Raw genomic sequence first — 57671 nt, forward strand, 5'->3', positions numbered from 1 at the left:
CCTGGCTGAGCGTGTAGGATATACTGGTCGTGACCTGTGTCGCTTCGCTGATGTCGAGCCGCAGGTTTGCCGCCGCAAAGACATTCGCCTCGTTGTCGTCGGTATCACCGGGATATCCGGTGAAGGAACCTCGCAGCGACGTGTCCAGCTGATGGCGTGACCAGTTCGAGGTCAGCGAAACATCGGGAGAAATCCGGTAGAACTTGCCAGAGGTTCCATCTGCCGCCTGTGACCGGTTATCGGTCCAACCTGTCGAGACGGTCAGTTGGGGCGTCAGCGTGAAGGACCCGAGCCGGATCCCCTGTGCCGCATCGAAGGTCGTATCTCCGCCAAAAACGCTGTCGTCGATACCGCTGTCCGATAGAGGAACCGCCCTGTCGACAGCTGCAATCCTGTCGGCAAATGGCCTGACAGGAGTGGCTCTGCCATTGGTTCCAAGGCCGCTCGATCCGGTTTCCGCCGTTGCCGAATTCAGTGTCGAACGAAGGGAAAAGACATTTGCCTGCGTAGGATTGCGGTCTGCCGCCTGGGCTGCCTGATCGGAAGGGTCTGCTGATTCTTGCGCGCCGCCTGGGTCGTCCGATCCACGCAAATCGTCAAGCGTCGTTTGTGCAGCCGCGGAAACGGCCTGCAAAACGGCAAGAAAAGTGATCAGAGGCAGAAAGCTGCGCATGAATTCCGGGACCAGTCGACGTGGAATGTCCGGTCCAACCTGACGAATGATGGTTAATCCTTCGTTTCTTTTTCGCAATTTGGAAGGTTACACAAAGTTACATAAAGTCACCTGATCTAATGCATTTAATAGATCACGGGTTCTTGATCCCCGTCGGCGACTGGCATAGAGCTAGGCGATCCTAAATAAAAAAAGAATTATGTTCATGACCACCGTTCTGCGTGATCCGGTTTCCGAAGAAAATACAGACATGACGTCCCTGTGCCTCGTCTCCGCAGAGCGGACCCTGGAAACCGAAATTGCCGGCCTGAGTGCCGTTCGCGCAGCGCTGAAGAACGGACTTGCCATCCCGTTCCAGAAGACCTTCGATCTCATTCAAAAGAGCAAGGGACGCGTTGTCATCACCGGCATCGGCAAGAGTGGTCATATCGGCACCAAGATCGCAGCAAGCCTTGCGTCAACGGGAACGCCGTCTTTCTTCGTTCATGCCAGTGAAGCCAGTCACGGCGACCTGGGCATGATCACCGAAGACGACGTCGTGATCGCCCTGTCCTGGTCGGGTGAAACCCAGGAACTTGCAGGCATCGTCAGCTACACCCGTCGCTTCAAGGTGCCCTTGATCGCGATCACCTCGCGCAAGGACAGCACCCTCGGCCGTGCAGCTGATATCGTCATGAACCTGCCTGCTGTCACCGAGGCTTGCCCGCATGGCCTCGCCCCGACAACCTCCGCCCTCATTCAGCTGGCCGTCGGCGACGCACTCGCTGTGGCTCTTCTGGAAGGACGTGGGTTTACCGCGCAGGACTTCCGCGTGTTCCACCCGGGTGGCCGCCTGGGCGCCAGCCTGAAAACGGCCAAGGACATCATGCACACCGGCGAACGCATGCCGCTGGTGTCCGCAAACACTTCGATGAGCGAAGGCATCGTCCTGATGACCCAGCGCGGCTTCGGTGTATTGGGTGTCGTCGACGAATTGAAACAGCTGATCGGCATCATCACCGACGGTGACTTGCGCCGCCATGTTTCGTCAAATCTCCTGGCAAAATCCGCCGGTGAAATCATGACGCGTGCTCCAAAGACCGTTTCTCCGGACACATTGTCGGCTTCAATTCTTGAATTGGCCAACAGCCTGTCGATCACCTCCGTGTTCGTGATCGAGGACGGTCGCCCCGTCGGTATTGTCCATCTGCACGATCTTCTTCGCATCGGCGCAGCCTGATCTTTCACCGAAGCAGGCAATATTGCCTCACGGGGTCGAAAAAGTTTCTTTTCCGGCCCGCAAGTGGCGCGTCATTAGGATTTGATTAGCCATAAGCCTCTTACACTGCCCCAAAGTTTCATCGGCTTGACGCCGCAGACCTTGGTGTGTGTACAGAATGGATCTGGCGACATTAATCGGCATTGTGGGTGCCTTTGGCATCGTGACGACCGCTATTTTTCTTGGTGGCAGTTTCGGTCAGTTTATTGACGTGCCGTCGGTCCTCATCGTGGTCGGCGGCGGTCTCGCCGCCACGCTGATCCGCTTCCAGCTTACCGACATCGCCACTGCTTTCGTCACAGGCTTCAAGGTTGCGCTTGCGGGCAAGAACGCAAGCCCTCGCGACCTGATTACAGAAATCAGCAACCTGGGTGAAATCGTCCGCAAGTCCGGCCCGCTTGGCCTGGAGAACGTGGACGTCTCCGATCCGGTCCTTGCCAAGGGTGTGCAATATATTGCGGACGGCTATGAGCTGGAATTCATCAAGGAATCGATGGAACGCGAGCGCGACCTGCAGCTTTCCCGGCTCGCGGAAGGCAAGCGCGTTTTCAAGGCACTTGGTGATTCCGCTCCCGCCTTCGGCATGATCGGGACACTGGTCGGCCTGGTGCAGATGCTTGCCAACATGGACGACCCTGCGGCAATCGGGCCTTCCATGGCCGTCGCCCTTCTGACGACCCTTTACGGCGCGTTGATCTCCAACATCCTTTGTCTGCCTCTGGTGGACAAGCTGGATGCGAAATTCGACGTCGACGATCTCAACCAGACGCTGATCATCGACGGCGTTTGCCAGATCCGTGAATCCAAGAGCCCGGCCTTGATCAAGGAAATGCTGATCGCATACCTGCCGGACAAATTGCGCGCCGAACTGGCGGACGCGGCCTAGAGCAGGAAGCGTTCAGATGAACCCGGGCAGATTGTTCGCCAACCCTGGAAGCGATTGGTAAGGGCTCAATCGCAATCGATCGTACCAAGTCTGATCCGGAACTGACAAAAGAGCGACCACAGCGCGATGGCAAAGAAACAGAAACCTCAAGGCGGCGGCGGCGCACCGGACTGGCTGGTGACCTTTGCCGATCTGATGTCCCTGCTCGTCTGCTTCTTCGTTCTGATCATTTCCTTTTCCATTCAGGACAAGGAAAAGCTTCAGGTGGTCGCCGGGTCCATGCGCGAAGCCTTCGGTGTGAAGGACACGTCCCGCAAGACCGGTATCATCGAGGTCGAGGGCATTCCGATCCGCGACTACATGAAGGATATCAGCCAGGTCGAACAGGAGATGGATTCCGACTTCTCCCAGGTGCGCCATGAACAGCGGCGCAAACAGGGCCCGGAAGCCAACACGCACGACACGCTGGAAGCCGACATCGAAAAACCACGGCAATTTGCGACGGCTGCCGCCTCGCTGCGCCAGGCCTGGCAGGAGATGCCGGAAATCACCGAGATTTCCAGCAACATCATTCTGGAAGAATCCGAGGACGGACTGAACATCATGCTCGTCGATCAGGACGGGCGCTCAATGTTCCGGGAGGGCTCGAAGTATCCTTACGAGACCACCCGCCGCCTGATCGCCAAGATGGCACCGGTGCTGTCGCAGATGCCAAATCGCATCGAGATTACAGGCCACACGACTGCCGGCCGTCAGTCCATCGATCCAAGCTATACCGGCTGGGAGCTGTCCAGCGAACGCGCCAATGTCGCCCGGCAGATCCTGTCCGAATACGGCGTGCCGGACAATCAGTTCTACTCAGTGGTTGGCAAGGCCGACACCGAACCATTGTTCCCCAACGACCCCTACCTGGCGGCAAACCGCAGGATCGGCATTCTGCTCAAGGCTGAAGAACCGCCGCTGCCGGCCGGCCACAAACTTTAGTCCCGTACGGCAACAGCTCCCTGCAAAGGAAACGCGTACGATGCCGGTGAGATCTAGCTGACCCGCGAGACCACCAGCCGCGCCCCGTCAATTGCCTCGACACGAACTTTCGTGCCAGCTGGCATGTCCGGTCCGGTAATGCGCCAGATCGTGTCATCGATGGACAGGTTTCCGGCACCCTCGTTCAAGGGCGCAGCAAGGGTGAATTCCCGGCCGACGTAACGGCTGCCGCGCTGGTTTAATCCCGGATCGCCCTTTTCCGACGCAAGCTTCTGCATCAGCCGGCGTCCTATCAGCAGGCTGACGAGTGACAGCACGAGGAACAGCCCAACATCCACCTGCCAGGCAAAATCGAACAACAGAGCCACGACACCGACGACAAGCGCCGACAGGCCAAACCAGAGAAAAATCGTGCCAGGCGCCAGGATCTCGAGCCCCAGCAGCAGAAGCCCCAGAACGAACCAGCTCCAGGGCCCGAGGGCCGCGATTGTGCTTTCAATCAGGCTCACCGGTTCTGATCTCCCTCATCACTGCTTGTATTGGGAATGCGCGCGGACGACCGCTTGGAAGAGCCGTCGTCACCGAACGCTTCCTTGGCAATGGCGCCGATACCGCTCAAGGCCCCCAGCAGCGAGGTCGCTTCCATCGGGAGGATGAGCGTCTTCTGATTGCGCGAGGTTGCCAGTTCCTTGAACGCTTCGACATATTTGTTGGCAACGAAATAGTTGATGGCCTGGACGTCACCGGAGGCGATGGCCGCACTGACGAGCTGCGTTGCCTTGGCTTCCGCTTCCGCCTCGCGTTCGCGGGCTTCCGCATCACGGAACGCGGATTCGCGACGGCCTTCCGCTTCCAGGATAAGCGACTGCTTCTGGCCTTCGGCTTTCAGGATTTCCGATTGGCGCTTGCCCTCGGCCTCAAGGATGTAGGCACGCTTCTCGCGTTCCGCCTTCATCTGGCGCGCCATGGCATCCACCAGATCGCGCGGCGGATTGATGTCCTTTATCTCTATACGGGTGATCTTGATGCCCCAGGGCTCTGCCGCCGCATCGACGACGCGCAGGATCTGGGCATTGATTTCATCACGGTTGGACAGAAGGTTGTCGAGATCCATCGACCCCATCACCGAGCGGATGTTGGTCATGGTCAGGTTCAAAATAGCGTTTTGAAGACCAAGCACTTCGTAGGCAGCACGGGCAGCATCGAGCACCTGGTAGAAGGTCACGCCGTCCGCGCTCACCGTCGCATTGTCGCGGGTGATCACTTCCTGCGTCGGAACGTCCAGCACCTGCTCCATCATGTTGAGCTTGTGGCCGATCCTGTCGATGAACGGGATGATGAAGTTCAGACCCGGCGTCAGCGTCTTCCGGTACTTGCCAAAACGTTCGACCGTATAATTGTAGCCTTGCGGCACCGTCTTTACGCCGGCGAAAAAGACCAGAATGACCAGCACGACAAGGCCGATCAGGAAAATGTCAAATCCCGCGATTGGCATATACGTCTCCCGTAATTTTCTAAAATAGCACCGTCACTATGCGCCGAATACCAGAGCGTTTCCAGCGTATTTGCGGCGTTGAGCCTATACGGACACGCGTCCGCTAGCCCTGTTCGCACAAACACTTAAGGCGCTCGTGAAACAGTGCCGTGACTTATGGGCAGTATCGCGAAATTTTACGAGTATTTTCCACCGGCAAGGTTAAACGCCTGTGGATTTGCGGCTGGTCAGATCCAGCCGCCAAGTTCCCGCCGCACGATATGGGACAGCACATCCATGCCAAGATCGCTGTCGTTCAGACAGGGAATATGGCTGAAATTCTCGCCGCCGCTCTCTTCGAAGATCTCCCCGGCCTCGCCGGCAATTTCCTCAAGCGTCTCGAGACAGTCTGCAACGAAACCCGGGTTCATCACCGCAACGTTTTTCACGCCGTCCTTGGCCAGCTGTTCGACGGTCTTGTCCGTGTAGGGCTGCAACCATTCTTCCGGACCGAACCGGGACTGGAAGGTCACGCGCAGTTTCTCGGCGTCCCAGCCCAGGACCTCGCGCATGAGACGGGTCGTCTTCATGCAGTGGCAATGATAGGGGTCGCCGCGTTTGAAATAGGATTGCGGAATGCCGTGGTAGGAGGTCAGCACCACGTCCGGCTTGAAATCGAGACTGTCCAGATGCCGCTCAACTGATTTTGCGAGGGCAGTCACATAGACCGGGTCGTCGTGATAGGGTGGCACGGTCCGGATCGCCGGTTGCCAGCGCATCTTCAACAGCGTCTTGCAGACAACGTCATTGACGGTCGCCGTGGTGGTTGCCGAATACTGCGGATAAAGCGGGAAGATCAGGATCCGGTCGCAGCCCTCGTCCTTGAGCGCCTTCAACCTGTCCGGGATCGACGGCTGACCATAGCGCATTGCCCAATCGATCTTCAGCTTGCCGCCTGCATCGCCCAGCATCTCGGACAGTTTGTCCGACTGGCTGCGCGTGATCGTGCGCAGAGGCGACTCGTCCTTTTCCTTGTTCCAGATCTCCTCGTAAGCCTTGCCGGACTTTCCCGGCCGGGTCATCAAAACAATGCCATAGAGGATCGGATACCAGATTGCCCGGGGCCACTCGATAACGCGCTTGTCGGACAGGAATTCGCGCAGATACCGACGCATCGGCCAATAGTCCGTGCCGTCCGGTGTGCCCAGATTGACCAGAAGCACGCCCACCTTGCCGCTTTTGACCGAAGGATGGTCCTTCGGCAGGTCGAGTTTTCTGAATGCGGCTTCCTGGTCGGCTGCGATCGGCGCGGTCGGTTGAACGGTCATCTGCGGGATTGGTCCTAAAACGATCTGTCTGTCTGACGCCATACATAGGCCAAGCACATGCCGAGGCCAATGCGGCATTTGTCATACGCAGATTTGAGCAGGCAGATCACCGAATTTCAGGCGGAAGTGCAACAACAAAAGACCTCAACCTGAGGAGAGCCGCCAGCTTCGTCCCGTCGGATGGGAAACTTGCTCCGGAGTATGCAGCCATCTTTCGAAACAGCGCTTGCGCGCTTCTTCAGGATGAGACTGAAACTTGCATTAACTCCGGAGGCATGCCTGCGCGTTGCTCCGAGCCTCAACCGTACTCCCGTTCATCCGCAATCACCTTGCCGTCATTCGGCAAACCGCCCGGAGCAACGGTCAGGACGTCCCCTTTCAGATGGGTCACTTCACGCAGTGTTTCCGCAACCCGTTCCGGCAAGCCGTTGCCGGAGGCGTCGGTTTCCACGGTCAGTGTCATGGCATCGGCCTCGCCAATGCGGCTGACGGCAAGGCGGGCCTTGCTGATTTCGGGATGGGCGGCAACGATCTGCGCGATCTGCGCCGGGTCGACGAACATGCCTTTGACCTTGGTGCGCTGATCTGCCCGTCCCATCCAGCCGGCAAGCCGCATGTTGGTGCGTCCGCAGGGCGACTGTCCGGGAATGATCTTGGACAGATCGCCGGTTGCGAAGCGGATCAGCGGATAGAGGCTGTTGAAGTTGGTGACCACCAGTTCGCCGACCTCACCATCTGCCACCGGCTCGCCGGTGCCCGGGCGCACGATCTCCATGATGTAGTCCTCGTTGACGACCATGCCCTCCCTTGCCTCGGTTTCATAGGCGATGACGCCGAGGTCTGCTGTCGCGTAGCACTGTCCGACACGAATTCCGCCTGCCTCGTATTCCTCGCGCAGGGATGGAAACAATGCACCACCCGAGACCAGGGCCTTCTTGATGGAGGAGACATCCCGGCCCTGGTCCCGGCCACGATCGAGGAGGATCTTCAGATAGTCCGGCGTGCCGACGAAACCGGACGGTTTGAGCACCTCGATCGCTTCGACCTGACTGTCCGTATTGCCAACGCCGGCGGGAAACACCGTGCATCCAAGTGCAATGGCACCTTGATCCAGAATGAAGCCGCCCGGTGTCAGGTGATAGGAAAACGCATTGAGAACCACATCGCCCTTGCGGAAACCGGCTGCGAACAGGCTTCGCGCACCGTTCCAGGGATCGAGACCGGGCGCCTGCGGTTCCCAGATAGGTCCTGGCGACATGAAAACCCTTGCAGCACCGGAAAGCTCACCTGCCAGAAATCCGCCGAAGGGGGGCTGTGCCCGTTGCTTTTCCAGAAGGTCCGACTTGCGCAGAACCGGCAGTCCCGCGAGCGCTGCCCGGTCGGTAACGCCAGCAATATCGCATCCGTCCAGATGTGCGGCCCACCCGGAGGATTTGCCTGTCGCATGGACCAGAAGATCCGGCAATCGGGCAAAAAGATCCCGTTCGCGCTGAGCGGCGTCTTGCCGCTCGCGCGCGTCAAACTGAATGTCGCTCATGGTCGTCTCCGCCTGTTTCGGCCCTGTGTCTGAAACCCCGTCAGGCCAGCCAGCGCTTCCTTCGCTTATAATGTTTGACATTCCGGAACGACCGACGGCCCTCGCCGCCAACGCCCAGATAGAATTCCTTGACGTCCTCGTTCTCGCGCAACGCCTTGGCGTCGCCGTCGAGCACAATGCGGCCGGATTCCAGAATGTAGCCGTAGGTCGCGTATTTCAGCGCCACGTTGGTGTTCTGTTCGGCAAGCAGGAAGGACACGCCTTCCTTTTGGTTGAGCTGGCGGACGATCTCGAAGATTTCTTCCACAAGCTGAGGCGCCAGCCCCATGCTCGGTTCATCCAGCAGAATCATCTTCGGCCGGCTCATCAGGGCACGGCCGATAGCGCACATCTGCTGTTCGCCGCCGGAAGTGTAACCCGCCTGACTGCCACGCCGCTCGCGCAGACGCGGAAAATAATTGTAGACCATCTCCAGGTCCGCCTTCACGGCGCTGTACCCGTCCTTGCGGGTGTAGGCGCCCGTGAGCAGGTTTTCCTCGATGGACAGGTGACCGAAACAATGCCGGCCCTCCATCACCTGGATGCATCCCCGGCGAACCAGATCGTTTGGCGACAGGGCCTGGACTTCTTCGCCATCAAAAAGGATCTTGCCCTTTGTCACTTCGCCACGTTCGGCACCAAGCAGGTTCGAAATCGCTTTCAGCGTGGTCGTCTTGCCCGCTCCATTCGCGCCGAGCAGCGCCACGATCCCGCCTTTGGGAATCGTCAGCGACACGCCCTTCAGCACCAGGATCACGTGGTCATAAATGACCTCGATATTGTTGACCGACAGGATTGTCCCGGCAGCATCCCGAGCGCCCTGCGAACCAGGCTGTTCTACATCCAGCAATGCCATTCCCTCTTCTCCCTGGTTGCTCCGCCGCACGTTTATGCGGCGCGGCGGAGCGGACTGCCTATCAGTTCGGGCAGGGTTCGGTGCGCGCCGGCCACGGCGCATTCTTTTCTGCGTATTCCGCAGCGGCTGCTTCCAGCAGCGGACGGACCACATCGGTCATCGGCTCGATCCAGTCAGAAGCCTGACGCCACTTCTTGCCGTCCCACTCCTGGATGAACACCGGATGGCTGCCAGCATGGTCATCGCAGGTCACTTTCATCGGATGGGCAAAGCCCTTCAGACCGAGCTCAGCCAGACGAGCCTCGTCCAGGTTGAGAGCCTCGAGACCAAGACGCATGTCTTCGCCCGTGATGACCGTCTTGCCGGTCAGTTGCTGGGCGCTGCGAATACCTTCCGCGATGATGACCGAGTTCAGGACGCCACGGTTATAGAGCGTGCTTCCGATCGTCTCCGCATCAGTGGAGGACTTGCCTGTATCGATGACGTGTTTCTTGATGTCATCGAGAGCCGGGAAGTCGGCGCCGACACCGGAGAAGTTCAGTGCCTTGTAGCCCTTGGCACCTTCACCACCGGCGGCAGCATCGTCATCACCTGCGGACCACCACACACCGATGAACTTGTCCATCGGGAAGCGGATCTTGACGGCTTCCTTGACGGCGGTCGGGTTCATCGCGCCCCAGCCCCACATGATCATGTAGTCCGGACGGTCGCGGCGTACGTTGAGCCACTGTGAAGACTGGTTCTGCATTTCCGCACCCGGAACCGGGTACTGCAGCAGTTCGAAGCCGTATTTCTCGGCCAGCTGCTCCAAAAGCGGCAGGGGCTCGCGGCCGTAACCGGCGTCAAGGAAGATGTAACCGATCTTCTTGCCCTTGAGGTTTTCAAGACCGCCTTCCTGCTCACCGATGTACTTGATGACCACGGAAGCGCCGTCCCAGTAGGTGTCCGGCACGTTGAAGATCCACGGGAACGTGGAACCGACAGCGGCAGCCGACAGGCCGTAGCCCATCGAAAGAACCGGGATCTTGTCGACACCGGCCTTGGGGATCAGCTGAAGCGTGATACCGGTGGAATAGGGGTTGTAGACCAGCGCGCCCTTGCCCTTGGTGGCTTCGTAGCACTCGACGCCTTTCTGGGCGTTGTAACCAGTTTCACACTCTTCCAGCGCCAGCTTGACGCCACCGATGCCGCCATCGCGCTCGTTCAGCATCTGCAGGTAGTCATGCATGCCGTTGGCGATATGGATGCCGGAGCCCGCGTAAGGCCCGGTCCGGTAAGTCAGGAGCGGCACATAGTTGGTATCTTGTGCCTGGACCGCGGTCGTCATGGCGCCGGAGAGACCGACCCCGAGCGCAACAGCGGTTCCCAGCGCAAATTGCTTAATGCTTTTCATATTCTCCTCCCACGCGGCATCAAAATGAATACCGCCGGACCGGTTGCGCCATTCCTCACCGGATCGGTCCATGTCCGGATGGCGGGCGAAAAGGCTGGCAGCCCCTAGTAAGGGAACGGCCAGACCCTGAGCTTCTGCTTCGCGATCTGCCAGAGCCGCGCAAAGCCGTGCGGTTCGACGATCAGGAAGAAAATGATGAGAGCGCCAACGATCATGAAGGTCGCGTGCTCCACTGTCTCCGCAGCCAGGTCGATGCCGAGGAGGCCGGGTACGAATTTCAGAACAACAGGCAGGATCCAGATGAAGGCGGCCCCCATGAAGGCTCCACCGAGGCTGCCCAGGCCGCCCAGAATCACCATGAACAGCACCTGGAAGGACAACCTGATGGAGTAGGACGACGGCTCGGCGGCATTCAGCCAGAAGAAGACCATCATCGCACCGGCCACGCCGCAGATGTAGGACGACACGGCAAAGGCCATCAGCTTGGTCTGCAGCGGGCGAACGCCGATGAGTTCAGCCGCAATGTCCATGTCGCGGATCATCATCCAGGATCTGCCGATCCGGCCGCGCAGGACGTTCGCCATCAGGAAGGCGATCAGCACCGTGATACCGAGAACGATGAAGTAGCGTGCCAGCGGCGTTGCTTCCGCCCCCGTGGCGATGATGCCGAAAACTTCGCGGCGCGGCACTTCGATCGCGCCGGAGGCGTTGTAGTTGTAGAGCCACGGAATACGGATGAAGCACCATTCCAGGAAGAACTGCGCGGCGAGCGTTGTCACCGCCAGGTAAAGCCCCTTGATGCGCAGGCTCGGCAGTCCGAAGACCGCGCCGATGGCAGCCGAGAACACGCCGGACACCAGAACCATCACGATGACATTGGCATCGGGAAAGATCGACGTCAGCTTGTAGGCGGCATAGGCACCGACCCCCATGAACGCACCGGTTCCCAGGGACAACTGTCCGCAGAACCCGGTCAGGATGTTCAGCCCGATCGCCGCCAGCGAAAACACCAGGAAGGGGATCATGATGGAGGTCAGGAAGAAGTCGTTTGCAAGGGCCGGAATGACTGCAAATGCCGTGATCAGAATGACGGCCAGGCCGACGCGGTCCTGGAGGATCGGGAACAGCGCCTGATCCGCCTTGTAGCTCGTCTTGAATTGGCCAGCTTCGCGATAAAACATGGGTCAGATATCCCTAGATCCGCTCGATGATACGTTCGCCGAAGAGGCCTTGTGGCCGGAACAGAAGGAAGATCAGGGCGATGATATAGGCGAGCCAGGATTCAATCCCGCCCCCGACAAGACCACCCCAGTACAGTTCGCCGATCTTCTCGCCGAAGCCGATGATCAGGCCGCCGACAATGGCACCCGGGATCGACGTGAAGCCGCCGAGGATCAGCACCGGCAACGCCTTGAACGCTACGATTTCCAGCGCGAAGGACACGTCGGACCGCGCCCCCCACATGATGCCGGTCGCCAGGGCCACGAGGCCCGCCGCGAACCAGACGATCGCCCAGATCTGGTTGAGAGAGATACCGACGGAAAGGGCGGCCTGGTGGTCGTCAGCAACGGCCCGCAAGGCCCGGCCGATCCGCGTCTTGTTGAAGAAGATGCCGAGCGCCGTCACCATCACCACCGCGATCACGGCTGCCGCTATATCGATATGCTGCAGGATCACGAGACCCCGGTCACCGAATTCGAACGCGGTCGAGCCGGTTGGAAGCCCCAGTTGCTCGGTAATCATCTGCTTGGGCTCGCCGCCGAAGACGAATTCACCGAAGCCGACGAGGAAATACGTCAGGCCGATGGTCGCCATCAGAAGGATGATTTCCGGCTGGTTGACCAGGGGTCTCATGACCACCCGTTCCACTCCGTATGCCAGAACTCCCATCACGCCGATGGTCAGGATCAGTGCCAGATAGGCAGGCACACCGTTTTCGTTGAGGCCCACCAGCGTCAGGCCGGCGAACACCACCATGATGCCCTGGGCGAAGTTGAACACGCCGGAGGCCTTGAAGATCAGCACGAAACCCAGCGCGATCAGCGCATACAGAATTCCGGCGACGAAACCTTCCCACAGGACCTGCAGGAAGAAATCCGGCATCTGGTACATCTGTACGAAGGGATCGATAAAAATGTCGTAGAGCATGGTTCGTCCCTCCTAGTGGCTCACACCGAGATAAGCGTCGATAACGGCCTGGCTGGCCTGCACTTCCTCCGGTGGCCCGTCGGCGATCTTCTTGCCGTAGTCGAGCACGACCACCCGGTCGGAGAGATCCATGACGACGCCCATGTCATGTTCGATCAGGGCGATCGTCGTGCCGAATTCCTGATTCACGTCGATGATGAACCGGCTCATGTCTTCTTTTTCTTCAAGGTTCATACCGGCCATCGGCTCATCGAGCAGCAACAGGTCCGGCTCCATCGCCAGCGCGCGGCCAAGCTCGACCCGCTTTTGCAGCCCGTAGGGCAAGCGCCCGACAGGTGTCTTGCGGATTGCCTGAATTTCAAGGAAATCGATGATGTCCTCGACCTTGCGCCGATGTTCGATTTCCTCGCGCTCCGCCGGGCCGCGCCACAGAAGTTGCCAGAAGAAGTTCTTGTGCATCTTCAAGGTTCTGCCGGACATGATGTTGTCCAGCGTGGTCATGCCCTTGAACAGCGCCACGTTCTGGAAAGTCCGGGCAATCCCCTGGCTGGCAGCCTCGTAAGGCTTCATCTTGCGGCGCACCTGGCCCTGCCAGGTGATCGTGCCTTCCTGTGGATGATAAAATCCGTTGATGACGTTGAGCATCGACGTCTTGCCGGCCCCGTTCGGACCGATGATCGCGCGGATCTCGCCCTTCTGGATGTCGAACGAAATGTCGGTGATCGCCTTCACGCCGCCGAAGGACAGCGACACGTTATCGACCCGCAGCAGCACCTCGCGCTCTGCCGGTTCCTGCGCGCCATTCGGCGACAGTGTCTTGTCGGAAACGATCGCGTTCATTCGGCGGCCTCCTGTACGCCCGCTCCGGCGTCATGGGTGGACATGTCGCGGATCTCGACGGTGGCTTCGATTGCGCCCTTGCGGCCGTCTTCAAAGGTTACTTCCGTACGCACATGCTTGGAGGTGGATCCGTCGTAAAGCGCGTCGATCAGTGGACCATAGCGCTCGGCGATGAAGCTCCGGCGAACCTTCTGCGTGCGGGTGAGCTCGCCGTCATCCGCGTCCAGCTCCTTGTGCAGGATCAGGAACCGCTTGATCTGCGCACCCGCCATCATCGGTTCGCGGGCAAGGTCCCGGTTCACCTGATCGACATGGCTTTCGATCATGCCGTAGACATCTGGATGCGCGGCAAGTTCCTGGTAGGAGGCATAGTTGACGTTGTTGCGTTCCGCCCAGGAGCCGACCGCTGTCAGATCGATGTTGATGAAAACCCCCACCATGTCCTTCTCGTGACCGAAGGCGACCGCCTCCTTGATGTTCGGGAAGAACTTCAGCTTGTTCTCGATGTATTTCGGCGCGAACAGTGCCCCGTCATTGAGCTTGCCCACATCCTTGGCGCGGTCGATGATCTTCAGGTGGCCGTTCTCGGCAATGATGCCGGCATCACCCGTATGCACCCAGCCGTCCGGCGTCTTGGTGCTGGCGGTAGCCTCGTCATTCTTGAAATAGCCGACGAAGACACCCGGCGAGCGGTACATCACCTCACCGCTGTCGGCGATCTTGAGCTCAACATCGGGAGCAGGTTTGCCGACCGTATCGCCGTAGATCTCGCCATCCGGCTGCAGCGTTATGTAGACGCTGGCTTCGGTCTGGCCGTAGAGCTGTTTGAGGTTGAGGCCGAGCGAGCGGAAGAAGCGGAAGATCTCTGGCCCGATGGCTTCACCGGCCGTGTAGCCGACTTTCATTCGGGTGAGACCCATGCGGTTCTTGAGAGGTCCGTAGACGCAGAATTCGCCGAGGGCGTAAAGCATCCGGTCCTTCAGGCCGACCGTTTCGCCATTCAGGATCTTCTCGCCCACCTTGCGAGCAACTTCCATGAAATAGTCAAAGATCGCACGCTTGGTTTTCCCCGCATCTTCCATGCGCACCATGATGCGGGTCAGCATGTTCTCGAAAACACGCGGCGGTGCGAAGAAATAGGTCGGCGCGATTTCAAGCCGGTCCACGTCGATCGTGTCCATGCTTTCCGGACAGTTGACGCAGTAGGCCGCCGTGAAAGCCTGCGCCAAGGAGAACACGTGGTCGCCGATCCAGGCCATCGGCAGGTAGGCGAGCACTTCTTCGGTCTCGTCCAGACGATCGAACTTGTTGCCGTTGCGTGCCGAAATGACCAGATTGTCGAAGGACAGCATCACGCCCTTCGGTCTCCCGGTGGTGCCGGAAGTGTACAGCATCACCGCAATGTCTGAGCCCTTGGCGTCGCGGAATCCGGCTTCCCACTCGGCTGCCAGGGACGGCGTTGCCGCTAGCAGCTCGCGTCCCTTTTCCTGTACCGAGGAATAGCCATGCAGGTGGGTATGATCGTAGTCGCGCAGGCCACGCACTTCATCATAGATAATCTCGGTGAGCGACTTTACCTCGTCCGCCATCGACAGGAGCTTGTCGACCTGCTCCTGATCCTCGACCACCGCGAAGGTGACTTCGGCATGGCCGAGCACGAAGGCCATTTCCTCGGCAACACTGTCCGAATAGACAGGCACCGGAACGGCCCCGAGTGCCTGGGCGGCAACCATCGCCCAATAGAGCCTTGGACGGTTCGCACCGACGATGGCGATCTTGTCTCCAGCCTTCAGGCCCAGAGATTTCAAACCGATGGAGAATGCGCGGATTTCTTCACACACCTCGGACCAGGTCCAGCTTTGCCAGATCCCGAAATCCTTTTCCCGGAACGCCGTCCGGTCTCCGAAGACTTGCGCGTTGCGCATGAGAATCTTCGGAAAGGTGTCCTCCCCGCGCGATGCAGCGCTGGCCGACCCTACCATAGATGTTTCTTCCCTTTAGAAGGCGCCCCGGTTTTCCAGGGTCGTTTCCTGTGGGGCTATGAAACGCCGTGCCGACCGAACCTTCAACCGGTAAATTGTTAAAGGCGAAGAAGGACGCTGTCCCAACCCGTTGAAAATCAGGCTAGGACGGCGGATTTTCAGCAATATGTTTCAATCGTGTCGAATTGTTTCATTTGCGCTGCATGTGCGAATGACTGATGCCTAGACCAGCTCGACTGCACTCTTGCGAACCACCAGCCAGGGCTCCAGTTGAACGCTGCCGTTGTCCGGTTTTGCACCACCCAGCAGGTTGAGCAACAGTTTCGCTGCCTGCTCGCCAACTGCCCGGCGAGGCTGGTGGATTGTTGTCAGTGGCGGCACGAAATGGCCGGCAATGTCGATGTCGTCAAACCCGACAACCGAAACATCTTGCGGCACACGGATGCCGGCTTCGCTCAGGAATGAAATGAAGCCGAAGGCGGACCGGTCGCTGGCACAAAAGACGGCGGTCGGACGGTTCGGCAGGTCCAGCCATGCCTTCGCGGCCCTGACGCCGGCTTCCAGCGTGTAGTCCCCCTCGAAGATCCAGGCACTGGCCGGATCGAGACCCGCACCGCCCAACGTGGCCCGGAATCCGTCGAGCCGGTCCCTTCCCGGCTTGTGCGACAGGAGACCCGTTACGTGGCCGATATTCGAGTGCTTCAGTTCGATGAGGTGCGACACTGCCAGATCCGCCCCCATCAGATTGTCGACAACGGCAATCGGCACCGCCGGATCGTCGCTCCATTCGCCGGCCAGCACGATGGGCGGGGACTTGGGATTGGAAGATCTGATTCGGGAAATCGAGAAATGCCCGTCCAGGATAACAATCCCGTCGCAGTTGTTCTTGCTGAAATAGTCACTCAGGCTCGAATGCGACATGGACGGCTTGCGCGTGTCGGCAATCAGCACTTTCAGCTGTCTTTCCGCGCAGACCGTCTCAATGCCCTGGAGAATGTTCGAAAAGTGGGAATTGCCGATGTCCGGAACGAGCGCAACGATTGTTCCCGTGTCCCGGCGGCGGAGATTGCGTGCGGCATGATTGAGGACGTATCCGGTCTTTTCGACCGCTTCCGACACGCGGCGCCGGGTTTCCGCGGATACCCTGTCGGGTGTCGTCAAAACGCGGCTGACAGTTGCCGTCGACACATTGGCAGCGCGGGCGACGTCCTGAACCGTCGGATTTTTCTTTTTGTATTCAGACTTTGGCATTCCGCGAATGTTAGCCGAGAACATTCTGGCGTCGCACGTCTTTTCAATTGGAGAGGCAAAGAATTTTCAGTCGCACCGGCTCGGTGTTGCCGCGGAAACCACAGCACAGCAGACACGGCGCTTTTCCCCTTGGCGACTGCGGGTGCCCTAAAACGGGGGAGGCCCGGCAGTTTGGAGTCTGCCGGGCCGATTGACTGACTGGAGGTCATTTTTAGTCAGTCAGAGTCTAACCGTAAGATTAGAAGGTGCGCTGCATACGAACACCGAAGAGGAGTTCGTCCTGGTCACCCTGGGTGTCGATGTCGGTGTTTGCATAACCAACGTCTGCACCCATGACGAAGCCGGAGACCGGCTCCCACTGAACCGAACCGTCGATTGCGTAACGGGTTACGTCGTTCAGGCCAGTTGCGGCATCGATGTCGGCATAGGAACCGTCAAGCGCGAGGCCGATCGTGGAAGTTGCCTGGATGTAGGCACCAGCAGACAGCGAGTAACCGGTGGAGGTGTCGTCGCCGTTGTAGTCGGCTACGCCGTCATACGTGGTGATGTAGGACAGTGCGCCATCAGCGTAGAAGCCCTGGAAGAAGATGTTCGAACCGGAGTTGAGCATCGGCAGGTTGATGGCAGCACCACCACCGACTGCCCAACCCAGGGAGTCTTCACCACCATTGTTGGTGCGGTTGGCGGCTGCATCCGGGTAAACCTGGTGCAGAGCACCGGACAGCTGTGCAGAACCCCAGCCCTGGGAAACGCCGAGAGCGGCAACGAAGTCCGGAGCACGGGTCCCGCCGTAATCACCATATTCACGATCGGAACGGTCTTCCAGAGCGATGGTCGCGGAGAAGCCGTTGCCGAAAGCAGCGGTGTAAGCAATCTGGTTGGACGTTACGTCGGACCAGTCACGATCCACGACACCGACAAAGGCCTGACCGGTGAAGATGTCGAAGTTCGAGGTCAGACGACCAGCTGTCAGACCGCCCCACTGGATGTAGGCGTTTTCCAGCGTGGTGCTGTTTTCGCCGTTGGTCACGGTGGAGTAGATGGAGACGTAGGTGCGCAGGGTACCGAATTCGGTAGCCGTGCGAGCGTCAAGGTACAGGTAGCCGCGAGACAGCCAGGAGTAGCCGTCGGAGTCACGGTCACTGAAGGCACCGTCTTCCAGAACGTTGTTGACGACAACCTGGGTACGAACACGGCCGCCAACGCGGAGGCAGGTTTCGGTGCCCGGGATGTAGTAGAAGCGCGCGCCGTAAGCGTCACAAACGCGAACATAGTCGACCGGCTCCGGAGCGACCGGAAGGTCAGCCGCCTGGGCGGTGGTTGCAGCAGCAGCTGCGGCCGCGCCGAGCATCAAACTCTTGAGTTTCATTACATTACTCCAGTTTCAAATTCAGTCGGAAGGCTGAAGGAACGGATTCGAATACTTTAACGCGACCCCTTCAAACTAACCTTTAGACTACCAACAACAAGCGTTTACTTGCACCCCGTTGGCCGTCTCCGCATCAAAAAGCCAGTTCCGACGCCGGAATTCAAGCCAGAATTTTTCTCTGGCGCACATTGGCATTTGGAGTCATATTTTTGCAACACATTGATAATCCATCATTTTTTACAATTTTTCACTTTTTCATTTTTGCCCTTGAACTCCCGAAACCGCATCCCCATATCCCCCGCCCTTGCACTACTTTAAATACTTTGTGTTTATTTATGCTGTTTTTCTTACATTTGCTTTTGCTGCAGATGCGAACTTCATGACTACACTGTTCAGTTTACAGATTTGAAAAGCAAGTTTTTCTATAGAGAAGAAATCGCATTTTCGATTTTGTCTATTTTTCCTGCAGATTTCAGCGGTTTTTGGAACAACCAGAATTTTTAGTCCAGTATTTCTTGAGAACTACAGTTGAGATTGCGCCAATGGAAAACTCTCGGGTTTCCCAAATCGGCGAAATTTCCTCATACATTTTTTTATTTGATAAAAACGTGATCGCTACTTGAAAAGAGAAGTCGTAAAACAAATCTATTTGGCACGGTTTGCCTGCGCGCCCGGCACCGCCCCGCCCACGGCCCTCTCCAGTCCCCAATTTCGGAAAAGGAACTCCCATGGCTGAACCAGAAGAAGGCGAGAGCTTCGATTCGCCGAACCTGATGGCGCTCACCGCGGGAATTGTTTCCAACTACGTGACGAACAACCCGGTCCCGCAGCAGGATCTGATCGAGTTGATTCTGGATGTCCACGTTGCCCTGGAAACCGCGACCAACAACACCCCGACCGTATTCAGGGCTCCCCTCGTGCCGGCTGTGCCTATAAAGCACTCGGTCACTCCGGAGTTCATCGTCTGTCTCGAGGACGGCAAGAAATTCAAGTTTCTGACACGCCACCTGAAGACGAAGTTCAACCTGACCCCCGCCGAGTATCGGCGCAAATGGGGCCTGAGCGCGGATTACCCGATGGTTGCACCCAACTATGCGCAAAAACGGGCCGAAATGGCCAAGGCCGCAAAACTGGGGCATCGGAAACGCTGACCCGGTTTTGAAGACCGACAGCGCAGTGCTATATTCCAGGTATGGACTTCAGGCAGATGAAACTCAGCCCGCAGGCGCGCAAGGCGATCATGAGAAACGATCCCTCGGCGCAAATGAAGGCGATGGTCGAACTTGCACCGGGCAAGACCCCGGACGACCTGGCTATGCGCACCACCAGCGCGGGCGCTCCTGAATTGCTGTCCTGGAGCCCTCAAAGCCACCTGATGACGTTGCTCGTCACCGCAGAAAACCTCAACTCGCTCGCTGAGGATACCGCTGTCACCTATATCCAGGTCGGCGGTGCGATGCGGCGCTAACGACGCCGCATCCTGTTTTTCACATCAGAAGGCTCAAATCACCGCATCGGTGCGCCCGGGCTGATCGGGATCGCGCAGCAGCCGCAGGGCACGCGCCGCGTTCACCCGGCCAAAGCCCCAGGCAACATCGAACCCCGGTATGCCGTCCGGATTGTCCGACGTCGCCATCAGGATGTTTGCGATCTGGGGCGCCGACAAGGAGCGCGATTCCTGAAACAGCAGGGCAACGATACCGGCAACATGCGGGGCAGCCATGCTGGTGCCGGATTTCAGCACACGCATCGGGTGGACCCCGCCGTTGCCGTTGTTCCGCCCGCCTTGCGCGCAGGACGCAACAATATTTGTTCCAGGCGCGGCAACCTCTGGCTTGTTCCGATTGTCGCGTGTGGGCCCGCGGCTGGAGGAAGCTGCCGGCGAAAGTGAATAGTGGCTGTAATTGGCAACCGCAATTGCCCTGCGTGTTGTTGCCGGAGTGCCGAGCGTGCGGACTGGGTCGAAATCGCCGCCCTGGAAGAAAGACTGATCGGCATAATTGTTGTCCCGGTCACGCAGATCACGCTCGATCCAGGCGTCGAACCGGCCGTTTTCTCCTTCCAGTGCCTCCAGTTTCAAGGTCCAGACACCGGACCTCAGCATCCCGAGCCCGAATGGTGCTTCCAGTTGCATGTAGATCCGCGCCTGTCCGTTCAAGCTCGAAAAGCGCTCCGAATCGATAAAGACCTCGTCCTGAAGCAGGGATTTACCAGGGGTCACCGGTCCGTACTGTGTTCCATCCGGTGCAGTCAGTGTCACCGCAAACCTGTCGACACTCGAATACCAGATCTCCAGCTCGCTCGACGTCCTGTCCGTTCCGGTCTGGGTGATGGTGCCATCGGGCAAAGGCATGCCACCACCCGTTTTCCAGCGCAGTTCCCGGCTCTCGCCCGTATTGATGTTTCCGGCGGCATGCCCATGCCAGACATGTTCATTTCCCGCCGCGCTCACGAACGCCCGCCCCAGAGGCTCCAGCAGACGGTCGATCGCCCTTTCGACAAGGCTCTCCCCATCATGGCTACCGCCATTCTGCCCGAGGCTCATGTTGATGACACAGGGCATGTCGAGCGCATCCGCCTTGTTCATGATGTAGGCAACTGCATCGACCACGTGGCTGGAATCGGTAAATGTGCCGGACCCGTCGCGCGTATCCGGCTGAACAAAAATCAGCGTGGCTTCGGGCGCTGCTCCAAGATGCGCTCCTTCTGCGAAGTCGGAATCGTGCGATCTGCCGTTGCCTGCCGCGATTCCCGCAACATGTGTGCCGTGCGAAGCCGCATCCGGCCTGTGCCGGACAACACTGAACGGATCAGACGCATTCAGCGCCTGGTCAATCTGGCCGGCCCCATACTCCACACCATAGGCGAAATCATCCGGCGCGCTCTCGCCCGGACGGGCGTCGAGGCGCTGGTCCCAGAGAAACGCCAGCCTCGTGGTGCCGTCCGCCTTGCGGAAATCGTCGAGCGTGAAATCCATTCCGTAATCGATGATGCCCACCAGAACACCAGCCCCCGTGCGGCCCGGGACGCCGGTACTGCCCTGATGAACCGTGTTCGCCCTGGTTTCGGCAAGGGAGGTTTCGAGCATCGGAAACCAGCGCCGCCCGGCTTCGACAGTCTCCACCGACGGATGCGCATGCAGCTCCACCAGCCTGTTCATCGGAAGCGAGACGGAATAGATTTTCCCGGCCACATGTACCCAATGAAAGTCAGCAAAGGCCGCGGGCGGTTGATCGGCCTGCAGTTCGACCAGAACGCGTCGGACCTCTCCAAGCGGCGGCGACCCGGCCGTAGTGCTCTCCAGGGACGCGGGAGCGGACGGAAAGGTGTCGAGGGCGGTTTCGTCGTCAAATGATTTCAGTTCTGCCTCGGCCGCATACCGGCGCAGCCTCGGATCAAGTTTCTTTAATTGCATGGATCCCTCCATCGCAGGAAAAACAAAGTCAAAAATACTTGGCCAGCATATCATGAAAGGCGAAGTTTTTCGGCCTGCACGTGCCCCCCGCCGGGTCTTGTCGGCAAGGAGTGCCATTCTCTTCTCGGATGAATGGTCAAACCTGCTTTTCGGGCTTACTCTCACCCCATGGAGGAGACACAACAGCTCAAGACGCAGCTCGATCTGATGCAGGCCGCGCTTGACCACATCAATCAGGGCTTTTCGGCCTTCGACGCCGATCTCAGACTTGTCGCGTGGAATCGTGGCCTTTGGGAAATGCTTGATTTTCCTCAGGAACTGGCTCGTCGTGGCACACATCTGGAAGCGTTCTTGCGTGTCAACGCCGAGCGCGGCGAATATGGGCCCGGCGATATCGAAGGCAAGATCCAGCGCCGGCTGGAACGGGCCAAGCTGTTCGAACCGCATTATTTCGAACGCATCCGTCCAAATGGCCAGGTGATCGCCGTTTCAGGCACCCCATTGCCGAAGGGCGGGTTCGTCACAACCTATTCGGACGTCACCGAAGATCGCCGCCGACAGGAAAAGCTGGAACGAACGGTGGAAGAGCGCACACGGGCACTGCAGCAGTCGGAAGACTGGCTCCGCCTGGTGACGGACAATATCCCTGCCCTGATTGCCTATCTGTCTCCCGGCCCTGTCTTCCGCTTCGCCAACCGCCGCTACGCCGACTGGTTCGGCCACTCGGTTGCCTCGATCGCGGGACGGCCAGCACCGGAAGTGGTTGGCGAGGAGCTGTTCAAGGAGCTGGAGCCTCATATCAACCGCTCCTTTGAAGGCAATGCCGTCAGCTACGAATATCAGCGCAATCGTTCGGACGGCAGTACCGCCTACATGCGCTCGACCCTCATTCCGGACATGACCAAGGACGGCAGGACCCTGGGCATTTTTGTGCTGTCGCTCGACGCCACGGACCAGAAGCAGGCAGAAGCAGCGCTTGTGCAGTCCCAGCGCATGGATGCCGTCGGCAAGCTCACCGGCGGGCTCGCCCACGACTTCAACAACCTGCTTGCGATCCTGATGGGCAATCTTCTGTCTCTCGGGCGTATGGAAACGCCGCTCGACCGGGAAACCCTCGACAGCAAGCTGTCACCGATGCTCGAAGCGACCAAGCGCGGCTCGGATCTGATCCAGCGCCTGCTTGCCTTCAGCCGTGGCAAGGCGATCGATCCCCAGAATGTGTCGCTTGCCAAGGTTATAGCCAGTGCCGGCCGGTTGCTGGAAGGTTCCCTGCCGCCTTCGGTAGACGTGACGATTACCGCTCAGGACAAGGAAATCGGCGCCTGCATCGACCCGACGCAGATGGAAACAGCGCTGATCAACCTGGCCTTCAACGCACGCGATGCGATGCCGGAAGGCGGCACGCTGACCATCACTTTGGATGCATGCGAGTTGGACACCCGCGAAGCCGAAGACCTGGGCATTTCATCCGGCAGGTTTGCGCGTATTACCGTAGGCGACACTGGCGGCGGCATGGATCCGGACACGCAACTGCGTGTCTTCGAACCCTTTTTCACCACCAAGAACTTCGGCACGGGCAGCGGGCTCGGCCTGTCCATGGTCTATGGTTTCATTCGCCAGTCAGGCGGCGCGATCCACATCTCCAGCGCCCTGGGCGTCGGCACCTATCTGACCCTTTATCTGCCCTATCGGCGTATCACGCCAACTACTGGCCGGGACACGGACGAGGGCGAAACGCTCCCCTTGAAACCGGGTCAGGGTGAACTTCTGCTTCTGGTGGAGGATGACCCGGATGTTGCCAATACGGTGACGGACCAGTTGCAGAACCTCGGATACGCGGTGCTGAGAGCCGAAAACGCGGAAGACGCCCGAAGCCTGGCGCTGGACCTTCCCGAGTTGCGGGGAGTGTTGAGTGACATCATCATGCCGGGGCAGATCAATGGTCTGGCCCTCGCGCGCGAGATCCAGCAGAAGCGTCAAGATCTGGGCATTGCACTGATGTCCGGTTACGCCGACTGGTCCGACCTTGCAGGACAGGAATGCGCCTGCGAATTTCCGGTCTTGGCGAAACCCTTCGCAGATGCTCAACTTGCAGACACCCTGCAAAAGATTCTCAGCCCCACACCAGATCCGGCCTGAAGGTTATGCAAAGAGTATTGCGATTGACCCATCAGTTCTGGTCCCGAGCCCCTATCCAACTTGCCGGTCTCAGTTGCCAGGCTTTTCCGCTCAAACGATCCCACAGACGGATCGAAATCAGTAACCCTTGATCTAGGACACAGGAACGCGCCTTGCAGACACGCTCCCTCCAGGCAACCAAACGCACGGTTTTCATCGTCGACGACGAACCGGAAATCGGCAACTTGCTGCTGGATGCCCTTCTCCAGTTCGAGATGGAAGGCAAGGTCTTTTCCACGGCCTCACAGATGCTGATCGCACTCGGCCTGGAAACACCGGATGCCTGTATCGTCGATCTCGGCCTGCCTGATATGGAAGGCATGGCGCTCATCAACGAGATCAGACGCCGGTCATCAGTGCCGATCATCGTTCTGTCGGCGCGCGGACATTCCACCGATCGTGTCATGGGGCTGGAACTTGGCGCGGATGATTACGTGGTCAAACCGTTTGACCCGCGCGAAGTGGTTGCGCGCATCCGCTCCATTCTGCGTCGCTCGTCCGACCAGGCACCGGTGAAGGCCAGCGTCGACTGCGCCCGGTTCGAAGGCTGGACCTACCAGCCCGCCTCCCACTGCCTGACCTCTCCGGAAGGCGAGGAAACTTTTCTGTCCACTGGAGAGGCCACGTTGCTGGAAGCTCTGCTGAGAGCTCCCAAGCGCGTGCTGTCGCGAGACTACCTGCTTGAACATGGCGGCCGTGACGAGAGCCTCGACAGGTCCATCGACGTGCGCATCTCGCGCATCCGCAAGAAGCTCAACCGCAAGAACGAGCCCGCCCACATTCGCACCATCTACGGTTCCGGCTACATGCTGGCCTGTGATGTGAAGTGGTCATGAGCAACTCCGCACAGGAACTCCGAAAACTCGACGAAGGACTCTGGACGCTCGATACCACCTTTACCAGGCTCGGCTGCAAGGGCAGCCTTCGCATGACCGTTCTGGAAACCGCCGCCGGACTGGTGCTCCACTCTCCGGTGGCACTGGACGAGGATGTCAGGAACGCCCTCCGCAGCCTGGGCGAGATCGCGGTGCTCTTTGCGCCGAACCTGTTCCATCACATGTATTTGCACGCTGCACAGGACCATTTTCCCAATGCCCGTGTACTTGTTCCCAAAGGGCTTGAACGGAAGATCGGCAAGATCGCGAACTCGGAAATTGTCACTGACAAAACAGTCGTGGCTGATGGAGAAATCGAGCATGCGACACTGAGCGGGCACGACTTGAACGAAACGGTTCTCTTTCACCGGCGTTCGGGCACGCTGGTAACGGCTGACCTGCTCTATAACTATCAACCGGAACACAATTTCACCGAAAAACTGTTCTTCAGGGCAATCGGTTGCTACGGCGCGCCGGGAGTGGCCTTCTATCACCGCTACGCGATCCGCGACAAATCCGGCATCGCCCCCTTTCAGGAAGCCGTTGGCAGCTGGCCCGTGAAACGGATCGTCATGTGTCATGGCCGAATTGTTGAAGCGCCCGAAGCCGCCGGTATTTTCACGTCCGCCTGGCAGCGCTTCGCCTGACTTCCGCAAGACCAATCAGACAATTAAAAAGGGCTGCCCACCGGGACAGCCCTTTTTGCATCTTGGAAAGCTTCTGAAGATCAGAAGCTCAGGGAGATATCCCGATGCCCGGACAGACATCCGGCAACATCCAGAGCCATATCCGTCGGCAAACGGTTCTGGGCTCTCACACCGATATTGGCTGCCACGGTGTCATCGAAGGTTTCCAGCTGCGGCAGGATTTCCTCGGCCCCTTTGCGGCGCCAGGCAAGATCCGCATCCAGAGCGGCAATCGACTTGTCGATTTCAGCAACAGCTTCTTCTGCGTTCGGCTGACGGCTGCGCATGATCTTGCGGGCTTCGTTCAGGCCATCGCGGATATCGCTCGTGCCTTCCGCATCTCCAACCCGTGAACGCATGGCCGAAATCGCTTCTTCGGCCGCTTCCGGCTCAAGCGTCGGCACTTCGGCCTTCAGGGCTTCGAGTTCCGGTTTGAAGCTTGCAACAAGATCAGCACCGTTGAGGATCGCCTTCAGCTCCGCGATCGGCTCGTAAGCCTGATCGACAGTCCGACGATAGGTCATCCGGGCTACATCCTCTGCCTTCTGGATCTTGGCGAAGGTGGTGTAGGTATCCTGCCAATCGGACGGGATCTGAGCCATCAGGGCTTCATGCCGGGCTTTCAGCTCGTCGATGCGAGCCTGAGCACGCTCACCTTGTGCAGCCGTGTAGATGCCGGTTTCTCCCGACCGGTCAACGATGACCTGAAGATCGGCGATCCGGTCATCAAGACGGCGGGCATCGCGTTCGATGGCACGAACCTGTGTGTGCACCGGCTTGTACGCCCCTGCCGCTGCTGCTACTTCAGCTTCAGCCTGATGGATCGCTTCCATCTGCGGCATGGCTTCCTTCGCCTTTTCCAGACCGTCCATGACATCATCGCGCAGATCTTCCGGCAGATAGCTCATGTCGATGGATTCGACCGACTGGATTGCCGACAGGATCTTGTCGCCGTTCTGCTGGAAGTCCTCGTAGATCAGGGTCTCCATGCAGTACTGCAGACGCGGGTTCTTTGGCGGAGGAGCTGTCTCGGACAGCAGCGACGAGCGGTTCGGCAGATAGTTCACAAGCTGCGGATAGAGCCCGACGATGCCGAGTGCCAGCAACTGCAGGCAGATGAACGCAACCACGCCCTTGTACATGTCCAGCGTCTTGACCACGGCCGGTGCAACGCCGCGCAGATAGAACAGCGCGAAGCCGAAGGGCGGTGTCAGGAACGAGGTCTGGATGTTGAGACCGATCATCACGCCAAGCCACACGGCGGTGACGTTTGCTTCAGGATCGGCAAGCAGGATCGGTGCAACGATCGGCACCACCACGACGGCGATCTCGATGAAATCGAGGAAGAAGCCGAGGATGAAGATCACGAGCATCACGATCAGGAACTGAGCCCAGAACCCGCCCGGCAGTCCTTGCAGGAAGTTCTTGACCAGCTCTTCCCCGCCGAAGGCACGGAAGGCGGAAGTCAGCATGGCAGCGCCGAGAAGAATGATGAACACGAGCGCGGTGGTCTTGGCGGTTTCCACCATCACTCCGCGCATCGTGTCTTCGAACTTCAGCGTACGCCAACCGGACCAAAGGACCGCGATCAGCAGCAGCGAAACAGCGATGATAGCCAGCACCAGGGCGAGAACATCGTCGCTGGTCTGGATCAGCTTGATGTTGACCGAGCCGAAGAAACTGACAACCACGGCCAGCCCCAGCAAGGCCAGAATAGCCAGGATCGCCGGGCTGTAGGCTCCGCGCTTGCCGTCACGAAGGCGATAACCGGCCATGACCATCGCACCGACGGCACCGATGGCGCCAGCCTGGTTCACGGTAGCGACACCGGCGATGATCGAACCAAGCACCAGGAAGATCAGGGCCAGCGGCGGCACCAGGGTCAGGACCACCTTGCCTGCGAACGCACGCGTGAAGGTGCCTTCTTCATGGACTGCCGGTGCCGACTTCGGATTCAACAGCGCGAAACCCAGAATGAACAGCATGTAGAGGCCAACCAGGACAAGACCCGGCAGGAAGGCACCCAGGAACATTTCGCCGGCACTGGTCGACACGACAGAGTAGTCCGACGGCATCGACAGCTCGCCGGTGCTCGCCTTGTAAAGTGTCTGGCGTAGCGAACCGGCCTGATCGACCGCGCTGGCAAGCTGGTCGGCCAGAATGATCAGAACGATCGACGGCGGAATGATCTGTCCCAGTGTCCCGGAAGCGGCAATCGTTCCCGTTGCCAGCGGCACCGAATACTTGTTGCGCAGCATGGCCGGCAGCGAGATCAGGCCCATGGCGACAACGGTTGCGCCGACGATGCCCGTGGTGGCTGCCAGAAGAGCCCCCACGAACACCACGGAGATACCGAGACCACCCGGCACCGGGCCGAACAGCCGCGCCATCGTCACCAGCAGGTCTTCAGCGATCTTGGATCGTTGAAGCATGATGCCCATGAAGACGAACAGCGGAATGGCTATGAGCGTATCTCGCTCGGCCTCCCAGTAGATGCCACGGAAGTTCGTCACCCCCGCGCTGAGCCACTGGCTTGGGCCACCGTGAGAGAAATACGCGCCGGGGTCGCCGGCAAACAGATAGCCCGATCCGGCAGCGATGCCGATGGTCAGGATGGCCGATCCGGGGAGCGCGAAGGCGACGGGGAAACCCGACCCAAGCGCAATCGCCATCAGGACGACCAGGAGAAGAAGGAAGAAAAGTTCCATATCAAGCGGTCTCGTCAGGCTCTATTGAACAGTGTGGCTGTCATGATCCCGGCCACCCGGTTCGCCGCGAATATCGGCAACCGCGTCCAGGAAATAGGCCACGAACTGGATCATCATGGAAACGGCGAACACGCCCAGGAAACCCGCCATGAGATATTTCACGTAAAGACCGAAACCGGCCTGCGTGGTCTCATAGGTCAGGATCGGGCTGTTGATGATGTTCTGCTTGCCGCCCATGCCGATGACCAGGATGACGGTACAAAGGCTGATGCCGAGCACAACGGAACCGACCGCGTTGACGATGCCCTTGGCTCTCGAGGACAGGCCCGCATAGAAGATGTCGACCCGAACATGCCCTTCTTCAAGCAGCGTGTAGGCACTGGCGAACAGGAACAGCGCCGCGTACCAGAACCGCACGAGATCAGCGAGGAAAGCCTGCTCGTAGGAGAAGACGAAACGGCCGATCACGATCATCAGTTCGGCGGCAACCACCAGAAGCGCAAGCCAGGTGAAACCCAGCGTGCGGGTGAAGGCTGCAATCACGAATGAAAGCGCGATCAGCGGCATGTGCACATAAGGGCCTCGGAACTGCGATTTGCCGAGATCGTCGGCAAGCGCCTGTCCGACGACATCGGGCAGAAAGCCCTCGATGCGCAGGAACGAGATCGCGCTGTCGACCAGCCCGACGATCAGCACCGCGAAGAAGCAGGCCCTGATGAGATAGGCGTTGATGTTGGTGATCCGGACGCTGTCTTCACGCAGCGTGTTTCCGTTCGTCCGCACATAGCCGAAGGCCAACAGGACAAACGCCGCATAGAGCGCCAATTGCAACCAGGACCAGAGAATCGGCATGGATCCATTGGCCGCGCCGCCGAAAATGGGCGCAATGCCTGGAAGGTCTTGCCAATAGGTCAGGTAGTTGTTGAGCAGAAACGCCGTCATGATCGCCAATACGATCCAGCCGCACAGGCGGAAGAAGCGGGCGCTCTCCGGCGAGGCTTTACCACCGGAATTCATAACAGGCGAGCCGTCTTGAACATTGTCCAAGGCCGTCATCGTGGCTGTGCCTTTTTATCTTTGTCTAAGAAGAAGGGACGGGATTTCTCCCGCCCCTTTTATTTGCTCAACCGATTACTTCGGAATGCCGAGGTAACGGTTACGCTTGTTGCTGTAGGCAATGTCGGCGATCGCCATGTAGCTGCCGATTTCCTGACGTGCGTTGATGACGCTCTCGAAGATCTTCTTGGACAGCGGGGAATGATCCATCGCTTCTTCCAGAACTTCCTGAGCGGCTTCACCGAAGCTGTCGTAGATCTCGTCGGAGAATTCACGCAGCTCAACGCCGTGCTCGTTGATCAGGCGGGTCAGGTACTTACCGTTGTTGGCGTTGGTTTCAGCCATCGTGTTGGAGTTTTCTTCCGCACACGCTGCAACGATGATCTGCTGATCGACCTTGTCGAGGCCATCCCAGAATGCCTTGTTCATGCCCAGAGCAAGCATGGCGCCCGGCTCGTGCATGCCCGGATAGTAGTAGTACTTGGCAGCTTCGTAGAACTTCATGAAGTAGTCGTTGAACGGACCAACCCACTCGGTCGCATCGATCGCGCCGGAAACAAGGTTTTCGTAGATCTGGCCGCCCGGCAGGGAGACCGGAGACGCGCCGAGTTTCGCCATGACGTCGCCGCCCTGACCCGGAATACGCATCTTCAGACCCTTCAGGTCGTCAGCGGTTTCGATTTCCTTGTTGAACCAGCCACCCATCTGGACACCGGTGTTGCCCATGGCGAAGTTCTTCAGGCCGAATTCACCAGCCAGCTCATCCCACAGTTCCTGGCCGCCGCCGTACTTGATCCAGGCGTCCATTTCAGCCTGGGTCAGACCGAACGGCACGGCAGTGAATGCTGCCCAGCCCGGATGCTTGCCTTTCCAGTAGTAATCGGCGCCGATATAGGCCTGCGCGTTACCGGAAGCGACTTCGTCGAAGGAGTCAAAGGCACCAACGCGTTCGCCAGCGGCGAAATACTGAACGTTGAGGCGGCCTGCGGTCAGCTCTGCAATACGGGCTGCGAGGCGCTGTGCCGGAATACCGAGACCCGGAAAGTCGCGCGGCCATGTGGACACGATGACCATTTCCTTGGTGCCCTGCGCAATTGCCGGAGCAGCCAGCAAGGATCCAGCGGCAACACCGCCGGCACCAATACCAGCCTTTTTGATAAACGAACGACGATCCATTAGTTTCCTCCCTAATCGGACCCGATTTCGGACCGGGTACACACTTGCACCGATCTCGAGGTATGTCTAGTTGACCGAGTGTCTGAAGCGCTATTCGTGGTTCTGCGCAGCTTCTCAGTAATACTACCGAGAACCACGCAAGAGAGATAATCGTTTGCCGCATGTTCGCGCAACAAGAGAGCAAAATTCGTGACCTTCAAGACCAAATTGCTGCTCATCACGATCCTGCCATTGATCGCCGTCTCCGTACTCATCGGTGCGGCCACCTACTATCAGTCTCGGGAACTGATCAACACGCAGACCCAGGCAGTGGAACAGCGCATCCTGTCCTCCAAGCGCCAGGAAATCCGGAACTACGTCAGTCTTGCTCTCACCTCGATCGAGCAGATCTACAAGGAAGAACCCGGAGGTCGCGAAGCAGCGCAGCAAAAGGTCAAGATGATCCTGCAGCATCTGACCTTCGACTACGACGGCTATTTCTTCGTTTACACGCTCGACGGTACCAACCTGGTCCATCCCAAGCTGCCGCACCTGGTGGGGGGAAACTGGTGGCAGCTCCAGGATGACAACGGCGACTACGTCATCCGCAACCTGATCGAGGCGGCCCAGAACGGCGGCGGCTTCCACCAGTATGTCTGGCACAAGCCCTCGACAGGCACGGTCGAGGAAAAGCTCGGCTACGCAATCCTGCTCGACAAGTGGGGCTGGATGCTTGGCACCGGCCTTTACACCGATGACATCGCCCGCGAGGTCACCGCGATCCGCACCGACTTTGCCCGCTCCATCCGCCAGACGCTGTTCGTCACCTTCATGATCACGCTTGCGGCCATCGTCATTGCGGGTTTCCTCATCGCCGGTGTGCGTTTCTCCGAACAGCGCTTTGCGGACACCAAGCTGAAGGAACTGACCAACAGGATCTTCCAGGTGCAGGAACAGGAGCGCAAACGCGTTTCCACCGAACTGCATGACAGTATTTCCCAACTTCTGGTGTCCGTGCGCTATGGCGTTGAAATGATCCATAGCGAGGCCAACCGGGATCCGGATCTTCAGGTGCAGGCAGCCAAATGCCTCAAGACACTGGATGGAACCATTGCCGAGGTCCGGCGGATATCGCGAGATCTCAGACCCAGTGTCCTTGATGACATGGGCCTTGCGGCGGCGCTCGGCAGTCTCGGCAAGGAGTTCCAGAACCAGTCGGGCATCACCGTCAACGTTCAGGCGGAGCAATGCCACGCCCGCTTGTCGGAAGGCGCCAAGACCGCCCTCTACCGTGTGGTTCAGGAATGCATGACCAATGTTGCGCGCCATTCCCACGCCAGCGAAGTCGCCATTTCCCTCAAGGTCGGCATGCAGCAGCTTGTGCTCTCGGTGGAAGACAACGGTGTCGGCCTCCCCCGCCCGCTGCCGAAATCCGGCGGCCTCGGCTTCCGCAACATGCGCGAGCGGATCGAAACCTATGGTGGCCGGTTAACCCTGAGCAGACGTGCTTCCGGCGGAACCCGTATTAAAGTCCAGATGCCGCTCGACAATGCGGCGGCAAAAGCGGCATGATGCAAAGATGACAGTGCATTCACCTTCACCCCGGTCGTTCACCAGACCCATCCGTGTTCTTCTGGCAGACGACCATGAGCTGGTTCGGGACGGTATCCGGGCCCGGCTGCAAAAGGTGGCCGACCTGGAAGTGGTCGGTGAAGCGACAAACGGCCGCGATGCCTTGGCTCTCGCCCGTGACCTGCGCCCCGACGTTCTCCTGATGGATGTCTCCATGCCTGTCATGAACGGGCTGGAAGCGGCGACCCAGATGCGCAAGACGCTGCCTGAAATTGCTGTACTGATCCTGTCGGTCTACGACAACCCGGAGTATGTGCGCGGCGTCGTCCAGGCAGGTGCCCGCGGCTACATCCTGAAGGATATCTCCGCAGCCGAGATGATTACTGCGATCACCAGTGTTGCCAATGGCGGGTACTATTTCTCCTCCGCGGTCGGCCCGACGCTGGTTGGCGCCGGCACATCCGCACCGGTGGAAGACCCATACGGGTTGACCGATCGGGAGCGCCAGGTGCTGACAGCCATTGCCAAAGGCCAGCCCAACAAGGAAGTCGCCAAGGAACTGGGCATCAGCGTACGCACTGTCGAATCCCACCGCCTGAACCTGCGGGAAAAGGTCGGCAACAAGAATGCCGCTCAGCTCTACAAGGTCGCGCAGGATCTGGGATTGCTGGACTGATCCGGCTCGGCTAAATCTGTTTGGGTCCACACCCTGGCCAAACACTTCCGGAGACATGGGTCTCCCATCTGACAGGCATGAAATGACCAAACCACTTGTCCTGGTAACCGCCGATGTGAAAACCATCGAGGGCTACAACTGGCACGCTGCGACCTCAACCTATCTGCAGGCCGTGCTGAAAGGCTCCGATGCCATCCCGATGATCCTGCCGTCCCTGGGGGCGGATCTGGATCTGGATGCGGCTCTGGACCAGGTCGACGGCGTTTTGGCGACCGGTTCCCGGTCCAACGTCAATCCGGAACTTTATGGCGAAGTGCCGACGGAAGAGAACGGTCCATACGATCCGTCCCGCGATTCCACGACACTGCCGCTGCTCAAGCGCGCCGTCGAACGCGGCATTCCCGTCTTTGCCATCTGCCGCGGCATGCAGGAATTGAATGTTGCCCTTGGCGGTACGCTGCTGACCGAGATCCAGTCCCTTGAAGGTCGCGCCGATCACCGCGCGCCGACATCGGAACGGCAGGACGAACGTTTCCGGATTGCCCATCCGGTGGAAGTCGCCGAAGGCAGCTGTCTGGCCACGGTTGTCGGCAGCGAGCCTTTCGAGGTGAATTCGCTTCACCGCCAGGCTGTCGGCAGGCTGGGCAATGGCATGATCACGGAAGCGGAAGCCGAAGACGGGACCATCGAAGCGGCCTCCGTCAAGGATAGTGCCGGCTACGTCCTCGCGACACAGTGGCACCCGGAATACTGGGTGTCGACGGACGGCCCGTCGAAGAAGCTGTTTGCCGCTTTCGGTGATGCCGTCCGGGCCTATCGCGTCAAACGCCTGGGTTTGTAATCAACCCCAGCCGAGCGTTGCGATCAGCAACGTGAGACCCAGCAGGAAGACGATGGCTGCCCCGACGATTTCGATCGTCCGGTGAACCTTCACCGCCATCGGACTGCCTTCGCCGAAAAGCCGCACGGCAAGTTCCTTGGCCCCGACTGCCATGCCTGCAAGCAGCGAGACGGTTATGCCGGTGCCAACCGCCATCGCCAGGGTGGAAGCGATGCCGGCTGCGATCATGCCTTGCGAAAGAGCAAAGACCAGCACCACCAGCGCACCGGTACAGGGCCGAAGACCAACTGCAAAAATGATCGACACGGCCCGGGCAAGGGTGATCTTGCCCTGAAGCATGTCCGGCGTCGGGGCATGGGCATGACCGCATGTGGTGCACACGCCATCTGCACCGATCTCGTGATGATGATGGTCATGGTGGTGATGATCGTGACCATGATGATGGTGGCCATCGTGACTGTGGCCATGACCGTGATGACCGGCTGCCGAAGCGCCCGCGAGCGCGAGTTGCGAGCCTGACAGACGGGACGCCACATTCATGGCCAGCGGACGAAGGGCTTTCTGCCACAACAGCCAGCCGCCCAGACCGGTGATCAGCACATAGGATCCGATCTCGAACCACCGCGCAGTATCCTGTATCGCGATGCTGGTGAGATTGAAAACGACGGCCAGACCGCCAACCAGCAGGATCGCGGTCACCGCCTGTGCGAACGCCGAGGCAAAGGAGAGATAAATACCCTTGCGAAGGGTCTCGTTGTTGGCAACCACATAGGACGTGATGATGGCCTTGCCATGCCCAGGCCCTGCGGCATGGAAGATGCCATACGCGAAAGAAAGCCCCATCAGCAGCCAGGCCGCATGCGGATTGTTGCGAAAGGCCCTGAGACTGGCGACCAGCGCCTGATAGAATTCCTTCTGCTTGACTGCAATTGTCCCAAAAACCGTATCGAGGAAACCCGCCTTCGGCGCGGCAACCGCTTCTTCTGAAGCCTTCGCCGTATCGAGTGCAGCCGTAATTGCGGCGGCAGCATCGGCGGGTGAGCTGGCAGCAGTGTCCGTGGACGTGGAAGCGGACGTGGTTTCGGGCGTTGCGGCTTCCGAAGTTCCGGACGAGGAGCTCGCGGCGGCCATTGCATCACCACAGGCAACCAGCATCTGATTGACCTGCGAGGCGGCAGCGGACTGAAGCTCAGGCGGCAGGTCACGCTGGTCTGCACCGATCTGTGCAAGCGCATAGGCTTCGGCATCATCCAGCGGCGGCGGTTCCTTGCGGCTCACACGGCAAGTGCCCGGTGCGTTTTCCGTTCCCAGCGCATCGTCCCCCGCACCAAAGCGGAAATCGACGTAATAGGTCGGATCGTAAACGTCGAGCGTGATCAGGCTCTCGGTATCGCTAGGTTGTTTGAACGGCAACGTGAAATGCAGTTCCAGCAGGTTCACATCCTCCGGCATGGAGCCGCCATTCATGCGGACATCTTCCTCCATGGCCTCGAAGTCCTCGGGCTTCATCACCCAGTAGTCCTTGAGGGGAACCTTGACCACTTCCAGCCAGTAATCCGTCGGGTCATCGAAATCGAATTCGACCCGGCTATTGTCACCGAACGTGAAATAGCCGTAATCGGCCATGCTCTCCACGTTGACCTTCGCCAGCTCACTCAGCTCTTCACGGGAATAGTGACCGTCGCCATCCTTGTCGAAGCCCTGGATGGCGAAAGCGGAAAACGCATCATCGAAACGAAACACGTGCTGAAGCGCAATCGCCTGTCCAGCATCGTCGAAAACCAGCTTGCTTCGTGCCTCGACAAAGACATGCGGGTGCGCACTGGCTCCGGCAAGAGCAGCCAACAGAAGACCCAGACCCAACAGGAAACGGCGAGAGGCCGCAGGAAGAACCTTGGCTCGAAAGGTGGAAAGCAAGCGCAACGGGATCACCCACTGATCAGATGTAATATGTTTACATGACACGCAGTGCGTTGTTTGACCAGAGAAGACGGCAGGAAGATGACCGCGACAATTTCGCGGCGCAAAACGCCCAAGGAACAATTTTCGCACTTGGTAATCAATTAAGGAATGTTTCAACTCATCCAACGACCAAAATTAGGAGAAAAAAGACAATATTCCCGGGATGCAGCTTAAAATATTCGCAACAATAACCACTGCACCGAGCCAGCCATGAACGCCTTGCATAAATCAGTTCACCACAGTGCCGTTTTCGATCATCCGGAGATGGGCGATCACGAAGACATCGTTTTCGTCCAGGACAAGGCCACCGGCCTGAAGGCAATCATTGCCGTCCACGACACCACGCTCGGCCCGGCACTTGGCGGCTGCCGCGTCTGGCCCTACGAGAACCCGGCGGATGCGCTGACGGATGCCCTGCGCCTGTCCCGTGGCATGACGTACAAGAACTCTCTGGCAGGCCTTGATCTCGGCGGCGGCAAGGCCGTCATCATTGCCGACCCCCGCAAGGACAAGTCCGAAGCTCTGATGGAGGCGTTCGGCCGCCATGTGGAGCGCCTGTCCGGCACCTACATCACCGCAGAAGACGTCGGCGTGTCGCCAGACGACATGGAAGCCGTTGCCCGCCGGACCGCCCATGTGCGCGGCACCAAGGCAACCGGCCTCGGCGACCCGTCGCCCTATACGGCTCTCGGTGTCTTCGAAGGTATCAAGGCGTCCGCAAAATTTGTCTACGGCAGCAGCGACCTTTCCGGAAAGACTGTCTCCGTGCAGGGGCTGGGCCACGTGGGACATGACGTTGCCCGCCAGCTTCACGAAGCCGGTGCAAGGCTCATTGTCTCCGACATTCATGCACCGGCTGTGCTGCGTGCCATCGATGCGTTCGAAGCCACAGCGGTTGATCCGGCCGAAGCCCATATGGTGGAGGCGGATATCTTCGTTCCCTGCGCGCTCGGGGCAGGCCTCAATGCTCGCACCGTTCCGCAAATCCAGGCGAAGATCGTTGCAGGGGCCGCCAACAACCAGCTGCAGACGCCGGCGGACGGCGAGGCCCTGAAGAAACGCGGCATCCTCTACGCTCCCGACTACGCGATCAATGCCGGCGGCGTGATCTCCATTGCCCTGGCAACAGCGGACAGCGGCGACAAGCTGGTGCGTGAAAAGACGATCGCCATCGGCGAAACGCTGGCAACGATTTTCGAGCGGGCCGCCCGCGAAGGCAGCACCCCGGAACGCGTGGCCGACACAATGGCGGAAGAGCGTCTGGCAAAAGCGAAGTCTGCCTGATTAAAACTTTCACGAAAGACGGAAACGGCGGCCTTGAGTCGCCGTTTTTTGCTTTGCCTGTTTCCGGTTGTCGAGCCTGCATACGGCCGGCAAAAGACAGCACTGCATCAGTGCGCCTGATTTAATGCTCAGGTCAGGAAAGCTGGCTTTCGTTGGCTGCCTTGAACATCTGCCTCACGAGGTTCTTCGCGTCCTCAACGGCTCTTTCCCCCATTTCCGCATAACAGGCGGTGACACCTTCATGCAGGAGGTAAAGACGCGAGGCGAAGCTTTCCTGCCCGCTCAATTCGCCGAAGAAACGCAGAAGCTCGCCTTTGTGGCGCTTTACCATCGCCGCTATTTCGGTGCTGCCGGGATTTGCTGCAAGCGCCTGGCGGAACAGACACTCCTTGCCCGCCGTCATGCGCATCCAGCCACCCAGCTTGTCAAACAGCTGAACGGCGGCCTCAAGCCCGGGCGACGTCACACCTTCGCGAACATAGGAGAGGTAGCGCCGATGCCGGTATTCAAGGGCGCCCAGCACCATCGCCTCGCGCGAGGGAAAATGACGGTAAAGCGTGCGCATGCTGACACCTGCACCGGCCCTGAGCTCGGGAACACTCGGCTCGGCGAAACCCCGGCTCCAGAAAACCTCTTCCAGGCGAGCGGCAATATGTTCCTGCGCGTTTTCCATGAGTAAACCTTGGGATTTATACATCCGCTTTTCAAGGAAATCCTTCACCGAAACTTATTGTAAGTAATTTCCCTTAAATAACCATAGATAGAAATTTACAGATTACATTCATTTAACCAAGAAAAACGAAACGGAAAATAAAATCCGAAAACGTATTCTCAAAGGAATGGGAAATAGCTGAACCAGCTAAAAAAAATCAGCAGTCGTTTTGACCTGACGAATACCATTCGACCAGAAAATCAACAAAGGCGCGCACCTTTGCGCTCAAGTGCCGGCGGTGCGGATAAACTGCATGAATACCGCGCATCGGCTCCTCATAGGCCTCCAGTAGCGTAACCAGTTTGCCGTCGCGGATATCTTTGGACACAAAAAACAGCGGCGTACGAAGGAAACCGAGGTTACATAACGCCGCTTCGCGCGCTGCGGCAGCGCTGTTGACTTCCAGCGGGCCTTTCACTGCCACCGACGACCGCTCTCCATTCGTGTAGAAGGCCCAGTTCTGCTTGAAGCGGTAGTTCGTATCGATGATGCAAGGCCGTGTGGAAAGATCGGCGGGCACATTCGGCGCCCCATAGGTCTCGATCGCTTCAGGCGTGGCGCACACCACGGTGCGAAAGGGAGCAATCTTGCGGGCGATCAGGCTGGAATCTTCCAGTTGGGTGACCCGGACCGCAAGATCGAAGCCTTCTTCCACGAGGTCGACGAAGCGGTCTTCCAACCTGAGGTCCAGATTGATTTCCGGATACTTCACCAGAAAATGCATCATGGCCTGGTTCAGCAGGTCGTCGCCCATCGAACGGGGAGCAGAAACACGCAAACGTCCACGGACTTCCTGGTGCGAGGACTGAACCGAGGCTTGCAGATCATCGATACGCTGCAGGATTTCGGCGGCTTCCTTGTAATAGGCTTCGCCGACTTCGGTGAGCGACACCTGACGGGTGGTCCTGTTCAACAGACGCACGCCCAGTTCGTCTTCCAGCTCGCCGACATATTTCGAGACCAGCGCCTTGGAACGCCCCATTTCACGGGCCGCTGCGGAAAATCCGTTTGAATCGACAACTTGAATGAAGCAGCGCATCCGCGTGATTGCGTCCATCCGGCATCCTTCCCGTTGGGGCCATTCCAGAAACCCTGCTTAGCGTATTTTCCGGCGGCCGGTCAAAGGCTTCGCCAAAGGCCGGCCTGGCGGGGCGTTTAGTGCCGGGCAGGTCTGGTTCGGCGCCCAAGGCGCGCTGCGCCAATCAGCAGGCGCATGACAAGGAGCCCGCCAAGCGCACCGACACCTGCACTGGCAAAGCCGGCCGGCGTTACCGGAACGGCTGGCTCGTAGTCTTCGGCCGTTGCCTGCGCCAGGGTTGGGTCGAAGCCGCGCGCAAAGATGATCATGCGATCCAGCGGCCCGGCCGTTTCAAGCTCTTCACGCTGCAGTTTCAGCCTGCTCAAGCGGATTTCGGCGTTCAGCATGCTGTCGCCCCGCGCTCTGATAAAGGGATCTTCCGAAGATTTCTGACGCGCTATGGCTTCTGCCGACGTCAGCCCGTAACGCGCGGCGTCACGATTGAAATCGGCCAGAATTTCCTCCAGAGCGTCGATGGCCCCACCAAGTCGCTGGCGATATTGCTGTGTGAACTCCGGCAACTGGGACGTCGCGGTTCCACTCAGCAACATGACAATCAGCATCATGATACGTGCCATCGCGTGTCAGGATCTCCCTTTCCAGGTTACGGCCCGTCAGTCCTGCAGACTGATGATCCCGGCTTCCGCGGTTTCCGTTCCGAAGACCAGCCGAACTCCATCGGCATCCCAGGCCATTGTAGACACCGGCCCCAGGCCCGGGCGCCGCAGCAGTACCTCGGCATTGTCCTCGAACCGGCACATCAGGATCATGCCGTCCTGATAGCCGACAGCAACGACATCCTCCTTCGGGTGGCAGGCAATGGCGCTGACCAGGTTGTCACCCCTTGTGCCCAACTGCAGTGGTGTCTGCCCCATCGGCCCGGTTTTGCCGAAGAACGGCCAGAGGATCGCGGCATTGGCACCCGAGGTCGCCAGATATCGCCCCTTGACCGACCAGCTGAACGACTTGACCTTGGCCGGGTAGCCGGTCATGCGCATGTCCTGGCTGTCCGACAGGCGCCAGCCGTGCAATGCGTTTTCCTGCATGGCGGTAACAACATACTTGCCGTCGGGCGAAAAGCTCACGCCCAGATGCGCGCCATTCCAGCTGAGCTCGACCGGTGCGCCGTCCGTGCCGGCCCACCAGAGCGTCGCTCCGTCGTAGCGTCCGACCGCCAGCCGCATGCCCTTGGGCGCGAAGGCTAGACCGCCGACGGCCCGTTCATGCGCGAATTCCTTTTCACGCCCGTCCGCGAACCGCACCCAGGCGGTGCGGCCGCTGGCAAAGGCAAGCGCACCGGACGGTCCGGCAGCGATCAGGTCGATCCACTTGCGCGGCCGTTCGGCAACGCATTCGCTCGATCCGTCCGCCGCACTCAGGAAGATGCAGCCGTCGTCACCCGATGTGATCAGCCCCTTGCCGTCGATTGTCGGCTCGGCAGCCAGAAGCCCGGCCTTGTGCGGCTTCAGTTTCGTTTCACCCTGTCCGGACAGGACGATGTCGCCTTCTCCGGACGCAAAAAAGGCCGTGTCTTTCAGATAGCCGGCGCGGACGACGAAGCCGTCCACCTCCACGGGAGCAACTGTCGGCAAGTCTCTTCTTCCTTATTGCGCGGCGCAGGCCTGGAAACTGTCTCTCAGGACATCCCAGTTGAGATCGCGTCCGATGAAGACCAGGCGGCTTTCTCGCGGTTCATCCTCTTTCCAGTCGCGCTGATGATCGCCTTCCACGATCATGTGCACCCCCTGGATGACATAGCGCTGCGGATCCCCCTTGAAGGCAATGATGCCCTTCAGGCGCAGAATGTTTGGGCCTTGAACCTGCGTGACCTGGTTGATCCAGGGAAAGAACATGTTGGGATCAAGGTCGCCTGCCTTCAGGGAAATGCTCTTCACCGAATGGGGATCCTCATCGTGGTGATGATGGTGATGCCCATGTCCATGATCGTGTCCATGGTCATGATGATGGTCGTGGCCGTGATGATGGTGGTCATGGTCGCAGTCCGGACCGCATTCGTCGGCGTGATGACCATGCTCCAGGAAATGCGGATCGAGCGACAGGATCCTGTCGAGATCGAACGCTCCCCGATCCAGCACCTTGGCAATCTCGATGCCGCAACGCTCACTCCGGTGGAGCACGGCATACGGATTGATCGAACGGATACGCGCCTCGACGGTGGCAAGCTCTTCGCCCGAGACGAGATCGGTCTTGTTGATCAGGATGACGTCGGCAAAGGCGATCTGGTCTTCGGCCTCTTCGGTGTCTTCCAGGCGCTGCAGCACGTGGCGGGCATCGACAACGGCGACGACCGCGTCGAGTTTCGCGGCGGCACGCACATCGTCGTCCATGAAGAAGGTCTGTGCGACCGGAGCCGGATCGGCAACACCGGTGGTTTCGACGATGATCGCGTCAAAGGCATTCTTGCGCTTCATCAGGTTCTGCACAGTGCGGATCAGGTCACCGCGCACGGTGCAGCAGATGCAGCCGTTGTTCATTTCGAAGATTTCTTCGTCGGATTCCACGAGCAGATCGTTATCGATACCGACTTCGCCGAACTCATTGACGATGACCGCATAACGCTGACCGTGGTTTTCGGTCAGGATCCGGTTGAGAAGTGTGGTCTTGCCGGCACCCAGATACCCCGTCAACACTGTAACGGGGATCTGTGCCTGGCTGTCCTGGGTCGCAGTCATTGCGCGCTTTCCTGGCAGAAGATAAAGGGTCGCCCGCCGATCGGTGGGCCGCTTGGGCGCGAATATAAGCATTTCACCGCCGTATTGGGAGGGCGGTACGGAAATTTCCCTTTTCCCGGCATACCTGTGGACACTCGCCCGAACGCTTTGACCGTTCTTCAGCCTTTTCAAATCCTTGTCCACCGCATTAACGTCGGCTCGAGGAAGCGCGCAAAGGCATGGAGACCAAAATGCTGCACACGATTGGCGGATTTGACCGGATTGGCGAGGAAAACGCATTCGCCGTGCTGGCGCGGGCAACGGAACTTGCCGCACAAGGCCGCGACATCATCAACCTGGGCATCGGTCAGCCGGACTTCAAAACGCCGGATCACATCGTTGAAGCGGCCATCAAGGCCCTGCGCGACGGTCAGCACGGTTACACGCCCGCAACCGGCATTGCCCCGTTGCGCGAAGCAGTCTCCGCCGACCTTCTGAAACGTCACGGAGTGGAGACTGACCCGGGCAACGTTCTGATTGTTCCCGGTGGCAAGGTCACCATGTTCATGGCCATCTTGATGTTCGGCGAACCGGGAAGTGAAATTCTCTATCCCGATCCGGGCTTCCCGATCTACCGCTCGATGATCGAGTTCACCGGCGCCCGGCCCGTGCCGGTTCCGATCCGCGAGGAAAACGACTTTGCCTTTTCTGCCGAAGAGACGCTGTCGCTGATCACCGACAAGACCCGTCTGCTCATCCTGAATTCGCCGGCCAACCCCACCGGCGGCGTCACCCCGCGTACTGAAATTGAAAAGCTCGTCGCCGGGCTGGAACGCTTTCCTGATGTAGCCGTCATGTCCGACGAAATCTATTCGCAGATGACCTATGACGGCATGGAACACGTCTCCCTGCTGGGGTTCCCGTCGCTACGCGACAGGCTCATCCTGCTCGACGGCTGGTCGAAGACCTATGCCATGACCGGCTGGCGGATGGGTTTTTCCCTCTGGCCCGAAGGCCTGATCGACAAGGCGCGCAAGCTCGCGGTCAACGCGTGGTCCTGTGTCAACGCCCCCGCCCAGTTCGGCGCTCTTGCAGCCCTTACCGGACCGCAAACCGCAGTGGCGGACATGGTTCGGGAATTCGACGGCCGGCGCAAGGTGACCGTTGACGGCCTGAACGCCATCGAGGGCATTTCCTGCCGCGTTCCGCTTGGTGCCTTTTATGCCTTTCCGAATATCAAGCAGACCGGCTGGAAGGCCAAGGCACTTGCATCCGCCCTTTTGGAAGAGACCGGCGTTGCGACCATCGGAGGCCCCGATTTTGGTGTATTGGGCGAAGGCTACATCAGATTGTCTTACGCGAATTCCACGGACAACATACGCGATGCGCTTGGACGGATAGAAAAATTCCTGAACGAAAACCGCAAGAACTGAACACTTGGCATAAATACTGATCGCTAGACCTGACCAAGGTTAACATGCGTATTTTCTTCAAGGAGTCTTCCGTTACGTATCCCTTTTATTAAACTTTTATTGTCTTGAATGACACCGCGACCCGCACAAAGGTCGGACAATGGGGACGGAAATGACCAAGAACATCACTTTGGATCTTGAACAGACGTTCGGCGATTTGAACGAATGTGTCCTCGTGACCAACCCCGAACGCACCATCGTTTTCGTAAACAAGGCTATGTCCAAACTGCTGAAGGTGGATCGCGAAAAGGTCGTCGGCACGACAACGAAACGGTTCTTCGCCGATCCGAACCAGTTTGCCCAGATGGCGGAACTCTACCAATCGCCAACGGATCACCGGAACCGCAAGGCCTATTCAATCGATCTGGCGCTCGAAGACGGGTCGACCGTATCCGTAGAGGTTGTCAGCGCACCGCTGTTCGATACAGATCACACATTGACCGGCATCCTGTTTATCGCGCGGGATCAGGCGGAACGAAAGGCGCTGGAAAGCAAACTGAGCGACATCGCTTTGACGCTTGAAGATGCCCTGGACGCGATTTCGGAAGGCTTCGCACTCTACGACAAGGATGACCGGCTGGTTATCTGCAACGACAATTATCGCGAGATCTATGCCCATTCGGCACCGGCCATGTTCCCCGGCAATCGTTTCGAGGACATCCTGCGGTTCGGCCTGAACCGCAAGCAATACGAGACGGGCGGCAAGACGGACGACGAATGGTTGGCGGAGCGCCTCGATCGGCATCAGGCCGGCGATGGCTCGATCCTGGAGCAAAACCTCAGTGACGGCCGCTGGCTGCGCATTTCGGAAACCCGCACCCGCGCCGGCGGCATCGCCGGCATCCGGTTCGACATCACGGAACTCAAACACGCTCAGGCCAAGGCCGAAAACGCCTACAAGAACCTTTCGCTCATGGCCGACAACATTGTCGCCAGCGTCACCGAAGTCGATCTGGAGGGCAGATGCGTCTTCATCAACAAGACCGCGTGTGACTGGTTCAACGAAAAACCGGAAACTCTCATCGGCACCCGGCTTCGTGACCGCTTGCCCTGGAAGGAACGCGAAGCCGTTCGCACGATCTTCGAGGAAGCGATGAGCGGTGAGAAGGTTTCATCGGAAGTCAGCTTCCATTTTCCCGACGGCATTTTGCGCGAATGCCTGATGAGCTGTAACCCGCGCTTCGGCGATGATGGTGCCGTTGAAGCTATCGTGGTTCTGATTTCCGATATAACCGACCGGAAGAAAACGGAACGTACGCTGGCCGAGCTTTATGCCATCACCTCGACCCGCGAGCTCGGCCACGAAGACAAGATTGCCGAAATCCTCCGTCTGGGGACCGAACATTTCGAGGTTCCCTTCGGCATTATCAGTCACGTGATTGACGACCACTACACGATCACACACGCCCAGAGCCCGGAAGGAGAACTCGTTCCGGGCACTTCGTTCCCGTTGCAGGACACCTATTGTCTGTTGACGCTGAAGTCCGAAGAGCCAATCGCGACAGCAAACGCCGCAAGCTCGGAGTTCGCCAGGCATCCCTGCCACGAGATCTTCAAGTTGGAGACGTATATCGGCGCCCCGATTCTCGTGGATGGTGAAGTTCATGGGACAATCAACTTCACCGCCCCGGACGTGCGCAAAAGGGCATTTTCCCCGTCGGATCTTCAGATCGTGCGTCAGTTCGCGGACTGGGTCGGACATGAGATCGCCCGCCAGCGCGATCACCAGGCCCTGATGAACGCCAAGATCAACCTGGAGCGGGTCGCCAGCATCGACGACCTGACCCAGATCCTGAACCGCCGCGCTTTCCTGGAACGGGCCAATACCGAAGTGCAACGCTTCCGCCGCACCAAGCGCCCCTTCACGGCTGTGATGATGGATATCGACAAGTTCAAGCAGATCAACGATCTGTACGGCCATGCCACCGGCGACGAAGTTTTGAAAAAATTTTCCGATACCGTCAGCAACGCCCTGCGTGCTGTCGACATCTTCGGCCGGGTCGGCGGCGAAGAGTTCTGCATGATCCTGCACAACGCCGAAATCGAAGATGCCATGCTGGTGTGTGAACGCCTACGGGTGAAGATTATCGAGGAATGCCAGCTCGACATCGTCAAACAGACGGTCACCTGCAGCATGGGCCTTGCCACCGTCGCCCGCGAAGATCTGGAATTTTCGACCCTCATGCAAAAGGCCGACACGGCGCTTTATGAGGCAAAGGCGACGGGCCGCAACAAATGCGTTGCCCACAAGAGTTCGTATCCGGAACACGCTCCGGCCCTCTGATCGGCCCAGACCGTCTGGCCTGCTCGCGGCCACGTTCGACACGCGATGCCGTAGCGTTTTCCCGGCTTCCCGCGCAAAATTGCGCGCTAATTCGAACCCAACGCGCCAATATGTCGCATCGGGACGTATTCTTGCCGTTCTTTTGACGCCGCTCTCCGTATATGCAACAGTAGTGTAATCGTAGCGGAGCGGGACAAGACGACATTACACTAGAATGCAATACTGAAGCGGACCCTCCGCGCAAGGACCTCTACGGCTTGAATCTTGTATATTCTTGCCTGAACAGATCTTGGAGGGACATTTGTTCACAAAAATACTAGTTCCGATTGACCTCAGTCATGCGGATAAACTTGAAAAAGCCATCGCAACGGGTGCTTATATAGCAAAAACCAATAGTATTCCCGTGGTATTTGCGGCGGTAACTTCAAACACCCCAAGCGCCCTTGCCCACACTCCGGACGAGTTTCGGGAAAAGCTGGCTGCCTACGCTGCAGCAGAAGGGCAGAAACACGGGATCACCGCTTCCGGTCATGCCGTTTTCTCACACGATCCGGCTGTCGACCTGGAAAACGCAATTCTGAAGGCTGTTCACGATACCGGTGCGGACCTCGTGGTCATGGCAACGCACATCCCGCACGTGCCGGATCACTTCTGGCCGTCGAACGGTGGACGCGTCGCGAGCCATGCAGATGTTTCCGTCTTCCTCGTGAGATAACCCGTTTCCCGAACAAAAGGAGCGCTCCCATGAGCGACAATCAAGGCATTCCGGATCCGGAAGGCGCCGCCAATCTCATCGACACCGAATACGAGATTGGCCAGGACAACATCGAAACCTCTGTCGGCCCTTTCAGCCTCGACATCCACAATCCGGTTTTCCTGGTCTCTGGCCTGACCATCGTTGCCTTCGTCTTTCTGACCCTTGCCTTTCAGACCGAAGTCGGTCCGATGTTCGATCATCTGCGCAAGTGGCTGACATCGAACCTCGACTGGTTCTTCATCATCTCCGGCAACGTCTTCGTCCTCGTTTGCCTGGCGCTGATCGTCACTCCCCTCGGCAACGTCCGCATCGGCGGCAAGGACGCCGAGCCCGACTATACCTACTTCGGCTGGTTCGCCATGCTGTTCGCCGCCGGCATGGGCATTGGCCTGATGTTCTTCGGCGTTCTGGAACCGGTCTATCACATGGCCTTTTCCGAGCCGATCGGTGTGCCAAAACCCTTCGACGCCGACGGCAATATCATTCCGGAAAATGTCGCGGCCGCGAAGGCCATGGGCATGGCCGCAACCATCTTCCACTGGGGCCTGCACCCCTGGGCGATCTACGCCGTGGTCGCACTCGCTCTTGCGATCTTCTCCTTCAACAAGGGCCTGCCGCTGACCATGCGCTCGGTGTTCTATCCGATCTTCGGTGAGCGCACCTGGGGCTGGCCGGGCCATGTCATCGATATCCTGGCCGTGTTCGCGACCCTTTTCGGTCTTGCGACCTCACTTGGCTTTGGCGCCCAGCAGGCAAATGCAGGTCTCGATTTCGTTTTCGGCATACCTGTCAGCACCACGGCACAGGTCGTGTTGATCATCGGCATCACCGGCGTTGCGCTGGTCTCGGTTCTGCGTGGTCTCGACGGCGGCGTGAAGGTTCTGTCGGAAATCAACATGCTGATTGCGGCTCTGCTGCTGGTGTTCGTGATTGCCGCTGGTCCGACCGCAACGCTGGTCTCCGACTTCTTCTCCAACATTGTTGCCTACGGCAGGGAAATCGTACCGCTGTCGATGCCGTTCGGCCGCGAGGACGACAGCTTCCGCCAGGGTTGGACATCGTTCTACTGGGCTTGGTGGATTTCCTGGTCGCCGTTTGTCGGCATGTTCATTGCACGCGTCAGCCGTGGCCGCACTGTTCGGGAGTTCATCGTCTGCGTCCTGATCATTCCGACCGTCGTGTCGGTAATCTGGATGACAGCGTTCGGCGGCACGGCCATCGAGCAGGTCCTGGCCAGCAGCGACAGCCAGGTGCATGAATACGTGATCGCGAGCTACAGCCCTGAACTGTCGCTGTTCGGCATGCTTGCCGATCTGCCGATGGCATCGATCACCTCGTTCATCGCCATCATTCTGGTCATCGTGTTCTTCGTCACCTCCTCGGACTCCGGCTCTCTGGTGATCGACACGATCACGGCAGGCGGCAAGGTCGATGCTCCGGTGCCGCAGCGCGTGTTCTGGTGCACCTTCGAAGGTCTGGTCGCCATCGCGCTTCTGCTTGGCGGGGGCTTGGGTGCCCTGCAGGCAATGGCGGTCTCGACCGGGTTCCCCTTCACGATCGTGCTGTTGCTGGCCTGCTACGCCATCTTCAAGGGACTGGCGGACGAGCCGCGCTGACCTGAAACAGCAGGAACACCTGGAACGGGCGGCTCTGGCCGCCCGTTTTTGCATCCGAACATGACGAGCCACGTCGCAGTCATCGCGGACAGGCGAAGCGCGAGCCGGAATCAGGGAGCCGCCGCCTCTAAATTTTTTGGATTGTTCCAGACGCCCGCGGGGCGAGGGTCGACCGGATGATCCGACGGCCTCTTAAAAGCAGGCAGCAACCGCCAGCCGACTTGTCTAGTCGGCCAGCTTGGGGGCCAGTCGCACGCCGGGAGGCGGCGAGCTTTCACGGATCCGCACATCGGGTTCGATCACGATGGGCGTATTGGGCACGCGGTCACCCGCGATCTGGCGCAGCAGGGTCAGTGCTGCCAACCGTCCGATCTTGTCCGGCTGGGCAGACACCGTCGTCAGCGCGGGCGTACGCGCATCGGCGCCGTCGATATCGTCGTAACCGGTAATCGCCATGTCCGGCCCCGGCTCGATCCCCGCTCGCCGGAAGGTGGTCATCATTCCAAGGGCGACGAGATCGTTGAAGCCGACGATGGCTGTGGGGCGATGTTCGGCTTCCAGGATCTTCGGCACTGCGGCCCGGCCATCGGCCTGGGTCATCAGCTCCGGCAGGTCAAGCTGGCTTGCGGGATCGATCCCCGCTTCTTCCAGCGCCTTGCGCCAGCCGGCATTGCGGTAGCGGCCGGTCGAGCTGCCACGGCGTCCGCCAACCATGGCGATGTCCTTGTGTCCCTGTTTGATCAGGTGCTTGGTGATCTGATAGGTGCCGGCAAGATCGTCACCGCGTACGCACGGTGCCCAGACCCCCGGAACCTCGCGCGCCACCAGTGTCACGGGTATCCCCTGGTCCACCAGCCTGTTGATCTCTTCGGCCGAAGTTCCGACCGAAGGACACAGGATCAATCCGTCCGCGCGGTGCTGCAACAGCGTGTTGACGAACGCACGCTGGCGTTTGACGTCATCACGGTGGTTACAGATGAAGATCATCTGCCCCTGCTCTTCCAGAACGTCCTCGAGCGCAGAAAAGACTTCGGCGAAGTAAGGGTTCAGGATGTCATGAACGGCAACGCCCACAATCTGGCTGCGGGCGGTTCTGAGAGAAGCCGCCGACCGGTTGTAGATATATCCGATCTCCTCCGCGGTCTGCTTGACCTTCGCCCTGGTTTCCTCGGCAACAAGCGGACTGTCCCGAAGCGCCAGCGACACGGTTGCCGTGGAAATACCGAGCTGGTCGGCAATGTGCCCGAGAGTGAGCCTTTTACCAGGCTTTTGCGGAAATTCCGGCTGGGAGGGAGGGGAACCGTTGTCTTCAGACATTCCTATTTCTCAATAACCGCAGCGGCGTTGGGAGAGACCGTTATAGCCCTCTCCCCTCTGGGTAAACAGGTTTTTCTGTTTTTCCGAAGTTTGGGATCGAAGCCCCTCACAAAGATCAGCGCCGTCCAGCGGGAGCGGAATCGTCGAATTCCTCACGTAGATTGACGACAACCCTGCGGTTCTGAGACTGACAGGTGACCTTGTCGCAATCCGTCACCGGACGCTCCACGCCATACCCCTTCACCCACATGCGCTTGGGATTGACCCCCAGCTTGACCAGTTCGGCCATGACCGCGTTCGCCCGTTGGGTCGACAATGTCTTCTGCGCAGCCTCGCTGCCCGGATCGTCGGCGTGGCCCTGGATCTTGACCAGCCACTTCTTGTTCGACTTCAGCCACTTGGCCTGATTTTCGATTGTGATGCGAGCCTCATCGGTGACCACAGCCGAGCCCTGGTCGAAATAGACCCGACGACCGACATTGATGATGAATTCTTCTTCCGAACCCGACGAAATATTTCCGAAACCGGCGGCCGGTGCGTTGGTCACGTCGGGTGACGACAATCCACCGGCGCTGTTGCAGCCGGCGACTCCAAATCCGATCATGAGCGCAAAAACTGCGCCCCGGCCGATCCGGCCAAATGTATTTTCCAAGGAAAGCCCCCAAATCCTCTTTCAGTTTCCCCCTCGCCCGGCAGCCCTCAGCCCCTTCGACTGCAGATCCGCCGGTCGATTGCAAATTGCTCTGGATGAACGGGCTCAGCCCGCTTTCTCTCCAAGATGCTCCAGCACCAGAACGCCGGTTCCCTTCGGGCAGCGCTGGTAAAGGTCGACAATGTCTTCCGGGAACATGCGCACGCAGCCACTCGACACATCATGGCCGATGCTCCAGGGCTCCAGCGTGCCGTGCAGCCGGTACCCGAGGTCGCTTCCATCCCGATAGAGATACAAGGCCCGTGGCCCGAGTGGATTGTTGGCAGCTCCGCCTTCGACCATTCTTGGAAGATCCGGCTGCCGCTTCAGCATCTCCGGTGGCGGCACCCACCGCGGCCAAAGGGCCTTGCGGTCAATCCGGGCGCGGCCGAACCACTGGAAGCCTTCACGCCCGACGCCAACGCCATAACGAAGCGCGGTGTTGTTTTCCCATACCCAGTACAGGAAGTGATTGTTGGTATCGACCACCACGGTGCCGGGTGGCTCGTCACTGAAATACTTCACCATCTGTCGATGCCAGACGGGATCGATCTTCTTGAAGTTGGTTCTTCTGTATTGAAATCCGCTATCTTCCTGATAGCCACTGAAATAAGCGTTTGCAGCTGCATTGGCGTGCGCCATCTGCGGCAAGGCCAATGTGCCTGCCGTGGCTGCTGCCCCTGTCAAGAACCTGCGGCGGTTCAGCTCCATCCCACACCTCCCTTAAAGGCTGGCGATCCTTCCTGACCGGCGGTTGTTTTAACCCCGGCGGGTATTAAGACGGGAACTATCCAATCCCGTCAACCGCCTAAGGCCAGCGTACAGGCAGATGCAGCCTTGATCAGATCCCCTTCACGCGTTCCCGGTAGAGGATGTAGAGGCCGGATGCGACAACGATGGCCGCTCCAAGAATGGTCGTATACGTGGGCACGTCGTCGAAGATCAGGAAGCCAAGCGCGATCATCCAGACAATCTGCGTATAGATGAAGGGCGCCAGCACCGGTGCAGGCGCGATCCTGTGCGCCATGATGAACAGGAAATGCCCACCCGCACCAAAAGCGCCGGTCGCGAACAGCAGAACCCATGTCCACAGGTCCGGAGGCGTGACCCAGACCGAGATACCAGCCGGCGCCATGGCAATGCCTGCGACAATACCTGAAATGATCAGCATTCCGGCAGAGCTGTCTGTTGCCGTGAGCTGGCGTGTCAGCAGCGCATAGACCGCATAAAAGGACATGGCCGCAACCGAATAGATCGCCGCCCAGTGCATACCGCCAAGTCCTGGACGGGTGACCACCAGAACCCCGATGAAGCCGACAATGATCGCAATCCAGCGGCGTAATCCGGCCCATTCCCCAAGCAGCGGCCCGGCAAGGGCCGTGATGACGAATGGCGCGGCGAACATGATCGACATTGTTTCGGCCAGCTGCAGGTAACGAACCGCCAGGAAGTTGAAAATGGTGGTGCCGAGCAAACAGAACGACCGCACGATCTGCAGGACCGGCCGGTTCGTCTTCAGGAGCGAAGGTTTCTTCCAGACCTGGAACAGGACCAGCGACAGAATCACATGACTGACGAACCGCATCCAGACGATCTGCAGCGTCGGCAGGCTGGCCGACATGTATTTGGCCGTTGCATCCAGAACGGAAAAACTGAGGCAAGCCAGCACGATGAGACCGATCCCGGCGAGCGGCGCCGTGGCAGCGGCGGCATTGCCGGTCGAACGGTGCTGACTGTCATGCGCCATCGGCGGCGGCCCTTTTCAAACGATCATCCGCAGATGAAAAAGAGAGTAGCGGACATGTCCCGGCAGGAACGGTCCGGTTGAGATAATTGCACCAACCCACTACCTAACCTTAAAAGACAAGCGGGGGCGGTTATGCCGGTTGCAGAAATTGAAACATGGCTGGGACGCCTTTCCATTACGGAAGTTGACGGCGCAATCACCCAATTACACTGGAACGGGCCCTCTGGCAAAGAAGAAACACCGTTGCTCAAGGAAGCGGCACGCCAGGTACAGGCCTATCTCGCGGGTGATCTGAAAACCTTCGACCTGCCGCTCGCCCCGAAAGGCGGCGAGCTGCACCAGGCGGTGTTCAAGGCGATGCTCGCAATCCCCTATGGCGGAACCCGCACCTATGGCGACCTTGCCAGGGAGCTGGACACATATGGGCAGCCGATCGGCCAGGCCTGCGGAGCCAACCCGATACCGATCATCATCCCCTGCCACCGGATCCTGTCGGCGAACGGCCTTGGCGGATATTCCGGCTCGGGCGGTACGGAAACAAAGATCGCCCTTCTGAAACTGGAGGGTGGCTACCCGTTCCTGGTCTAGCGCAACTCAAGTCGTCGATGTCAAACACCTGCCATTCCGGCCCTGTCGATAAAGGCAAAGACCTGAGCAACGGCAGGGACCCGCCGAGACGCATGCTCTGACCGATTGGTCATATCACGCGCACGGCAGGCTCACATTTCCTCACAGGACCAGAGAATCTGCTCCCGTGATCTCGACAAACTGCGGTCGGCTGTCGGGCAGCTCAAGCTCGTCTGCAAGCGCCGCCAGCGGGTCTGCATCCCTCAGCGGTCCAAAATCGAAGCCCGACAGGTCTTCCAGAAAGGCAACCGACACCTGGAACGTCTTGTATTCACCAAAGGCGAACCCTTCGACAGCTTCCGACTCGCGGCGGTCCTGCAGGTATTTCTGAATGGCCTGTCCCTGGCTTAACAGATAGGCTGTCGCGTGCAGGCGAAGACTGCCGTCGTCCTGCAAGGCATCCATCACCACCACTTTCCAGTACTGCAGGGGCAGATTGATGCCGACCCCGTCGAGGAACGGATCCTCGTCGTCATCGAAAAGGGGGCCGGTAAAGACCGTTGCCCGGAAGGCATGGGTCTTTGTGCTGTCGAGGATATGGTTTTCCAGACCTTGCCAGGTGGACCGGTTCTGGTTGAGGGAGGAATGCTGCGGCGAGGCGTTCGTGTAGTGGAACGTATCGTCGTTTGCCAGCTGCGCCACCGGGCGGTCATCGCCCCAGTTCGGGTCCTCGCGCCGGACCATGTGTCCCCGGTCCAGATCTCCCGGGAAGTCGCCCTTGCCGAGCTGCGCTTCCACCGGAATGCGCCGATCGAAAAACCACTTGTCCGGTTTCTTGCGTTTGATCTTGATTGCCTTTTCGCCGTCGATGTTGACGACAGTGACCACGGGGCTTCTGCGATCGACATCATAGAGAAGCCCGAAGTGGGTATAGCGCAGCTCATGCGGACGGCCAGCGAGCGCATCCGTCGGGTTGGCCAGATTGAACATGCCGTCCGGCAACTTCGGAAAGTCGACCTTTTTCGACAGGAAGTTGGGATCGTAGCCGTTCCGGCCGGTAAAATGGTTCGGATCGTGGAAACCGTCGGCCACCTCCTGTTCAAGGCTAGCCTCGACCAGGACCTGCGTGGGCCGGTTGCCTGACAGAAGGTCCCGCAGCGTGCTCGCCCTGACAGCGCTGTTGGCAATTCCATAGGCTCCGGCGAAGTGCAACCCAACCACCTTGTTGCGATCAAGGCTCAGGATCGGCGAGCCGGAGTTTCCACCGAGCGTGGTGCAGTCGTGGCTGAGCACGGTTCCCGGCGCAACCGGCATCATTTTGCCCGGAGCAAACCGCTTCACATCGTAGAGGCCCTTGAAATACTTCTCCATTTCGGTGCGGTCGTTTCGGCTGTCGAAGGCCGGATAGCCGATCACCGCAACGATCTCGTCCGTTTCCGCGTCCGTATCCACCAGAGGCAAGGGCGCCACGGCGAAGCCTGCAGGTTTTTCGATCCGCCCGATCGCGACATCGGCGCTGGCATTATCTGCAAGATAGGTGAAGCGAAGGATCTCGGCCGGGCGCTCGTCTGACGGCAACGCGCCAACCTCTTCGTTGAAATCCACGCGCGCACCGTAACGGACCATCGTGAAGGGCGAGCGCATGAAGACGCCCTCTCCCCTGGCGTTTCGGCGTGCGACAATCTTGGCGACGTGCCGGTTGGTCACGACAAGAAGATGCCGGCCATCGGCTTCTTCTCCAACCACCCAGGCGGTTCCGCCCCAGGTCATCGAGTGGTTGATGAATTCAACCCGCCCGACCGAGCCGATCCAGTGTTCGTTCCGCTTGATCTTGATGTCTATGTCGGCACCGAATTCGTCCGGCAGCGGGATCAGCGAGACCGCGCCGTTTTCAACGACCATCGGCGGCCGGGTAACCAGTCGCACGATGGCTTCCAGTTGCGTCAACGGCGTGCCGGCGGCTTCAAGCTGGCCGAGGGACATATCCAGCGCATCAAGCGTATCCGGTATGTCCAGTCCAAGTTGCTCAACAAAGGGGTGTCCTGCCTCAATGGCGCGTTTCGCAGCCTCAAGCCGTCCGCCCGATTTCAATGCTTCGAGCCGTCCCTGACTTTCCAATAATGCTCGCGTGTTCATGGAAATTCCTCCAATATCAATGTCTGTATTATTGTCCGGTATTCCCCATAGGTTCGGGCTTCGACGAGGCTTGAGGCCTTGCCGGAAACACGGAACCTGAACAGTGCCCGGTTCTCTCCTTTCTTTCGTGTCTGACGAACCTGCAAACGCACGCGACTAGAACAATGTCGACACGTCGACCGGTTCGTTTCTTTTCGCAGCATCAGCCCCGATCACGGCCAACGCCGCTGTCAGGGCTGGCCCCATGAGCCTGGGTGCAAGGGCAGCTGCAATGTCCTGGGCAGAGCCCGAGGTCATCGCCATTGCCAGAGGCCGCATCAGCCGCCGCTCGAAAACACTCCGGGCACGCCGGGCCCCTTCTTCCGTGTCGGGATAGTCGGCCGCATAGGCCAATCGCCGCAACAGCGCCCGGGCGGTTGCCGGCGGATCCTTCCGGGAAAGCAGACTGGTGACCCGCGCCATCAGCAAGACATCGCTCTCGCCGTTGCCCCAGTAAGACGGCGGCGTACCCGGGTAGGACCAGATACCGCCACTGAAGCGACGCCAGCGTTCGGCCGCCCGCGCAACCGTCGGCGCATCCGGAACAGCATTGAACACTGCAAATGCCCCTACCCAGTCGCAGGTAAGGCCCAGTGCTCCCAGAATTTCCGGTCCTTCGATCTCGATGTCGCTGGAATAGCGTTCGAAACTGTCGAAGAGATCAGGTGTTCCCAGCATCTCCAGCGTTTCAGGCAACCCCTCGTAAAAGCCGCGCAGATATTGCGCCATGCGCGGACTGTGCTGAATGCGGGCAAGAACGCTCAAGGGCGCGATCGCAGGGTTCATTCGGGCAATGGTGTGCTGATCCGTGTCGGGATGCTGTTGTCCGGTCATGATCGCAAACCGCTCGGCGCGGTTGGCACCCTGCCGGATTGCATCTGCCGGGTACTCCGAAACCCTCTCGCCGAACCTGAAGACGGACATGGCAACCGGATCCAGGATCTCCACATACTCCGGCCGCCCTTCCTGGCTGGCCATGAGAGCGAATTCCAGCGCCCCCTTCAGGGCAATCCTGGAACCCTCGGAACGCGCCTGCCAGGCTGTTGCCGCCAGTTTTTCATCACCACGCAACCGGGCGACAAGTCCGTCGAAATCCGCTTCCGCCTCGATTTCCAGCAGGACCAGCCCGTAGAGGCCCGGGTCTTCCCGGCTCAATCGTTCGAGCAAGGATTTCGGCAGCTTCCGCCAAAGGGACATGGCACGCGCCCACTGGCCGGAGAGCCAGAAATACGCAAGCGTTGCCGCAGCTTCGGGACGGGAAGGTGACGGATTTCGCGGAAAGGCGTTGTTGAGGGTGAAGATATGATCGGCCTCGAACACATCGCCCCGCCGAAGGGTCAGTTCGAGTTCGCGGATCAGCTCCGGCTCGACCTCCTCCGCTTTCGAAGTCGGAACCGGTTCGGATGTTCCCTGCTCGCTGCTGGTATAGCGCGCCCGGCGCGAGCGCTCGCCGCGCTCCTGCAGGATGGCATTCGTCGCCGGAAGTGGAAGCTCGTCCAGTTCCTCTTCGCTGAGGCCCGCAACGTCGGCTGCGGTGAATTCGGGCATCGGGTCTCCGGCCCGCGTCGCCTGGAAGGCATGATAGAGCGCGGTCTCACGGTCGAACTCGGCAAACCAGTTTGCCGCCGCCCGGTCTATTCTTGCGGCCAGCTCCGGCTTTTCGACGTAGAGCATGGGCAGGATTTCCCGCCGCAGGTCGCTGCGGTGTTTCAGCCAGTCCTGACCGTCAACGGCCACCAGCCAATGGTGGCTGCTGAGTTCCTGCCAAAGTCGCCTGGACGCAGCTTCATCGATATCCTCACCGAGCCCGAGCGCCGGCGCCAGAACGAACTGGATTGCCTCGGCGCTGATCCGGCGCAGGACAAGACCAGGGTGTGCCAGCTTCGCCAGCAGCGGGTCGTCAATGCGCGAAAGGATAGCCCGGTAAAGATAGGCTTCCGTGATGCTGCCTGCTTCGCCGTATTCCAGTTCACCCGGATCGAAGTCCTCCGCCTGCGTTACCTTGGCTGAAAGCCGCAGCATCAGCGGGTTGCCACGCGAAAGTTCGAAGATCCTGTCATGCAAATCCGGGGAAGCCCCCAACTTGTCCAGAAGATTGCGGGATTCCGTCTCGCTCAGGCCTTCCAGCTCCAGAGGCGGTCCCTCGATGCGTTTACGAACGGAATCGAGCGCATCTCCCCGTCCGGCCGCAATGATCGAGATCGGCGACAGCCCGGCCCGCACCAGATTGTCCAGAACCTCGAACAGCAGAATGGGCCGGGTTTCGCCATGACCGCGCAACACTTCAAGCGTATCCAGCACCAGGACCACCTGCCCGCCATGCGACCGCACCGCAGCGCCCATGGCATCGACCAGCTCGGTCGGCAAAAGGGTACTGCTCACCGTCGTGCCGGTCGTTTCCGCATTGCCGGAATACTTGAGCCTCAGGTCGCGCAGTCTGGGGGCTTCGTCCGTCAGGATATCGCCCAGCTGGCGGGAGAGCTCATGCACCAGCTTGTCGGGATCTTCCAGGTTCAGCCCGCGCCGGTCGAAGTCCAGGCGCAGAACGATTGGCGCCTTTTGAACAGACCTGTGTTCCGCCATTGCCCGGTCAATCAGAAAGGATTTGCCGATGCCCGGCAGGCCGGTGATGAACAAGGCGCTGACAGGTGTTTTTTCCTGGGGCCGCGCGCACCAGTCGAGCAAGCGGGCCAGTTCCGTCTCCCGGCCAAAAAACTCTCGGCTCAGCATGGCATTGGCCCGCCTCGCGGCATCCACGCGGTTCATGACACCGCGCAGGCGCACCAGCAACGGATAGGCAGGCGCACTCGGTCCGGCCCTGTCGAGGTCATCGGATATCTCCTCGATCCGTTTGAGCTGATCCTGCTCGGGCAGATCCGGTGTTTCGGCAATCAGTCGTTCGATGGTCTCCTGCGAGAACGGTTCGTCACCACGCAATGCTCTGGCAACAGGTGTGTCTTCCTCCGGTGTTTCGATGGCCTTGAGCACACCATGGCGCGGCCCGTTGCGAAGAGACCAGACCGGCTCGGAGGATATTTCCAGGACGACCTTGTTGAGCTCTGTCAGCAGCCGGGCAATCGTCAATGGCGTCAGCTTGTCCTGCAAGACCTTGGACGCCGCCTCCACCGCATCACGCGGCGTGAAGGTTTTGCGCGTTGCGGCAAACCGCATGGCCGCCTTCAGGCCTTCCGCGAGCTGGTCACCGTCCTTGCTCATGGCGATGATGCTCCTTCGGCCGGAAGCAACGGTGCGAGAGACCTTTGCAGATTTTCCGAAACGGTTTTCACTTCCGCACTGCGATAGACCGTTCCCTGGGCTTGCACGCCGTGAAGGGCCTGCATCAGAACGAAATCGACCACATGCGTCGGCAGGCCAAGCCCCAGCGATCGGTTGATCGCCTCAAGCGTATGACGCACATCCTCGCGGTCGAACTGGCCGATGTAATCCACCATCACCCCCGGCCCCGTCAGCGCACTGGCATTTTCCGCCTTTGGCCCCGGAACGCTGTAGGTCTCTCCACCGGCCATGACAAATCGAAGGCGCGTATCGCTCAGGATCATTGCCAGAAGCAGTTCCAGTTGCTGTTGTGCCGCCTTGCGCAAGCCTCCGCGCGGATTGTCGAAATAAATCCAGCTCGGCTTGTCCGCAGTTGCGCCGGTCGTCTTGGCCAGGAGGTCCACCAGTTGCCTGGCGCGGTCCTTGTCGCTTGCCCCTTCACTGGTTTCGTCGTCCGCAGCCCCCGGCCGTGCCAGCAGCGGCGTTCCGCCGTGCAATCTCTCGTTCAGCGTTTCCAGCAGGTCTTCCATTCCCAGAGACAGTTCAACCCTGAACACCTGCGCCGCTTGACCGTTCTGCGCCAGAACCTGACACAAAAGATCGTAGGAAAATTCCAGTCCGGTCGTCTGGTCGATTTCCATCCGCTTGATCCAGATCCCGCGCAAGTGACGGGCGGCTCCCCGCACCACGTCATGGATGGCATGACAATAGCGCTGCCGTCCGATAATCAGATGACCATCGACACGCCCTGTCAGCGAAAAGATGTAAGGCGGTGCCCGGTCCTCCGCAATTGCCTGGGTAAATTCGTCTATGCCGGCGAAGGTTGCATAAGGAACGATCTCGGAAACGCCGTTCAGCTGCCCCTGATGGAAGCCGGCGAA

Annotated in this window: 47 protein-coding genes (2 of these 47 cut by a window edge); 17 read left to right on the plus strand and 30 right to left on the minus strand. The window is 59.2% G+C overall.

Annotation, left to right across the window (positions count from 1 at the left end; translation table 11 throughout):
* A protein-coding gene (locus tag ACVDG9_RS22220; protein ID WP_055661168.1) for an outer membrane beta-barrel protein crosses the window boundary here: on the minus strand, positions 1-673 show its 5' end (the start). Its footprint begins 791 nt before the window's first position; the window shows 673 of its 1464 coding nt (coding positions 1-673); the start codon lies at positions 671-673; the stop codon falls past the left edge of the window.
* A gap of 205 nt (positions 674-878) precedes the next feature.
* On the opposite strand from ACVDG9_RS22220, the gene ACVDG9_RS22225 reads away from it, so the two are divergent.
* The 3 genes from ACVDG9_RS22225 (at position 879) to ACVDG9_RS22235 (ending at position 3801) form a co-directional block, all read left to right on the plus strand.
* A complete protein-coding gene (locus ACVDG9_RS22225; RefSeq protein WP_023003569.1) occupies positions 879-1892 on the plus strand; it encodes a KpsF/GutQ family sugar-phosphate isomerase in 1014 nt (337 codons plus the stop codon).
* 157 nt (positions 1893-2049) lie between these two features.
* Positions 2050-2817, plus strand: a complete 768-nt coding sequence (locus ACVDG9_RS22230; protein WP_023003571.1) for a motility protein A — start codon at positions 2050-2052, stop codon at positions 2815-2817.
* Between the two features lie 126 nt (positions 2818-2943).
* On the plus strand, positions 2944-3801 hold the full coding sequence (locus tag ACVDG9_RS22235) for an OmpA/MotB family protein (RefSeq protein WP_023003573.1): 858 nt from the start codon (positions 2944-2946) through the stop codon (positions 3799-3801).
* A gap of 53 nt (positions 3802-3854) precedes the next feature.
* On the opposite strand, the gene ACVDG9_RS22240 is transcribed toward ACVDG9_RS22235, so the two are convergent.
* The 12 genes from ACVDG9_RS22240 to ACVDG9_RS22295 all read right to left on the minus strand — a co-directional run bounded on the left by ACVDG9_RS22240 (position 3855) and on the right by ACVDG9_RS22295 (position 18018).
* Positions 3855-4310 carry an NfeD family protein gene (locus ACVDG9_RS22240; RefSeq protein WP_077291733.1) on the minus strand — a complete coding sequence of 152 codons (456 nt, stop codon included), beginning with the start codon at positions 4308-4310 and terminating at the stop codon, positions 3855-3857.
* A complete protein-coding gene (locus ACVDG9_RS22245) occupies positions 4307-5296 on the minus strand; it encodes an SPFH domain-containing protein (RefSeq protein WP_447238983.1) in 990 nt (329 codons plus the stop codon). The genes ACVDG9_RS22240 and ACVDG9_RS22245 overlap by 4 nt, the downstream gene beginning before the upstream one ends.
* Before the next feature lie 227 nt (positions 5297-5523).
* Positions 5524-6603 carry a ferrochelatase gene (gene hemH, locus ACVDG9_RS22250; RefSeq protein ID WP_447238984.1) on the minus strand — a complete coding sequence of 360 codons (1080 nt, stop codon included), beginning with the start codon at positions 6601-6603 and terminating at the stop codon, positions 5524-5526.
* 298 nt (positions 6604-6901) lie between these two features.
* Complete coding sequence (locus tag ACVDG9_RS22255; RefSeq protein WP_447238985.1) at positions 6902-8140, minus strand: phenylacetate--CoA ligase family protein; 1239 nt, start codon at positions 8138-8140, stop codon at positions 6902-6904.
* Positions 8141-8180: 40 nt separating this feature from the next.
* Positions 8181-9035, minus strand: coding sequence for an ABC transporter ATP-binding protein (locus ACVDG9_RS22260; RefSeq protein ID WP_023003584.1), 855 nt, complete (start codon positions 9033-9035; stop codon positions 8181-8183).
* 61 nt (positions 9036-9096) lie between these two features.
* A complete protein-coding gene (locus ACVDG9_RS22265) occupies positions 9097-10428 on the minus strand; it encodes an ABC transporter substrate-binding protein (protein ID WP_031270547.1) in 1332 nt (443 codons plus the stop codon).
* Positions 10429-10532: 104 nt separating this feature from the next.
* Positions 10533-11609: a branched-chain amino acid ABC transporter permease gene (locus ACVDG9_RS22270; protein ID WP_023003588.1), complete on the minus strand. Its 1077-nt coding sequence runs from the start codon at positions 11607-11609 to the stop codon at positions 10533-10535.
* Positions 11610-11622: 13 nt separating this feature from the next.
* Positions 11623-12576, minus strand: coding sequence for a branched-chain amino acid ABC transporter permease (locus ACVDG9_RS22275; protein ID WP_023003590.1), 954 nt, complete (start codon positions 12574-12576; stop codon positions 11623-11625).
* Between the two features lie 12 nt (positions 12577-12588).
* Positions 12589-13416: an ABC transporter ATP-binding protein gene (locus ACVDG9_RS22280; RefSeq protein WP_023003592.1), complete on the minus strand. Its 828-nt coding sequence runs from the start codon at positions 13414-13416 to the stop codon at positions 12589-12591.
* On the minus strand, positions 13413-15341 hold the full coding sequence (locus ACVDG9_RS22285; RefSeq protein WP_447238986.1) for an AMP-binding protein: 1929 nt from the start codon (positions 15339-15341) through the stop codon (positions 13413-13415). Before ACVDG9_RS22285 ends, ACVDG9_RS22280 begins: the two co-directional genes overlap by 4 nt.
* Positions 15342-15620: 279 nt before the next feature.
* Positions 15621-16649: a LacI family DNA-binding transcriptional regulator gene (locus tag ACVDG9_RS22290; RefSeq protein ID WP_447238987.1), complete on the minus strand. Its 1029-nt coding sequence runs from the start codon at positions 16647-16649 to the stop codon at positions 15621-15623.
* 238 nt (positions 16650-16887) lie between these two features.
* The gene (locus ACVDG9_RS22295) at positions 16888-18018 is read right to left on the minus strand and encodes a porin (RefSeq protein WP_023003600.1); all 1131 of its coding nucleotides are present in this window, start codon (positions 18016-18018) and stop codon (positions 16888-16890) included.
* A 728-nt stretch (positions 18019-18746) separates the two neighbouring features.
* Between ACVDG9_RS22295 and ACVDG9_RS22300 the strand changes: the two genes are divergently transcribed.
* Positions 18747-19169 carry a Ros/MucR family transcriptional regulator gene (locus tag ACVDG9_RS22300; protein ID WP_023003602.1) on the plus strand — a complete coding sequence of 141 codons (423 nt, stop codon included), beginning with the start codon at positions 18747-18749 and terminating at the stop codon, positions 19167-19169.
* A 56-nt stretch (positions 19170-19225) separates the two neighbouring features.
* Positions 19226-19486 (plus strand): hypothetical protein, encoded by a 261-nt coding sequence (locus tag ACVDG9_RS22305; RefSeq protein ID WP_145903914.1) that lies wholly within the window; start codon positions 19226-19228, stop codon positions 19484-19486.
* 33 nt (positions 19487-19519) lie between these two features.
* Here the strand turns inward: ACVDG9_RS22305 and ACVDG9_RS22310 are convergent, their stop codons facing one another.
* Complete coding sequence (locus tag ACVDG9_RS22310; RefSeq protein WP_447238988.1) at positions 19520-21433, minus strand: S8 family peptidase; 1914 nt, start codon at positions 21431-21433, stop codon at positions 19520-19522.
* A 168-nt stretch (positions 21434-21601) separates the two neighbouring features.
* Here ACVDG9_RS22310 and ACVDG9_RS22315 point away from each other — a divergent pair, with 168 nt between their 5' ends.
* From ACVDG9_RS22315 to ACVDG9_RS22325, 3 genes are all read left to right on the plus strand, one after another.
* A complete protein-coding gene (locus tag ACVDG9_RS22315; protein ID WP_447238989.1) occupies positions 21602-23572 on the plus strand; it encodes a PAS-domain containing protein in 1971 nt (656 codons plus the stop codon).
* Between the two features lie 152 nt (positions 23573-23724).
* Positions 23725-24447 carry a response regulator transcription factor gene (locus tag ACVDG9_RS22320; protein ID WP_023003610.1) on the plus strand — a complete coding sequence of 241 codons (723 nt, stop codon included), beginning with the start codon at positions 23725-23727 and terminating at the stop codon, positions 24445-24447.
* Complete coding sequence (locus ACVDG9_RS22325; protein WP_447238990.1) at positions 24444-25133, plus strand: DUF4336 domain-containing protein; 690 nt, start codon at positions 24444-24446, stop codon at positions 25131-25133. Before ACVDG9_RS22320 ends, ACVDG9_RS22325 begins: the two co-directional genes overlap by 4 nt.
* An 80-nt stretch (positions 25134-25213) precedes the next feature.
* On the opposite strand, the gene ACVDG9_RS22330 is transcribed toward ACVDG9_RS22325, so the two are convergent.
* The 3 genes from ACVDG9_RS22330 to ACVDG9_RS22340 form a co-directional block, all read right to left on the minus strand.
* The gene (locus ACVDG9_RS22330; RefSeq protein ID WP_023003615.1) at positions 25214-27880 is read right to left on the minus strand and encodes a TRAP transporter large permease subunit; all 2667 of its coding nucleotides are present in this window, start codon (positions 27878-27880) and stop codon (positions 25214-25216) included.
* 21 nt (positions 27881-27901) lie between these two features.
* The gene (locus ACVDG9_RS22335) at positions 27902-28936 is read right to left on the minus strand and encodes a TRAP transporter small permease subunit (RefSeq protein ID WP_023003617.1); all 1035 of its coding nucleotides are present in this window, start codon (positions 28934-28936) and stop codon (positions 27902-27904) included.
* A gap of 75 nt (positions 28937-29011) precedes the next feature.
* Entirely contained in the window at positions 29012-30112 is a 1101-nt protein-coding gene (locus ACVDG9_RS22340) for a TRAP transporter substrate-binding protein (protein WP_023003619.1), read from the minus strand.
* Positions 30113-30301: 189 nt separating this feature from the next.
* Here ACVDG9_RS22340 and ACVDG9_RS22345 point away from each other — a divergent pair, with 189 nt between their 5' ends.
* From ACVDG9_RS22345 to ACVDG9_RS22355, 3 genes are all read left to right on the plus strand, one after another.
* A complete protein-coding gene (locus tag ACVDG9_RS22345; RefSeq protein WP_023003622.1) occupies positions 30302-31663 on the plus strand; it encodes a cache domain-containing protein in 1362 nt (453 codons plus the stop codon).
* Positions 31664-31670: 7 nt separating this feature from the next.
* Entirely contained in the window at positions 31671-32339 is a 669-nt protein-coding gene (locus ACVDG9_RS22350; RefSeq protein WP_031270556.1) for a response regulator, read from the plus strand.
* An 82-nt stretch (positions 32340-32421) separates the two neighbouring features.
* On the plus strand, positions 32422-33180 hold the full coding sequence (locus ACVDG9_RS22355) for a gamma-glutamyl-gamma-aminobutyrate hydrolase family protein (protein ID WP_023003626.1): 759 nt from the start codon (positions 32422-32424) through the stop codon (positions 33178-33180).
* On the opposite strand, the gene ACVDG9_RS22360 is transcribed toward ACVDG9_RS22355, so the two are convergent.
* Positions 33181-35103, minus strand: a complete 1923-nt coding sequence (locus tag ACVDG9_RS22360) for a HoxN/HupN/NixA family nickel/cobalt transporter (protein ID WP_447238991.1) — start codon at positions 35101-35103, stop codon at positions 33181-33183.
* 249 nt (positions 35104-35352) lie between these two features.
* Here ACVDG9_RS22360 and ACVDG9_RS22365 point away from each other — a divergent pair, with 249 nt between their 5' ends.
* A complete protein-coding gene (locus ACVDG9_RS22365; RefSeq protein ID WP_447238992.1) occupies positions 35353-36426 on the plus strand; it encodes a Glu/Leu/Phe/Val dehydrogenase dimerization domain-containing protein in 1074 nt (357 codons plus the stop codon).
* A 133-nt stretch (positions 36427-36559) separates the two neighbouring features.
* Here ACVDG9_RS22365 and ACVDG9_RS22370 read toward each other — a convergent pair whose 3' ends face one another.
* From ACVDG9_RS22370 to ACVDG9_RS22390, 5 genes are all read right to left on the minus strand, one after another.
* Positions 36560-37123: a TetR/AcrR family transcriptional regulator gene (locus ACVDG9_RS22370; RefSeq protein WP_209009354.1), complete on the minus strand. Its 564-nt coding sequence runs from the start codon at positions 37121-37123 to the stop codon at positions 36560-36562.
* 172 nt (positions 37124-37295) lie between these two features.
* Positions 37296-38195 carry a LysR family transcriptional regulator gene (locus ACVDG9_RS22375; RefSeq protein ID WP_023003634.1) on the minus strand — a complete coding sequence of 300 codons (900 nt, stop codon included), beginning with the start codon at positions 38193-38195 and terminating at the stop codon, positions 37296-37298.
* 98 nt (positions 38196-38293) lie between these two features.
* Positions 38294-38794 (minus strand): DUF2937 family protein, encoded by a 501-nt coding sequence (locus tag ACVDG9_RS22380; protein ID WP_023003636.1) that lies wholly within the window; start codon positions 38792-38794, stop codon positions 38294-38296.
* A gap of 36 nt (positions 38795-38830) precedes the next feature.
* Positions 38831-39808, minus strand: a complete 978-nt coding sequence (locus ACVDG9_RS22385; protein ID WP_447238993.1) for a WD40 repeat domain-containing protein — start codon at positions 39806-39808, stop codon at positions 38831-38833.
* Between the two features lie 12 nt (positions 39809-39820).
* On the minus strand, positions 39821-40909 hold the full coding sequence (locus tag ACVDG9_RS22390) for a CobW family GTP-binding protein (protein WP_031270558.1): 1089 nt from the start codon (positions 40907-40909) through the stop codon (positions 39821-39823).
* 230 nt (positions 40910-41139) lie between these two features.
* Here ACVDG9_RS22390 and ACVDG9_RS22395 point away from each other — a divergent pair, with 230 nt between their 5' ends.
* The 4 genes from ACVDG9_RS22395 to ACVDG9_RS22410 all read left to right on the plus strand — a co-directional run bounded on the left by ACVDG9_RS22395 (position 41140) and on the right by ACVDG9_RS22410 (position 47017).
* A complete protein-coding gene (locus tag ACVDG9_RS22395) occupies positions 41140-42321 on the plus strand; it encodes a pyridoxal phosphate-dependent aminotransferase (RefSeq protein WP_447238994.1) in 1182 nt (393 codons plus the stop codon).
* A gap of 151 nt (positions 42322-42472) precedes the next feature.
* A complete protein-coding gene (locus ACVDG9_RS22400) occupies positions 42473-44644 on the plus strand; it encodes a sensor domain-containing diguanylate cyclase (protein ID WP_447238995.1) in 2172 nt (723 codons plus the stop codon).
* A 274-nt stretch (positions 44645-44918) separates the two neighbouring features.
* On the plus strand, positions 44919-45359 hold the full coding sequence (locus tag ACVDG9_RS22405; protein WP_208993452.1) for a universal stress protein: 441 nt from the start codon (positions 44919-44921) through the stop codon (positions 45357-45359).
* Between the two features lie 29 nt (positions 45360-45388).
* Positions 45389-47017, plus strand: a complete 1629-nt coding sequence (locus tag ACVDG9_RS22410) for a BCCT family transporter (RefSeq protein ID WP_447238996.1) — start codon at positions 45389-45391, stop codon at positions 47015-47017.
* A gap of 225 nt (positions 47018-47242) precedes the next feature.
* On the opposite strand, the gene ACVDG9_RS22415 is transcribed toward ACVDG9_RS22410, so the two are convergent.
* The 4 genes from ACVDG9_RS22415 to ACVDG9_RS22430 all read right to left on the minus strand — a co-directional run bounded on the left by ACVDG9_RS22415 (position 47243) and on the right by ACVDG9_RS22430 (position 50772).
* The gene (locus ACVDG9_RS22415) at positions 47243-48334 is read right to left on the minus strand and encodes a LacI family DNA-binding transcriptional regulator (protein ID WP_055661151.1); all 1092 of its coding nucleotides are present in this window, start codon (positions 48332-48334) and stop codon (positions 47243-47245) included.
* A 115-nt stretch (positions 48335-48449) separates the two neighbouring features.
* A complete protein-coding gene (locus ACVDG9_RS22420) occupies positions 48450-48986 on the minus strand; it encodes an OmpA family protein (protein WP_023003655.1) in 537 nt (178 codons plus the stop codon).
* Between the two features lie 105 nt (positions 48987-49091).
* Positions 49092-49736: a L,D-transpeptidase gene (locus ACVDG9_RS22425; RefSeq protein ID WP_447238997.1), complete on the minus strand. Its 645-nt coding sequence runs from the start codon at positions 49734-49736 to the stop codon at positions 49092-49094.
* 130 nt (positions 49737-49866) lie between these two features.
* A complete protein-coding gene (locus tag ACVDG9_RS22430) occupies positions 49867-50772 on the minus strand; it encodes a DMT family transporter (RefSeq protein ID WP_447238998.1) in 906 nt (301 codons plus the stop codon).
* A 132-nt stretch (positions 50773-50904) separates the two neighbouring features.
* On the opposite strand from ACVDG9_RS22430, the gene ACVDG9_RS22435 reads away from it, so the two are divergent.
* Complete coding sequence (locus tag ACVDG9_RS22435) at positions 50905-51360, plus strand: methylated-DNA--[protein]-cysteine S-methyltransferase (RefSeq protein WP_023003661.1); 456 nt, start codon at positions 50905-50907, stop codon at positions 51358-51360.
* 141 nt (positions 51361-51501) lie between these two features.
* Here ACVDG9_RS22435 and ACVDG9_RS22440 read toward each other — a convergent pair whose 3' ends face one another.
* The 3 genes from ACVDG9_RS22440 to ACVDG9_RS22450 all read right to left on the minus strand — a co-directional run.
* Positions 51502-53475: a DNA/RNA non-specific endonuclease gene (locus ACVDG9_RS22440; RefSeq protein WP_447238999.1), complete on the minus strand. Its 1974-nt coding sequence runs from the start codon at positions 53473-53475 to the stop codon at positions 51502-51504.
* A 156-nt stretch (positions 53476-53631) separates the two neighbouring features.
* Entirely contained in the window at positions 53632-56730 is a 3099-nt protein-coding gene (locus ACVDG9_RS22445) for an AAA family ATPase (protein WP_447239000.1), read from the minus strand.
* A protein-coding gene (locus ACVDG9_RS22450; RefSeq protein WP_447239001.1) for a trypsin-like serine peptidase crosses the window boundary here: on the minus strand, positions 56727-57671 show its 3' portion. 789 nt of this gene lie beyond the right edge of the window; 945 of the gene's 1734 nt are visible here — the last part of the coding sequence; its start codon lies off the right edge, out of view — the gene reads right to left on this strand; the stop codon is at positions 56727-56729. The genes ACVDG9_RS22445 and ACVDG9_RS22450 overlap by 4 nt, the downstream gene beginning before the upstream one ends.

This window comes from Roseibium sp. RP-7 (assembly GCF_053005225.1).

What these genes read in the sequence shown, in the direction of transcription:
- ACVDG9_RS22305 (WP_145903914.1), top strand. Translation starts at nt 19,226, where the DNA reads ATGAAACTCAGCCCGCAGGCGCGCAAGGCGATCATGAGAAACGATCCC.
- ACVDG9_RS22330 (WP_023003615.1), bottom strand. Translation starts at nt 27,880, where the DNA reads ATGGAACTTTTCTTCCTTCTTCTCCTGGTCGTCCTGATGGCGATTGCG.
- ACVDG9_RS22275 (WP_023003590.1), bottom strand. Translation starts at nt 12,576, where the DNA reads ATGCTCTACGACATTTTTATCGATCCCTTCGTACAGATGTACCAGATG.
- ACVDG9_RS22265 (WP_031270547.1), bottom strand. Translation starts at nt 10,428, where the DNA reads ATGAAAAGCATTAAGCAATTTGCGCTGGGAACCGCTGTTGCGCTCGGG.
- ACVDG9_RS22285 (WP_447238986.1), bottom strand. Translation starts at nt 15,341, where the DNA reads ATGCGCAACGCGCAAGTCTTCGGAGACCGGACGGCGTTCCGGGAAAAG.
- ACVDG9_RS22400 (WP_447238995.1), top strand. Translation starts at nt 42,473, where the DNA reads ATGACCAAGAACATCACTTTGGATCTTGAACAGACGTTCGGCGATTTG.
- ACVDG9_RS22445 (WP_447239000.1), bottom strand. Translation starts at nt 56,730, where the DNA reads ATGAGCAAGGACGGTGACCAGCTCGCGGAAGGCCTGAAGGCGGCCATG.
- ACVDG9_RS22350 (WP_031270556.1), top strand. Translation starts at nt 31,671, where the DNA reads ATGACAGTGCATTCACCTTCACCCCGGTCGTTCACCAGACCCATCCGT.
- ACVDG9_RS22440 (WP_447238999.1), bottom strand. Translation starts at nt 53,475, where the DNA reads ATGAACACGCGAGCATTATTGGAAAGTCAGGGACGGCTCGAAGCATTG.
- ACVDG9_RS22375 (WP_023003634.1), bottom strand. Translation starts at nt 38,195, where the DNA reads ATGGACGCAATCACGCGGATGCGCTGCTTCATTCAAGTTGTCGATTCA.
- ACVDG9_RS22430 (WP_447238998.1), bottom strand. Translation starts at nt 50,772, where the DNA reads ATGGCGCATGACAGTCAGCACCGTTCGACCGGCAATGCCGCCGCTGCC.
- ACVDG9_RS22245 (WP_447238983.1), bottom strand. Translation starts at nt 5,296, where the DNA reads ATGCCAATCGCGGGATTTGACATTTTCCTGATCGGCCTTGTCGTGCTG.
- ACVDG9_RS22415 (WP_055661151.1), bottom strand. Translation starts at nt 48,334, where the DNA reads ATGTCTGAAGACAACGGTTCCCCTCCCTCCCAGCCGGAATTTCCGCAA.
- ACVDG9_RS22255 (WP_447238985.1), bottom strand. Translation starts at nt 8,140, where the DNA reads ATGAGCGACATTCAGTTTGACGCGCGCGAGCGGCAAGACGCCGCTCAG.
- ACVDG9_RS22235 (WP_023003573.1), top strand. Translation starts at nt 2,944, where the DNA reads ATGGCAAAGAAACAGAAACCTCAAGGCGGCGGCGGCGCACCGGACTGG.
- ACVDG9_RS22425 (WP_447238997.1), bottom strand. Translation starts at nt 49,736, where the DNA reads ATGGAGCTGAACCGCCGCAGGTTCTTGACAGGGGCAGCAGCCACGGCA.
- ACVDG9_RS22280 (WP_023003592.1), bottom strand. Translation starts at nt 13,416, where the DNA reads ATGAACGCGATCGTTTCCGACAAGACACTGTCGCCGAATGGCGCGCAG.
- ACVDG9_RS22390 (WP_031270558.1), bottom strand. Translation starts at nt 40,909, where the DNA reads ATGACTGCGACCCAGGACAGCCAGGCACAGATCCCCGTTACAGTGTTG.
- ACVDG9_RS22380 (WP_023003636.1), bottom strand. Translation starts at nt 38,794, where the DNA reads ATGGCACGTATCATGATGCTGATTGTCATGTTGCTGAGTGGAACCGCG.
- ACVDG9_RS22295 (WP_023003600.1), bottom strand. Translation starts at nt 18,018, where the DNA reads ATGAAACTCAAGAGTTTGATGCTCGGCGCGGCCGCAGCTGCTGCTGCA.
- ACVDG9_RS22315 (WP_447238989.1), top strand. Translation starts at nt 21,602, where the DNA reads ATGGAGGAGACACAACAGCTCAAGACGCAGCTCGATCTGATGCAGGCC.
- ACVDG9_RS22365 (WP_447238992.1), top strand. Translation starts at nt 35,353, where the DNA reads ATGAACGCCTTGCATAAATCAGTTCACCACAGTGCCGTTTTCGATCAT.
- ACVDG9_RS22325 (WP_447238990.1), top strand. Translation starts at nt 24,444, where the DNA reads ATGAGCAACTCCGCACAGGAACTCCGAAAACTCGACGAAGGACTCTGG.
- ACVDG9_RS22230 (WP_023003571.1), top strand. Translation starts at nt 2,050, where the DNA reads ATGGATCTGGCGACATTAATCGGCATTGTGGGTGCCTTTGGCATCGTG.
- ACVDG9_RS22310 (WP_447238988.1), bottom strand. Translation starts at nt 21,433, where the DNA reads ATGCAATTAAAGAAACTTGATCCGAGGCTGCGCCGGTATGCGGCCGAG.
- ACVDG9_RS22300 (WP_023003602.1), top strand. Translation starts at nt 18,747, where the DNA reads ATGGCTGAACCAGAAGAAGGCGAGAGCTTCGATTCGCCGAACCTGATG.
- hemH (WP_447238984.1), bottom strand. Translation starts at nt 6,603, where the DNA reads ATGACCGTTCAACCGACCGCGCCGATCGCAGCCGACCAGGAAGCCGCA.
- ACVDG9_RS22290 (WP_447238987.1), bottom strand. Translation starts at nt 16,649, where the DNA reads ATGCCAAAGTCTGAATACAAAAAGAAAAATCCGACGGTTCAGGACGTC.
- ACVDG9_RS22370 (WP_209009354.1), bottom strand. Translation starts at nt 37,123, where the DNA reads ATGTATAAATCCCAAGGTTTACTCATGGAAAACGCGCAGGAACATATT.
- ACVDG9_RS22435 (WP_023003661.1), top strand. Translation starts at nt 50,905, where the DNA reads ATGCCGGTTGCAGAAATTGAAACATGGCTGGGACGCCTTTCCATTACG.
- ACVDG9_RS22410 (WP_447238996.1), top strand. Translation starts at nt 45,389, where the DNA reads ATGAGCGACAATCAAGGCATTCCGGATCCGGAAGGCGCCGCCAATCTC.
- ACVDG9_RS22260 (WP_023003584.1), bottom strand. Translation starts at nt 9,035, where the DNA reads ATGGCATTGCTGGATGTAGAACAGCCTGGTTCGCAGGGCGCTCGGGAT.
- ACVDG9_RS22225 (WP_023003569.1), top strand. Translation starts at nt 879, where the DNA reads ATGACCACCGTTCTGCGTGATCCGGTTTCCGAAGAAAATACAGACATG.
- ACVDG9_RS22355 (WP_023003626.1), top strand. Translation starts at nt 32,422, where the DNA reads ATGACCAAACCACTTGTCCTGGTAACCGCCGATGTGAAAACCATCGAG.
- ACVDG9_RS22270 (WP_023003588.1), bottom strand. Translation starts at nt 11,609, where the DNA reads ATGTTTTATCGCGAAGCTGGCCAATTCAAGACGAGCTACAAGGCGGAT.
- ACVDG9_RS22335 (WP_023003617.1), bottom strand. Translation starts at nt 28,936, where the DNA reads ATGACGGCCTTGGACAATGTTCAAGACGGCTCGCCTGTTATGAATTCC.
- ACVDG9_RS22395 (WP_447238994.1), top strand. Translation starts at nt 41,140, where the DNA reads ATGCTGCACACGATTGGCGGATTTGACCGGATTGGCGAGGAAAACGCA.
- ACVDG9_RS22340 (WP_023003619.1), bottom strand. Translation starts at nt 30,112, where the DNA reads ATGGATCGTCGTTCGTTTATCAAAAAGGCTGGTATTGGTGCCGGCGGT.